General features: G+C 56.2%; 43 protein-coding genes (2 of these 43 running past the window's edge). 20 read left to right on the forward strand and 23 right to left on the reverse strand.

Annotated features, from left to right (window positions below; translation table 11 throughout):
* The 3 genes from H6F46_RS01545 to H6F46_RS01555 all read left to right on the forward strand — a co-directional run.
* Window positions 1-2650 carry the 3' portion of a valine--tRNA ligase gene (locus H6F46_RS01545; RefSeq protein ID WP_190355743.1) on the forward strand. Its footprint begins 587 nt before the window's first position, so only the last 2650 of its 3237 coding nucleotides appear in the window; its start codon lies beyond the left edge, outside the window; the stop codon is at window positions 2648-2650.
* Between the two features lie 78 nt (window positions 2651-2728).
* Window positions 2729-3184: a hypothetical protein gene (locus H6F46_RS01550; RefSeq protein WP_190355741.1), complete on the forward strand. Its 456-nt coding sequence runs from the start codon at window positions 2729-2731 to the stop codon at window positions 3182-3184.
* 15 nt (window positions 3185-3199) lie between these two features.
* Window positions 3200-3508 (forward strand): DUF3593 domain-containing protein, encoded by a 309-nt coding sequence (locus H6F46_RS01555; RefSeq protein WP_190355739.1) that lies wholly within the window; start codon window positions 3200-3202, stop codon window positions 3506-3508.
* A gap of 81 nt (window positions 3509-3589) precedes the next feature.
* On the opposite strand, the gene H6F46_RS01560 is transcribed toward H6F46_RS01555, so the two are convergent.
* Entirely contained in the window at window positions 3590-4471 is an 882-nt protein-coding gene (locus tag H6F46_RS01560; RefSeq protein WP_099532440.1) for a DUF1838 domain-containing protein, read from the reverse strand.
* 269 nt (window positions 4472-4740) lie between these two features.
* Here H6F46_RS01560 and H6F46_RS01565 point away from each other — a divergent pair, with 269 nt between their 5' ends.
* Both H6F46_RS01565 and nadA read left to right on the forward strand, forming a co-directional pair.
* A complete protein-coding gene (locus tag H6F46_RS01565) occupies window positions 4741-6030 on the forward strand; it encodes a glucose-1-phosphate adenylyltransferase (protein ID WP_099532439.1) in 1290 nt (429 codons plus the stop codon).
* 242 nt (window positions 6031-6272) lie between these two features.
* Window positions 6273-7382 (forward strand): quinolinate synthase NadA, encoded by a 1110-nt coding sequence (nadA, locus tag H6F46_RS01570; protein ID WP_242027726.1) that lies wholly within the window; start codon window positions 6273-6275, stop codon window positions 7380-7382.
* Between the two features lie 128 nt (window positions 7383-7510).
* Here the strand turns inward: nadA and H6F46_RS19190 are convergent, their stop codons facing one another.
* Entirely contained in the window at window positions 7511-8566 is a 1056-nt protein-coding gene (locus tag H6F46_RS19190) for a septal ring lytic transglycosylase RlpA family protein (protein ID WP_190355738.1), read from the reverse strand.
* Between the two features lie 317 nt (window positions 8567-8883).
* The gene (locus H6F46_RS01580; RefSeq protein WP_190355736.1) at window positions 8884-9276 is read right to left on the reverse strand and encodes a hypothetical protein; all 393 of its coding nucleotides are present in this window, start codon (window positions 9274-9276) and stop codon (window positions 8884-8886) included.
* A 365-nt stretch (window positions 9277-9641) separates the two neighbouring features.
* On the opposite strand from H6F46_RS01580, the gene purM reads away from it, so the two are divergent.
* The 3 genes from purM (at window position 9642) to H6F46_RS01595 (ending at window position 13215) form a co-directional block, all read left to right on the forward strand.
* The gene (gene purM / locus H6F46_RS01585) at window positions 9642-10670 is read left to right on the forward strand and encodes a phosphoribosylformylglycinamidine cyclo-ligase (RefSeq protein ID WP_190355735.1); all 1029 of its coding nucleotides are present in this window, start codon (window positions 9642-9644) and stop codon (window positions 10668-10670) included.
* A 137-nt stretch (window positions 10671-10807) separates the two neighbouring features.
* A complete protein-coding gene (lgt, locus tag H6F46_RS01590; RefSeq protein ID WP_199291343.1) occupies window positions 10808-11644 on the forward strand; it encodes a prolipoprotein diacylglyceryl transferase in 837 nt (278 codons plus the stop codon).
* 206 nt (window positions 11645-11850) lie between these two features.
* Window positions 11851-13215 (forward strand): esterase-like activity of phytase family protein, encoded by a 1365-nt coding sequence (locus H6F46_RS01595; RefSeq protein ID WP_242027727.1) that lies wholly within the window; start codon window positions 11851-11853, stop codon window positions 13213-13215.
* 53 nt (window positions 13216-13268) lie between these two features.
* On the opposite strand, the gene H6F46_RS01600 is transcribed toward H6F46_RS01595, so the two are convergent.
* The 5 genes from H6F46_RS01600 to H6F46_RS01620 form a co-directional block, all read right to left on the reverse strand.
* On the reverse strand, window positions 13269-14351 hold the full coding sequence (locus tag H6F46_RS01600; protein ID WP_190355734.1) for a hypothetical protein: 1083 nt from the start codon (window positions 14349-14351) through the stop codon (window positions 13269-13271).
* A 20-nt stretch (window positions 14352-14371) separates the two neighbouring features.
* A complete protein-coding gene (locus tag H6F46_RS01605; protein ID WP_190355733.1) occupies window positions 14372-17938 on the reverse strand; it encodes a DNA polymerase III subunit alpha in 3567 nt (1188 codons plus the stop codon).
* An 86-nt stretch (window positions 17939-18024) separates the two neighbouring features.
* The gene (gene cheB, locus H6F46_RS01610) at window positions 18025-19098 is read right to left on the reverse strand and encodes a chemotaxis-specific protein-glutamate methyltransferase CheB (RefSeq protein WP_190355732.1); all 1074 of its coding nucleotides are present in this window, start codon (window positions 19096-19098) and stop codon (window positions 18025-18027) included.
* A 226-nt stretch (window positions 19099-19324) separates the two neighbouring features.
* The gene (gene holA / locus H6F46_RS01615; protein ID WP_190355731.1) at window positions 19325-20308 is read right to left on the reverse strand and encodes a DNA polymerase III subunit delta; all 984 of its coding nucleotides are present in this window, start codon (window positions 20306-20308) and stop codon (window positions 19325-19327) included.
* 58 nt (window positions 20309-20366) lie between these two features.
* Window positions 20367-21362, reverse strand: a complete 996-nt coding sequence (locus tag H6F46_RS01620; protein ID WP_099532479.1) for an aspartate carbamoyltransferase catalytic subunit — start codon at window positions 21360-21362, stop codon at window positions 20367-20369.
* A gap of 458 nt (window positions 21363-21820) precedes the next feature.
* Here H6F46_RS01620 and H6F46_RS01625 point away from each other — a divergent pair, with 458 nt between their 5' ends.
* Window positions 21821-22357: a hypothetical protein gene (locus H6F46_RS01625; RefSeq protein ID WP_190355730.1), complete on the forward strand. Its 537-nt coding sequence runs from the start codon at window positions 21821-21823 to the stop codon at window positions 22355-22357.
* 84 nt (window positions 22358-22441) lie between these two features.
* Here H6F46_RS01625 and lipA read toward each other — a convergent pair whose 3' ends face one another.
* Complete coding sequence (lipA, locus tag H6F46_RS01630) at window positions 22442-23362, reverse strand: lipoyl synthase (protein ID WP_347278347.1); 921 nt, start codon at window positions 23360-23362, stop codon at window positions 22442-22444.
* A 632-nt stretch (window positions 23363-23994) separates the two neighbouring features.
* On the opposite strand from lipA, the gene H6F46_RS01635 reads away from it, so the two are divergent.
* Entirely contained in the window at window positions 23995-24555 is a 561-nt protein-coding gene (locus tag H6F46_RS01635; RefSeq protein WP_099534327.1) for a response regulator, read from the forward strand.
* Window positions 24556-24620: 65 nt separating this feature from the next.
* The gene (locus H6F46_RS01640) at window positions 24621-25283 is read left to right on the forward strand and encodes a hypothetical protein (RefSeq protein WP_099534328.1); all 663 of its coding nucleotides are present in this window, start codon (window positions 24621-24623) and stop codon (window positions 25281-25283) included.
* 81 nt (window positions 25284-25364) lie between these two features.
* Here the strand turns inward: H6F46_RS01640 and H6F46_RS01645 are convergent, their stop codons facing one another.
* From H6F46_RS01645 to H6F46_RS01675, 7 genes are all read right to left on the reverse strand, one after another.
* Entirely contained in the window at window positions 25365-25871 is a 507-nt protein-coding gene (locus H6F46_RS01645) for a DUF177 domain-containing protein (RefSeq protein WP_099534329.1), read from the reverse strand.
* A gap of 129 nt (window positions 25872-26000) precedes the next feature.
* Entirely contained in the window at window positions 26001-26495 is a 495-nt protein-coding gene (locus tag H6F46_RS01650; RefSeq protein ID WP_099534330.1) for a R3H domain-containing nucleic acid-binding protein, read from the reverse strand.
* A complete protein-coding gene (gene yidC, locus H6F46_RS01655; RefSeq protein WP_099534331.1) occupies window positions 26495-27721 on the reverse strand; it encodes a membrane protein insertase YidC in 1227 nt (408 codons plus the stop codon). The genes H6F46_RS01650 and yidC overlap by 1 nt, the downstream gene beginning before the upstream one ends.
* A 355-nt stretch (window positions 27722-28076) precedes the next feature.
* The gene (locus H6F46_RS01660) at window positions 28077-28463 is read right to left on the reverse strand and encodes a PH domain-containing protein (protein ID WP_099534332.1); all 387 of its coding nucleotides are present in this window, start codon (window positions 28461-28463) and stop codon (window positions 28077-28079) included.
* A 100-nt stretch (window positions 28464-28563) separates the two neighbouring features.
* On the reverse strand, window positions 28564-28986 hold the full coding sequence (gene rnpA / locus H6F46_RS01665) for a ribonuclease P protein component (protein ID WP_099534333.1): 423 nt from the start codon (window positions 28984-28986) through the stop codon (window positions 28564-28566).
* A 62-nt stretch (window positions 28987-29048) separates the two neighbouring features.
* Window positions 29049-29186 (reverse strand): 50S ribosomal protein L34, encoded by a 138-nt coding sequence (gene rpmH, locus H6F46_RS01670; RefSeq protein WP_099534334.1) that lies wholly within the window; start codon window positions 29184-29186, stop codon window positions 29049-29051.
* 233 nt (window positions 29187-29419) lie between these two features.
* Entirely contained in the window at window positions 29420-29668 is a 249-nt protein-coding gene (locus tag H6F46_RS01675; RefSeq protein WP_099534335.1) for a hypothetical protein, read from the reverse strand.
* Window positions 29669-29917: 249 nt separating this feature from the next.
* Between H6F46_RS01675 and H6F46_RS01680 the strand changes: the two genes are divergently transcribed.
* The 4 genes from H6F46_RS01680 to H6F46_RS01695 all read left to right on the forward strand — a co-directional run bounded on the left by H6F46_RS01680 (window position 29918) and on the right by H6F46_RS01695 (window position 33798).
* Window positions 29918-30274 carry a nucleotidyltransferase family protein gene (locus H6F46_RS01680; protein WP_190355726.1) on the forward strand — a complete coding sequence of 119 codons (357 nt, stop codon included), beginning with the start codon at window positions 29918-29920 and terminating at the stop codon, window positions 30272-30274.
* Window positions 30198-30545 (forward strand): DUF86 domain-containing protein, encoded by a 348-nt coding sequence (locus H6F46_RS01685; RefSeq protein WP_190355724.1) that lies wholly within the window; start codon window positions 30198-30200, stop codon window positions 30543-30545. The genes H6F46_RS01680 and H6F46_RS01685 overlap by 77 nt, the downstream gene beginning before the upstream one ends.
* Window positions 30545-31366, forward strand: a complete 822-nt coding sequence (locus H6F46_RS01690; RefSeq protein WP_190355722.1) for a hypothetical protein — start codon at window positions 30545-30547, stop codon at window positions 31364-31366. Before H6F46_RS01685 ends, H6F46_RS01690 begins: the two co-directional genes overlap by 1 nt.
* Window positions 31367-31434: 68 nt before the next feature.
* Entirely contained in the window at window positions 31435-33798 is a 2364-nt protein-coding gene (locus tag H6F46_RS01695) for an NACHT domain-containing NTPase (RefSeq protein WP_190355720.1), read from the forward strand.
* Here the strand turns inward: H6F46_RS01695 and H6F46_RS01700 are convergent.
* Window positions 33795-34115, reverse strand: a complete 321-nt coding sequence (locus H6F46_RS01700; RefSeq protein WP_190355718.1) for an element excision factor XisI family protein — start codon at window positions 34113-34115, stop codon at window positions 33795-33797. The genes H6F46_RS01695 and H6F46_RS01700 overlap by 4 nt on opposite strands.
* 141 nt (window positions 34116-34256) lie before the next feature.
* Between H6F46_RS01700 and H6F46_RS01705 the strand changes: the two genes are divergently transcribed.
* Complete coding sequence (locus H6F46_RS01705) at window positions 34257-34892, forward strand: type I restriction endonuclease (RefSeq protein ID WP_190355716.1); 636 nt, start codon at window positions 34257-34259, stop codon at window positions 34890-34892.
* 58 nt (window positions 34893-34950) lie between these two features.
* On the opposite strand, the gene H6F46_RS01710 is transcribed toward H6F46_RS01705, so the two are convergent.
* Window positions 34951-36375 (reverse strand): AAA family ATPase, encoded by a 1425-nt coding sequence (locus H6F46_RS01710; protein ID WP_190355715.1) that lies wholly within the window; start codon window positions 36373-36375, stop codon window positions 34951-34953.
* Between the two features lie 257 nt (window positions 36376-36632).
* Between H6F46_RS01710 and H6F46_RS01715 the strand changes: the two genes are divergently transcribed.
* Both H6F46_RS01715 and H6F46_RS01720 read left to right on the forward strand, forming a co-directional pair.
* Entirely contained in the window at window positions 36633-37517 is an 885-nt protein-coding gene (locus tag H6F46_RS01715) for an NAD(P)-dependent oxidoreductase (protein ID WP_190355713.1), read from the forward strand.
* Between the two features lie 88 nt (window positions 37518-37605).
* On the forward strand, window positions 37606-38859 hold the full coding sequence (locus H6F46_RS01720; RefSeq protein ID WP_190355708.1) for a hypothetical protein: 1254 nt from the start codon (window positions 37606-37608) through the stop codon (window positions 38857-38859).
* Window positions 38860-38923: 64 nt separating this feature from the next.
* Here the strand turns inward: H6F46_RS01720 and H6F46_RS01725 are convergent, their stop codons facing one another.
* Window positions 38924-41974 carry a hybrid sensor histidine kinase/response regulator gene (locus H6F46_RS01725; RefSeq protein WP_190355706.1) on the reverse strand — a complete coding sequence of 1017 codons (3051 nt, stop codon included), beginning with the start codon at window positions 41972-41974 and terminating at the stop codon, window positions 38924-38926.
* A 34-nt stretch (window positions 41975-42008) separates the two neighbouring features.
* Here H6F46_RS01725 and H6F46_RS19500 point away from each other — a divergent pair, with 34 nt between their 5' ends.
* Complete coding sequence (locus H6F46_RS19500; protein WP_255508847.1) at window positions 42009-42131, forward strand: hypothetical protein; 123 nt, start codon at window positions 42009-42011, stop codon at window positions 42129-42131.
* Here the strand turns inward: H6F46_RS19500 and H6F46_RS01730 are convergent.
* From H6F46_RS01730 to cobJ, 4 genes are all read right to left on the reverse strand, one after another.
* Window positions 42128-45658, reverse strand: a complete 3531-nt coding sequence (locus H6F46_RS01730) for a GAF domain-containing protein (RefSeq protein WP_190355704.1) — start codon at window positions 45656-45658, stop codon at window positions 42128-42130. The two genes, H6F46_RS19500 and H6F46_RS01730, sit on opposite strands and share 4 nt — an antisense overlap.
* A 407-nt stretch (window positions 45659-46065) precedes the next feature.
* On the reverse strand, window positions 46066-50709 hold the full coding sequence (locus H6F46_RS01735; protein ID WP_190404966.1) for a chemotaxis protein CheW: 4644 nt from the start codon (window positions 50707-50709) through the stop codon (window positions 46066-46068).
* A gap of 600 nt (window positions 50710-51309) precedes the next feature.
* Window positions 51310-52800 (reverse strand): response regulator, encoded by a 1491-nt coding sequence (locus H6F46_RS01740; RefSeq protein ID WP_190355896.1) that lies wholly within the window; start codon window positions 52798-52800, stop codon window positions 51310-51312.
* A gap of 1404 nt (window positions 52801-54204) precedes the next feature.
* Window positions 54205-56106: a precorrin-3B C(17)-methyltransferase gene (gene cobJ / locus H6F46_RS01745; protein WP_190355897.1), complete on the reverse strand. Its 1902-nt coding sequence runs from the start codon at window positions 56104-56106 to the stop codon at window positions 54205-54207.
* A 66-nt stretch (window positions 56107-56172) separates the two neighbouring features.
* Between cobJ and H6F46_RS01750 the strand changes: the two genes are divergently transcribed.
* Window positions 56173-57671, forward strand: the 5' portion of a protein-coding gene (locus tag H6F46_RS01750) for a hypothetical protein (RefSeq protein ID WP_199291322.1). The gene runs 472 nt beyond the window's last position; only the first 1499 of its 1971 coding nucleotides appear in the window; its start codon is at window positions 56173-56175; its stop codon lies beyond the right edge, outside the window.

The following is a 57671-nucleotide window of genomic DNA, read 5'->3' on the forward strand; positions in this document are numbered from 1 at the left end:
CAAAGAGGTGGATGGCAGCCTCTGGCATTTCCGCTACCCGCTGACCGATGGTTCCGGCGAAGTGATCGTCGCCACGACCCGCCCGGAAACCATGCTGGGCGATACGGCCGTGGCGGTGAACCCCAAGGACGATCGCTACAAGGCCCTGATTGGCCAAACCGTCACCCTGCCGTTGGTCGGCCGGGAAATCCCGATCGTTGGCGATGAGTTCGTTGATCCGACCTTTGGCACGGGCTGTGTGAAAGTCACGCCGGCCCACGATCCCAACGATTTCGAGATGGGCAAGCGCCACAACCTACCCCAAATCGAAATCCTGAACAAAGACGGCACAGTCAACGAAAACGGCGGTGAATTCTGCGGCCAAGACCGGTTCGTGGCCCGCAAAAACCTTGTGGCCAAGATGGAGGAGCTGGGCTACCTGGAAAAGGTGGAAGCCTATCGCCACTCCGTGCCCTACAGCGAGCGCGGCAAAGTGCCCGTGGAGCCGCTGTTGTCGTCCCAGTGGTTCTTGCAGGTGCGCCCCTTGGCCGAAAAGGCCCTGGCGGATCTGGAAAACAACCGGGAGCCGCTGTTTGTGCCCGATCGCTGGACAAAGGTCTATCGCGATTGGCTGCTGAACCTGCGCGATTGGTGCATTTCCCGCCAGCTCTGGTGGGGTCACCAAATCCCCGCTTGGTACGTGATCAGCGAAACCAACGGCCAAGTGACGGAGCACACGCCCTTCATCGTGGCCCGCACGGAAGCCGATGCTCTCAAGCAAGCCCAGGCCCGCTACGGCGAAGATGCGGTGCTGGAGCGGGATGAGGACGTGTTGGATACCTGGTTCTCGTCGGGGTTGTGGCCCTTTTCGACGTTGGGTTGGCCCAATGAAACGGCGGCCGATTTCCAAACCTATTACCCGAACACGATGCTAGTGACGGGTTTCGACATCATCTTCTTCTGGGTGGCCCGGATGACGATGATGGCGGGCTATTTCACCGGCCAAATGCCCTTCAAGACGGTCTATGTCCACGGGCTGGTGCGGGATGAAAATAACCAAAAAATGTCGAAATCCAAGGGCAATGGGATTGATCCCTTGCTGTTGATCGACAAATACGGCACGGATGCGGTGCGCTATACCCTGGTGCGGGAAGTGGCCGGCGCGGGTCAAGATATCCGCCTGGACTACAACCGCAAAACCGATGAGTCGGTGTCCGTGGAAGCGTCGCGCAACTTTGCCAACAAGCTGTGGAATGCGTCGCGGTTTGTGTTGATGAATCTGGCGGGGGAAACGCCGGCCAGCTTGGGTGCGCCGGAGGCCGATCGCCTGGAGTTGGCCGATCGCTGGATTCTGTCGCGGTTTAACCAAACCGTGCGCCAAACCCGCCACGACATCGATCACTACGGTTTGGGCGAGGCGGCCAAGGGTCTCTACGAGTTCATCTGGGGCGACTTCTGCGACTGGTATATCGAGTTGGTGAAGCCCCGGTTGAATGGGGATGATCCGGCGGCCCGGCGGACGGTGCAGCAGGTGTTGGCGCTGGTGTTGGATGGGACGCTGAAGCTGTTGCATCCCTTCATGCCCCACATCACGGAAGAGGTGTGGCACGCTCTGACGGGGGCGGCGGCGACGGACTTTTTGGCCCTGCAAGCCTACCCGGTGGCGATCGAACAGGCGATCGATCGGGAACTAGAAGCCCAGTTCGAGGCGATCATCAACGCGATCCGCACGATCCGGAACCTGCGGGCCGAGGCAGATATCAAGCCTGGTCAGAAAGTGCCGATCGTCCTGCAACCGGAGACCGATCGGGAGCGGACGGCCTTTGAAATTGGCCGCGCCTACATTTGCAACCTGGCCAAGGTGTCTGACCTGACGATCCAGGGCGGTGCAACCCCGGTGAAACCGACAGCCGCCCCAGAGCCGACCCTGATGGATGCGGACACGGCAGCCCTGCTAGAGGCGATCGCCACCGACGGGATGGATCTGGATGCGGACGAACTGGCTTGGGAGCAAAGCGAAAAACGGCGGGTGGCCCTGCTGACCCTGGCCATGATGGGGACGGCGGCCTTTGCCCTTTACCTAGCCAACACCACCCTGGATGCGATCGACGAGATCCCGCTGCTGCCCTCGATCTTCCAGTTGATTGGCTTCTTCTGGACGGTTTACCACCTGCCCAAGACCCTGCTGTTTGCGCGCGATCGAGCCGCCTTTGCCAACGGCGTTCGGCAAGCCAAGCTGACCTATATCGGCGAGGGCAATCCCTTTGCGGTGCGGGCCTATCCTGGAGAAACCCCGGCCGCCGCTCCGACCAAGCCGCAGCCGCTCCAGTTGCCGGCCGCCCAAGCGCCGGAAGTGACCTTGCCGATCGACCTGGGCCAGGCGGAACCGGAAGCCGTCCCGATCGAGCGGGCCATGGCCGGCGTGGTGGGTACGACCCAAGTGTTGCTGCCCCTAGTGGATGGCGTGGTGGACTTGGCTGCCCTGCGCGCTAAGTTGACCAAGGCCCTGACCAAGGCCGAAGGGGAAATCAAGGGGCTGTCGGGTCGCCTCAGCAATCCGGGGTTTGTGGACAAGGCTCCGCCGGAAGTGGTGGCCAGCGCCCGGGCCGCCTTGGCAGAAGCGGAAACCCAAGCCCAATTGCTGCGCGATCGCCTGGCCCAGTTGCAATAAATTGCCCCGAAAATCCTGAATTCCAGCAATTTCCTGAGTTCAAGAAACAAATCAGCGTATGGCTTCACCGGAGGGGACATGGTGCTTTATTTAGCCCAAGTGCAACAACAGGAAACGGATCACTCCCTAGCCCTGATGCCGCTGGCGGTGCAGTCCGTCGATCGGGGATGGCAAATTACCCGAGAGCGCCAACGCCAGACCCTGCCCTTACCGGAACAGGCTCAGTGCCATCCCCAGCAGTTGGTGCTGATTGAGGTGGACAACGCCCAATTGGTGACCGACTGCCAGGATGCAACCGATTGGATTTTGGAGCTGATTAAAACCTACTTGAGCTTGGGAGTCACGCCCGAGGAGTTGGCTCACGAAGCCAACCGCCTAGAGCAGTGGAAACAGTCTCTGACCCTGCAAAATCAAGAGCTATCGCGGCGATCGCTGGAGTTGGAAATTCGCCGCGATCAGCTACAGGCTCTGGAAGCGGCCCTCAAAACACCTTCCCCGGAAGATGAAGAAGCCGCCGAAGCCACTGAGGATTAGTGGGGGAAATCAACGATGTCTTTTTTATCCAAAGAAACCCTGTTTGGTTTATCTCTGTTTCCCTATTTGGGGTTTCTGTGGTTTTTGACGCGATCGGGTCAAGCGCCCAAGCTGGGTCTGATTGGGTTTTACCTGACCCTTTTATTCGTGGCGATTACCATTCCCGCCGGTATCTACGCCCAGGTGCATTACAACCAAAGTCTTGCCGATGTGGACTGGCTCCATGGCAGCGCGGAGGTTTTCTTGACCTTGGCGAATTTGACCTTGGTGCTTGGGTTTCAACGGGCCATCAGCCAACTGAAAGCCACCAAAAAGGCCCCATAGGCCCGCTAGCCCGCTGAGTTGGGGGACTCGAACTGGGGTTGCCCAGGATTGATGCGGTGGGGATGGCTCAGCGGGCGGCGGCTAAACCGCTAGTTCTGGTAGCGGGAACATTTCACCCCGCAGATAAGCCTCAAAGTGCTCTTTGAAGTAGCGCCAAGAGGTCATGTTTTTTTGGGTGCTGTGGTGATCAGGCGCGTGGCGATATTTCGGGAGGCGATCGCGGATTTCCGTTTGCAGCAGGGGCGGCAAGGCCTCGAAGCCCGCCACCCGCTGACCACAGGCGCTGTAGACCAACTGCCCGGAGCGATCGCCCATTTTCATCCAAGGCAACCAAGGGCCAATCCGATGCCAAGCAACGGTCATGGTTTCAACGGCGGCCAACTCCGGATTGGTTAGCTCCGAAAGCGGAACGGTCAGCTTGAAAAACTCAGCGGCGCTGTAGTGGGGGCTGGGGCTGTAGTCCTGGAAGCGCGGGTCATTGCCCAAGGGGTTGGGATAGGCCGGAAACACATCACAGGTAAAAATCACCGCATCGCCCGCCAGGGTCGCTCCGAACGTGCCCGTGAGGCGACTTTGCACCGGGTCATTGGCCACATGCACCACCGGCACGGTTTCCCCCGTCCAGGGATTATCCCAACTGTGGAGCACGGCCCCCGTATCGGGATCCAAATAGTAGGTCAGTTCCCGGGACACCAAGCTCCAACTGCCATCTCCGTTGTTCACACCCCGGGCCACGTTCATGCCCACGATGTCAAACAGGTGGCATTGGGTTTGGTCGGGCAGCATGGCGTAGATGGAGCCAGTCCATTCCACATACACGTCCCGATCGTCCGTGGCGGCTCGGGCCTTGAGGAAAGTGGCCGCATCAAATTCCGATCGCCCGGAGCCAGGCGCGATCGGGTGAGGGCGGGCCGGTGCTGGGGAACTGCGCAAGGAACTAGGGTTGCCGGTCTGGATACTCATGGTTCAGCCTCCACCTCGGGGGATTGGCCCAAGAGAACTGTGGCGTGGTTGACACGCTTGTCACAATTTCAATATATCGCAACAAATTTTAACAGTAACCCTCGCTACGGTTTTTCTGGACTTCAGAATCTGCTTGGGATCGCGAATTCCCATTCGATCGGCCCGGGAGCGATCGGGCTGAAATGGCTTTACTGTCAACCCCTTGTCAATTGCCACCGAGCAACGGACACTGGACGTGGAAGTGGATTGGCAGCGCTAGAGGTCGTCTTGTGAAAAGAGTTTTAGGCATCATCCTAGGCGGCGGAGCAGGAACCCGCCTGTATCCGCTGACCAAATTACGGGCAAAACCGGCAGTCCCCCTGGCGGGCAAATATCGGTTGATCGATATTCCGGTTAGTAACTGCATCAATTCCGAAATTCTTAAAATCTACGTCCTCACCCAGTTCAACTCTGCCTCGTTGAACCGTCACTTGTCCCGGGCCTATGCCATGTCCGGGTTCACCGATGGTTTCGTGGAGGTTTTGGCGGCCCAACAAACCCCCGATAGTCCCAATTGGTTCCAAGGCACTGCCGATGCGGTGCGGAAATATCTGTGGATTTTTGCCGACTGGGACGTGGATGAATACGTCATCTTGTCCGGCGATCATCTCTATCGGATGGACTATCGAAAATTTGTGGAGCATCACCGCGCCACCAATGCCGACATCACGTTATCGGTGATCCCCATTGATGAGAAGCGGGCCTCGGATTTTGGCCTGATGAAAATTGACGGCAACGGCCGGGTAACAAGCTTTAGCGAAAAACCGAAGGGGGATGCCCTCAAGACCATGGCGGTGGACACCACCGTTTTGGGTTTGCCGGCTGACCGGGCCCAGGAGATGCCTTATATCGCCTCCATGGGCATTTACGTCTTTAAAAAAGAAGTTTTGATTGACCTGTTGAATGAGTCCGTAGATCGCACGGATTTTGGGAAAGAAATCATTCCGCAGGCGGCTCCCAATTACAACGTTCAAGCCTATTTATTTGACGGTTATTGGGAAGATATTGGAACGATCGAAGCCTTCTTTGATGCAAATTTAGCGCTGACCAAGCAACCGCAGCCACCCTTTAGTTTTTACGATGAACATGCGCCGATCTATACCCGATCGCGCCATTTGCCCCCCACGAAAATTTTGAACGCCCAGGTTACCGATTCGATCGTGAGTGAGGGTTGCATCCTCAAAAACTGCACGATCGAGCATTCCGTGTTGGGGGTGCGCTCTCGGGTTGAATCTGGCTCTGTGATTGACAACGCCCTGTTGATGGGAGCGGATTACTATCAACCCTTCCCCGAGCGGATGGACTGCCTTGAGCGGGGCTACGTGCCGATCGGGATTGGGCCAGATTCCACAATTCGCCGCGCCATTATTGACAAGAACGCCCGCATTGGCCAAAAGGTGGCGATCGTCAACAAGGACAATGTGCAAGAGGCCAACCGCGAGGAGTTGGGCTTTGTCATTCGCAGCGGCATCGTGGTGGTTCTCAAGAACGCCACCATTCCCGACGGTATGGTCATTTAAGCCATGAGTATTTGACCCGGCAATCCGGTTGACCGGAAACCGGGTTATTAAAACGGCTGAATTGAAGTGCTCAGGTCGATCGGGCAGTGCTCGATCGAGTATTGGTCGATCAAGTATTGGTCGATCGGGCAGTGCTCGATTCAATCGATCAATCCAATCAACTGAATTGACCGAATCTATCGGATCTATTCGATCGGGAGTGGGCATTCGCTGGCTCTCGATTTTGTTTTGCTGGCGGTGGGATGGTTGCCTGCTTGATTGTGGAGCGATTGGGCCAACAGCGGATCAAGTCCCGAGTGCCATTCGATCGCGATCGCCCGGCAACGGGGCTGGGTGTATATTTTGGTGAAAAGTACTATAATTGCCATACTTCACCCGCCTATCTTCATACTGCCGTGTTTGCAGCCGCGCTCGATCGCCCCACCGCCGTTCCTCACGATCTTTTTGCTGCCATTCGCGACCTCAAGCGCGAACTCAACGCCGTCATTTTGGCCCACTATTACCAAGAATCGGAAATTCAAGATATTGCCGACTATATTGGCGATTCGTTGGGTCTCTCCCAGCAGGCAGCCCAAACCGATGCGGATGTGATCGTGTTTGCGGGAGTTCATTTCATGGCAGAAACAGCCAAAATTCTGAACCCCCACAAGCAGGTGTTGTTACCGGATTTAGAAGCGGGCTGTTCTTTGGCGGACAGTTGCCCGGCGAGTGAATTTGCCGCTTTCAAGGCTCGCTATCCCGATCATTTGGTGATTAGTTACATCAATTGCACCGCTGAAATTAAGGCCCTGAGTGACATTATTTGCACCAGTTCCAATGCGGTCAAAATTGTGCAACAAATTCCCCCAGAACAACCCATTATCTTTGCGCCCGATCGCAACTTAGGCCGCTACGTGATGCAACAAACGGGTCGCGAGATGGTGCTTTGGGATGGTAGTTGCATTGTCCATGAAACCTTTTCGGAACAAAAATTGGTGCAACTTCAGGTTCAATATCCTGAGGCGGAAGTGATTGCCCATCCTGAATGTGAACCGCCCCTGCTGCGCCATGCCAGTTTCATTGGTTCCACCACGGCTTTGCTCAACCATGTGCAGCGGAGCGATCGGGCGGCGTTTATTGTGGCCACGGAACCTGGAATTTTGCACCAAATGCAAAAGGCAGAACCCCAAAAGCAATTCATCCCCGCGCCACCCGAGGGCAATTGTGCTTGTAATGAATGCCCACATATGCGGCTGAATACTTTAGAAAAGCTCTACTTCTGCATGAAGACGCGATCGCCTGAAATCACGATGGATGAGTCCGTGCGATCAGCCGCTCTCCAGCCCATTCAACGAATGCTGGCGATGAGTTAGTAGCGGTTGATTTCTAAACCAGTCATGCAAAAAGGGGCTAATTCTTAAAGAACTAGCCCCCCTGTTTCGGAAAACCGAAGATTAAGGTTTTACGAGCAAGCTTTGCGGGAAAGCTTTACGGGAAAATTCTACGGGTTAGGAACCGATGCCACATCACCCGGGAGAGCTTGCAGGACTTCCAACCGAACGGAAGCCACCCCGGAGCTGTACATGTCGATTTCGCGAGCAGCAGCCACCGACAGATCAACAATGCGGCCACGGGTGAAAGGCCCGCGATCGTTAATCCGCACAATCACCGATCGACCGTTGCGCAGGTTCGTGACCCGCACCAACGTGCCAAAAGGCAGGGTTCGGTGAGCAGCGGTGAGGGCGTTCTGGTTAAAACGCTCGCCGTTAGCCGTGCGGTTGCCGTGGAAACCGGGCCCATACCAGGAAGCCTGTCCCGTTTGGCTCGATCGCACCGCGTAGAGCACCCCGTTATGTCGCAGGCCATTAGCGTTGGGATTGCCCAAAGCATCATCGCCCGACTGGTTCGAGGCAGCCCGCATCCGCAACTGGCCGTTGTAAGCCAAGGGTTGAGCATTTCCCAACTGACGGCGCAGGCGGTTGGTGACCTGCACTGCATCGGCTGAGTAGCTGGCAGTGGGTTGGGGGGCAAGGGTGGTTTGGTCGATCGCAACCAGCGGCTGGCCGCCCATCGTCACCCAATAGCGATTTTCGCGGTTGCTCCACTCGTAACGAATGGCCTGGGCATCCACACCGTTGGCGTGGCGTTGGTCAATTTCGCGAGCGGTGGCGGTGGCCCGTTCCAGGGCGTTGGTGGTGCTGGCTTCGTCGTTGGCCAGGAAAGTCACCACGGGAATGTTGCGAACATAGAGCGTCACTGCTGTCCGGTTGCCCAGTTGGTGGGCATGAACCTTGGTGATTCCGTACAGTTGCGACCCGATCGCGGTGGGCTGTGGAATCGCAGCAGCAGCACTGATGCGCGCACCAGTCATTTCAGCGGCTGGCTGGAGGGCCAGGGTGGGAGCGGTTAACTCCGCTGCCAAGATGACTGGGGGGGTGGACTGAGCTTGGGCCGGAATGGGTTGAATTTCTTCCCCAAGGGCGGGAGCTTCAGCACCGAAGGCGACGGCGGCCACCGAGGCAGCCAACAACGTCAATTTTTGAATGGAATAATTCATGGCGTGGTGGGGTAAACGTCACGCGCGCCTCAAACTAGGTTCAGTGATCAGGCTCTGGCCGTCCGATGCTCACGAACATGCAATGGTCGAAGGGAAACGAAGTGGGAGCTAGTTGGAGTTAACTGACAAAAGACCACCAAGGGGCGATCGGGAAAGTTAAAGACGTTGGCGCAAAATGCACCGGAGCATCAACAGGTTTTGGAGTATCAGTTAATCGCCGGGGAACTCAGGGGGAGTTCATGGAGGTTAGTCAGTGGCGATCGAACTCGATATTGCAAAACCGGGAACCTAGGAGGTCTGTCGGTTGGTCATGCACCCTAGCAGAGCATCAACACAGCGGTTCCGAAGTGACCAAGCGTCCGTCTAAACTCCAGTGCAACATTCAGCACAGTGGAGACGGCGGCTTTGGTGAACTCGGAGGCTGGCCAATGCCGGAACCCAGTTAGCAATAGTTTCAAGGAACCAAAGCTGGGAACCAACGCTGCACAGGGCAACAACACAGTGGACAGAAAGCGATTGGCCGTGGCGATCGCAATCAATGGGTGGATAGCTGAATCGGCAAGAGTTCCAACCGCTTCGCACTCTCCGGCAGTTGCCACCAAGGGTTTTGTTAAGAACCGCAAAGTTTTGACTGCAAGATTGACGTAGGTTACCACAGTCAACCGCAGCAGACCGCCTGATCCCCAGTGGCGGCGCTCTGGGTCTGGCATCGGTGGGGATCGCTCCCTGCTCGATCGCCATGGAAAACAAAGGATTTCAGCCCCTTAGGCTCGATCGTCGTTTTAATAAAAATTTAAGATTTCCCGACCCCAAATTAGTTCCTTTGGGAGCGCCCACAGGACAGAATCGCAACTGGCTGAAGGCTGGGCTAAACGCTTGGAAGGCTGAAGGTTCATAGTGCTTGCGGCAACCTGAATGCTAAAATCCATGCCGTTCAGCGCCCCGCCCCCAACGATTTATTTCTCAAGGGTTATTTCTCAAGGGACTATTTCTTAAGGGATTACTTCTCAAGGGATTATTTCTCAAGGAAAGTCTCCCTCAGGAGCGGCGGGCGACTTCGAGAGGAACAGCAACCGTGGACTATCGGGAAGCAGGAGTCGATATTGAAGCGGGTCGCGCCTTTGTGGATCGCATTCGCGATCGCGTGCAACGCACCTTCCGTCCTGAGGTGCTTGGGGGACTGGGCGGCTTTGGCGGTTGTTTTGCGCTGCCCACGGGCTATCAGGAGCCGGTATTGGTTTCCGGAACCGATGGCGTGGGTACAAAGCTGGAAATTGCCCAAAAAACCGGTCAACACAACACCGTGGGCATTGATTTGGTGGCCATGTGCGTCAACGATGTGCTGACCTCTGGAGCCGAACCCCTCTTTTTCTTGGACTACATCGCTACGGGCAAACTGCGCCCGGAGGCTATGGCCGATGTAGTGGAAGGCATTGCGATCGGCTGTGAGCAGGCGGGTTGTGCTCTGCTGGGCGGCGAAACGGCCGAAATGCCGGGATTTTATAGCGAAGGAAAATATGATTTGGCGGGCTTTTGCGTGGGCATTGCCGAGCGCAGCCGCCTCCTGACCGGTGCTCAGGTGCAGGTGGGTGATGTGGCGATCGCCCTGCCCAGCTCAGGACTGCACAGCAATGGGTTTAGCCTGGTGCGCAAGGTAGTTGAACAGGCGGGCCTGACTTGGGGCGATCGAGTAGAAGGGCTGACGGGCGATCGCACCTTAGGTGAGCTGGTACTCACGCCCACCCAAATCTATGTTCAGCCCATTTTGAACTTGCTGAAGTCTGACCTGTCGATCCATGGCATGGCGCACATTACCGGTGGCGGGCTGCCGGAGAACTTGCCGCGCACCCTGGGGCCGAACCAAGCCGTAGCGGTCGATCGCAACAGTTGGCAAATTCCCCCCCTGTTCCAGTGGTTGGCCCAAACGGGCGATGTGCCAACCGCGGCCATGTTCGATACCTTTAATATGGGCGTGGGCTTCGTGGTTTTGGTGCCTGCTGCTGAAGCTGCGGCTGCCTTGACGCAGTTCAATCAATTGGGAATTGCTGCTTGGCAATTAGGCGAAGTGGTGGCAGGTCAGGGCGAAATTCTAGGGCTGTTGTAATCAGGGCTGGTTCATTAGCTTTTTGGCTATTTTTGCCGATCTTTTCGCATTCTTCCTTCTGATTGGAAGCGGCTGGAAGGCGGTTTGGAAGAAGTTTTGATCCTGTCATTGCTGTTGCGTTTGAGAGAGCTGCTGTGCTGCCACTTGCCTTGCAATTCACTTCGCCAGGGCCCGTTTTTCTGAAATTTGGCCCCCTCATCATTCGCTGGTATGGACTCTTAATTGCGATCGCCCTGATGACGGGCGTGAGCCTATCTCAATGGCTAGCAACTAAGCGTCGAATTGATCGGGATTTGGTTGCCGATGCCTCCATTTGGTTGGTGTTAGCTGCCTTGCCGGCCGCTCGGATCTATTACGTGCTGTTTAATTGGTCAGCCTATGCAGCCCATCCAGAGCGGATCATCGCCATTTGGGAAGGCGGCATTGCAATTCATGGCGCTATTTTGGGTGGCTTGGCAGCATTGTTGCTGTTTTCTCGCCTCAACAAAATTCCCTTTTGGCAGTTGGTGGATGTCATTACGCCTTCGTTGATTTTGGGCCAGGCGATCGGGCGGTGGGGCAATTTCTTTAACTCCGAAGCTTTTGGGCGGCCAACGGATTTACCTTGGAAGCTTTATATTCCGCCCGATCGTCGTCCCTTGGGCTATGAAGGATTTGAGTATTTTCATCCCACATTTCTTTACGAATCGCTCTGGAATTTGGGAGTTTTTGGGTTATTAATGACCCTCTTTTTGCGATTGCCTAATTTGCGACCCGGGACGATCGGTTGTGTTTATGCCGTGACCTATAGTTTAGGTCGAGTTTGGATTGAAGGTTTACGCACCGATAGTCTAATGTTTGGCCCCCTGCGCATGGCTCAGATGGTGAGTTTGACCGGGGTGATTTTGGGCGGTTTGGGTTTGTTTTGGCTCTATAAACTTCGTCGATCGCTGCCTGATGTGGTGAACGTGGGTCACGAAGCTTCCAATGGTTAAGGCTCCATTTCAATAATCATCAGAGGTAACCCAGCAGCCCAGGAATTAGGCTGAAAAATTAGGGCAACAAAGCTCCCCAGTTAAGACCCCAAAATAGAGATTTTCAACGGCCAAAAAATCAAAACCAAGCTAACTCAAAACCAAACTAACAAAGATACAGAATTACCAGCCAAGTAAACCCGTTTCCTTGATCGTTGGAGATCGCCATGCACAGCAGCCCACCCGATCGCAACTTCTTGGAACCTTGGTTCCGATCCCTATCCAAAATAACCAGGCTCGATGGCTTCGGTTGGCATTCTGGAGCACAAGCGATCGGCAAGGGACGCTTGGCCCATCGCAGTCTGGCCTGGCTCATTTGTTTTGGATTGATGGTGGGCGGTTGTGGATTGCCCCAAGTTAGTGCAGAGTCTCGGTTGCTATTGCCATTGTCCGTTGATTTTTTGGGGGCCTATTTGTTGCCCGCTCAACAGATCATGGACACGCCCGTGGGAGGGCTTTCGGCTTTGGCATACGATCGCCAAACCGATCAATTTCTGGCCCTTTCTGACGATCGCTCTAACTTGGCTCCCGCAAGGTTTTATACGCTCAAAATTTCCTGGCGATCGACCGACAATCCTAATCCTTCTAAGTCCTCTGTTTCTAATCAAAATTCAGTACCTTCATCGGTCAAAGCAGGGCAGACGATCGATCGCGTGACGGTTGAAAATGTCACCATTTTACGAGATGAATCGGGTGAGCCTTTTGCAGCAGGAGAAATTGATCCTGAAGGGTTAGCAATTACCCCACGAAATACGGTTTTAATTTCCAGCGAAGGCGATGTAAAACAGGGCATTCCGCCCATGATTCGCGAGTTCGATCGCAAAACGGGCATGGCCACGCGATCGCCCCTGCCCTTGCCCAGTCGCTATCTACCCGGCAACGCGGCGGACGGTTCGCCCCAAGGAATTCGCGATAATTTGGGTTTTGAGGCGCTGGGCATTGTGCCCGTGGGAGCGAATCCCTCCCCTGTGGAGCCGTTTCGGGCGTTCACAGCCACCGAAGAAAACCTGGCCCAAGATTTGGAGCCGAAACCCGAGAAAGCCGAGGGCGATCGCCCCACGATTCCGCCCCGATCGCGCATTTTACATTTCAGTTTGGGCGATGGGCCCCCATTTCCCATTTCTGAGCATTTGTACGAAATGGATCCGGCCAGCAGCACCGCCATTAGTAACGGTTTGGTGGATTTGATGCCCCTCGATCAAGGCGGACATTTCCTCAGTTTGGAGCGCACCTTTGACCCCCTAGAAGGCTTTGGAGCCAAACTCTTTCAGGTGGAATTAGGAACCGCCACAGACACCTCCAGCTATGCCAATTTGCGGGGGGCTTTACCCGATGTGAAACCCGCTTATAAAAAATTACTGCTGGACTTTAAAACCCTGGGCATCCCGATCGATAACTTGGAAGGATTGGCCCTTGGCCCCCAGTTACCAGACGGTCGCCAAAGCATCATTTTGGTGAGTGACAATAACTTTCGAGAAGCCCAAGTGACCCAGTTTATCTTATTGGCACTGGATGGGTTTAAGGCTCAGTAAAAGGCTCAGTAAGCAGTTAGCTGAGTACTGAATTCGTGGAGCAAGCCATCAAATCATCCATTAGGAAAATTGTTGGCTGCATAGGAAACCACTTTGGGCTGAAATTGCACTAAGTGCAGGTTATTCAGCAAGTCTTGGCTATTGTACTGTCCCCAATGCTCAATTTCCAGAAAGTTGGCCCATGATAGCGCCGGTTTATAGACCCGAAAATAGCGCATGAGGTGGAGCGAAGCAGCACTTTCCAAGGGGCCAATAAACTGATTGCTGGGTTGCCCAAAGTCCACTGTCGAAGCCCAAAGGGCCATTTGCGATCGGGTCAGAAAAAAGCAACCCGCATGGGGATTTCCCGCTCGTTGGAATTGAATCGGTTGACCGAGAAACTGGCCAACCAAAACGCGCCGCTCAGTGAAATGGTGGGCAAATCCCGGATTTTGGCCAGTTTTGCTTTCAAAGTCTGGATCAATATAGACCTTGTGATAGTTCGCGTGATAGTTCGCTGAATGATGGCTGTCTGGATGATTGCTGCCTAGTACGTCAGGATGGGTTGAGCTGACTAAATGCGAGGTAGATGAGTCAGAGCATTCACCGACTTCACCGGTTGCCAAAGAATTGGTTGCTAAAGAGTTATTGAGCCACGGATTTGACCATTCAAAACGATGGGGCTGCAAGATGGCGGTTTCGCCTAGGAGTGACTGAAACCATTGTTGTTTCAGAAAAAATAGGGGATCACGAATGGTCAAATCATCTTCCAAATAACAATAATAGTCATAATTTTCCGAGAGCCGATCGCCCAAAACTCGCTGGCAATAAAACCCCAACTCCCGATCGGGACAATCCAGGGCAATATGCTGAAAAAGATGGCGACTGACGGGCAATTGTGACAACAAATGGCGATCGCCTGTTGTGCAAAGCAGAATATTTAGTTCACAACTTGTCCATTGGTTCACCTGTTGAATTTGTAGTCCCTGTTGGGGCTGATCTTGGAAGGCAATTTGGCGAGCATTGAAAAGGCTATGCAGTGCCTGAATTCCCTGGCTGAGGGCAGCAATTCGCGGCCGGGGATCGCGCCTGGCGGAACCATATTTCCCATCAGCGTCAGGACGAAAAAAGTGCGGAATCGCCACCAAAATTCGCATTTTATAAAACCCTCTCAACCCTAGGACGCACTGACCAAGGCCATCGATCGGGCAGCGAATCCCGCGTTGGAAAGCGCGTGGGTGACGGCTCCCGGATCGCGCACCCGGAATTGGGGGCCAAACCGCACTAATTCACGGCGGCCATCCTCGCCGCGCACAATGGCAATCACGGGTGTTTTGGCATCATCCCCCGCCCAATTCAGCAGCAAGGTTCGTAACTGGTGTTGTTGTTCAATGTTGCCGGCCAAATCGGCAGAAATCTCGATCGTTAACAGTTGAATTTGATCAATAGGTTCCGCATCTTCAATGATGAATTGGGGTTGATCATCACGGCGATCGACCTTGCCCCAAATCATCAACTGTCGATCGGGCTGAATCAGTGGGTGAATTCGCTCATAGGCCCGGGGAAACACAATCGCCTCCGCCTGAGCCGTCAGATCTTCAATTTGCACGATGGCCATTCGATCGCCCTTTTTGGTCACCACCGGCTTCACGGAATTCAACATCACAATCGCGCTGACCGTTGCCTTGTCATCGGGTCGCTCGCCCAGTTCTGACAGGTTCATGGGAGCCAACAATCGAGAGGGTTTTTGAATATCCTTCAAGGGATGATCGGAAATATAAAATCCGAGTAATTCCTTCTCCAAATTCAACCGTTCCTGTTTGGGATAATCTTCCATCGGTTGCGCTTTGGGAGCCAAATCCAACACATTGTCTGGCGTTTTGGCATGGCTTGCGGATTCCAGTCCCATGGACAAATCAAACAGATTGCCCTGGCCGCTGGCTCGATCCTTGGCCCGGCTATGGGCCCAGTCGATAATTAACTCCAAATCAGCCATTGATTGACGGCGATTAGCCTGCAAGCAGTCCAATGCACCGCACTGCACCAATGCTTCCAAGGCCCGCCGGTTGACCGATCGCAAGTCAATTCGATCGCACAAATCAGCCAAAGATTTAAAGGAACCACCTTCCGATCGCGCCTGCAATAAACACTCGATCGCCCCCAATCCCAAGTTCCGAACTGCGCCTAAGCCAAACAGAATTTTGCCCCGTTTTCCTGACGCATCCTTGAGCGGTGTGAAGTCCACATCCGATCGATTAATATCCGGTGGCTCCACATCAATTCCTAGGCGCAAACAACTGGCAATATACATTTGCACCTTATCCCGATCGTCGCTGTTGGAAGTCAGCAACGCCGCCATATATTCAACGGGATAATTGGCTTTCAAATAAGCCGTTTGGTAGGTCACATAGCCATAGGCTGCCGAGTGGGATTTGTTAAAGCAATATTCCGCAAACTTCACCATCTGGTCAAACAAACTTTCGGCAATTTTGCTCTTGATGCCATTGCGTGCGGCCCCATCGACAAAAATGCTTTGGTGTTTTTCCATTTCCTCCTTTTTCTTTTTCCCCATGGCCCGTCGCAGCAGATCCGCTTCACCCAAGGTATAGCCCCCCAACTCTTGGGCCACCTTCATGATCTGTTCTTGGAACACCAAAACCCCATAGGTCTCGTTCAAAATGGGTTCCAACATTTCGTGGTCATAGGCGATCGCCTCTCGACCGTGTTTCCGGTTAATAAACTGTGGAATCAGACCAGCATCAAGGGGGCCTGGCCGATAGAGGGCCAAAATTGAAGAAATATCAGCCAAATTGGACGGTTTCAAATCTCGCACCACCTGGCGCATTCCGGAAGATTCCAACTGAAAGATCCCTTCCAAATCACCACTTGCCAGCAGTTTGTAAGCATTGGGATCATCTTCCGGCACACTGTCAATATCAATAGTTTTGCCACTGGTACGCTCAATGAGGTCAATGGTTTTTTGGATCATCGTTAGGTTTTTCAGACCCAAAAAGTCCATCTTCAGCAATCCAACGGCCTCAATATCTTCCATGTAATATTGAGTGATCACTGAGCCATCATTGTTGCGTTGCAGCGGCACGATTTCATCCAGGGGATCTGCGGAAATGACCACGCCGGCCGCATGAACCCCAAAGGTTTTGTTCGTGCCTTCAATCCGCATCGCCATATCTAGCCAGCGGCGATAGGTCACCCCCGGTAGCGCACCGGGAACCTGCTCATCTTTGTCATATTTTTCCTTAAATTCGGGGGCAGGTGTTTCATTGGAAACCATCACTTTCAACTTGGCCGGCTTGCCCCGCGAAACGGGAATCATTTTCGCCATTCGATCGGCTTCCCCGTAGGGAATATCCAACACCCGCGCCACATCCTTCAACACGGCTTTGGAGGTCATCCGGTTGAAGGTAATAATTTGCGCCACCCGATCGGTTCCATATTTTTGGGTGACGTAATCAATTACTTGATCCCGCTTTTCAATGCAGAAATCTGTATCCACATCGGGCATGGATTTCCGTTCTGGGTTCAAGAATCGCTCAAACAGCAAGCCATGGTGTACTGGGTCAATGTTGGTAATGCCGAGGCTATAGGCAACTAGGGAACCGGCAGCGCTGCCCCGACCGGGACCCACGGGAATATTGTGATCGCGAGCAAATTTGATGTAGTCCCAAACTACGAGGAAATAGGCCGAAAAGCCCATGCGTTGCAACATTTCCAGTTCGTAGGTTTGGCGTTCCACATATTCAGGGTGTCGATCGATCAATTCCTGCCGCGAGGCCAAACCCAAGCGTTGACAAAGGCCCTGCCAAGCCACTTCTTCCACGTAGGTGTCAGCGGTGTGACCGGGAGGAACCGGAAAGTCAGGAATCCGGGGTTGACCCAAGATGTTGTAATCTTCAATTTTTGCAGACACCTTAAGGGTGTTGTTAATGGCCTCTTGAATCACGTCATCGGTGAGGTGATCGCGGAAGAGTTGGGCCATTTCTTCGGCCGATTTCAGATATTCCGTACCGCTGTAGCGCAGTCGTTTATCTTCTGTAATTAGTTTGCCGGTTTGGATGCAAAGCAATGCGTCGTGGGCTTCCACATCAAAACAGGAAATGAAGTGGGAGTCGTTGGTGGCAATCAGTTGAATATCGAATTGGCGGGCTAGCCGAACCAAGGCCACATTTACCACCCGATCTTCCTGGGATCCGTGATCTTGCAGTTCTAAATAAAAATCATCGGCAAAAATTTCTTTGTACCATTGGGCAACCCGTTCCGCCACATCAAAACGCCCGGCCAAGATGGCTTGGGGAATTTCGCCCCCTAAGCAAGCACTGGTGACGATTAGGCCTTCGCGATGGGTTTCTAGTAGTTCTTTATTAATACAAGGACGGGCAAAAATGCCTTTTCCGCGCACCCCTTGCAGGTTGGAAACGGTGGTTAATTTAACGAGATTTTTATAGCCCTGTTTATTTTTCGCCAGGACAACTTGGTGATATTTCGGTAATTTTCGTTTGTCATCAAGGCTGCCATTGATGACATACATTTCGTTGCCAATGATCGGGCGAATGGGTTTGCCGCGACAAACTTTCAGCAGTTCGATCGCCCCATACATGACTCCGTGATCCGTCAGGGCGATCGCGGGCATTCCCAATTCCATGGCCCGATCGATCAAGGCGGGCAGTTGACTCGCCCCATCGAGCAGGCTGTAATCGCTGTGGATGTGGAGACCAACAAAAGACATGGCAGGAGAACCCGATCGAACCGATGGATGATGCGCTCTCCATTGTGGCGTATCGGGTTCCCGGGCGCGAGTGCCTCCAAAAGTAATCAGCCGGAACGAGCCAGGCTGCCGCTGCGTTCCACTAAATGCAGGGCGATCGAGCTGAGGGGAAGCACCTGTTTGGCCGCGCCCAGCTCGATCGCCGCTCGGGGCATGCCAAACACCACGGAACTGGCCTCATCTTGGGCGATCGTCCAGCCGCCCGCTTGGGACAGTTCCAACAGGCCCCTTGCGCCGTCGTTGCCCATGCCCGTCAGTAAAATCCCGATCGCCCGTTTGCCAAAGACCCGAGCCATGGCGCGAAAGGTGGCCGTCACCGAAGGGCAATGGCCATCCACCGGCTCCGTGCGAAAGGTGACGAACCGCCCTTGCAGATCAAACTCCAATTGGTGACCTTCCGGCGGAAAGTAAATCACGCCCGGCTGCGGGGTTTGGCCCGCTTGGGCAATTTGAATCGACAGCGCGCAATTGAGGCTGAGCCAATCCAGCAATCCCCGCAAGAAGCCCGTGCTGATATGTTGCACGCAAACCAGCGGCAGGGGAAAACGCGATGGTAATTGGCTCAAAATCTCCCGCAGGGCCTGGGGGCCGCCCGTGGAAGCGCCGATCGCCCCGATCGCCCGTTCGATCGCCGGCCCTTGCACCAGCGCCGACGGCAGCGCGATCGTGGGTGACGGTGAGGGGGATAGCGATCGCCGCAGCTTGAAAACCTTCACCCCCGCCAGCACCCGAATCTTGGCAACTAACTGGGCCGCCACTTGAGCATATTGTTCCGGCGAACTCATCACCGGTTTGGGGAACACATCCACCGCACCCGCCTCCAGCAACTCAAACACCGTGCGCCGATCATCTTCGCGAACGGAGTTGCTGATTACCAAAATGGGCCGGGGCGATCGCCCCATCACCTCGCGGGTCAATTCCAGCCCATTCATGCGCGGCATGTGCAAATCCGTGCAAATCACGTCGGGATAGGTCGTTTCCAGCAGTTCCAACCCCTCCAGCCCCGTGCGGGCCGTGCCCACCACTTGCAGCGCACCGGTACTCTCGATCGCCCGCCGCAGGAGCCGGATGGCAATTTCGGAATCTTCAACCAACAGCACTCGGATGGGGGGTGGAGCCACTGGTATTCCCTGCCTGAAATTTTGGTGCTGCAAATCGGGAGGCAATTAATTTTTGTCTGATTTTTTGTCCTATGCCTATTGTCGCAAATTTCTGGGGGTTTGAAGCTAAAATCAGCAAGGATTTAATCAATTAGCCGATCCATTAGCCGATTATTTGCTGATTATCTTTTTGAGATTCTGATCCTGTTCGAGCCATTGCTTTTTTTGAAGAAAATGACTCTGCTGCTTAGTTTTTTTGGAACAGCAAACAGAGTTCAATCGCCTTAGATTGCAGCGTTTCGATCGGGTCGCTGCCCCGCTTCAGGAGGGTTTCCTGCTCCAAGAGAAGCTGGAGGCTTTTTTGAAGTGCTTTGAGCCCCATAGGTTGCACTTCTTTCTTAATGAAAAAAAGTCGCTTGGGGTTGCCCAAATCTGCCGCCTTGGCAATCACCAAATCATCCCGCTCGCCCCGATCGAGCATCAGCTTCACCCACAGCCACAGCCGAAACTGGGTGACCAGAGAAGCATGAATTCGCAAAGGATTTTCATTTCGCGCGATCAAATCCGCAATCAGCTTCAAAGCTTGGGAAATTTGCCCCAGGGAAATGGCCTTCGCCAGCTCCAAACTGCTTTGGGTGGAAACGGAAACGAGGTGGTGAATATCTTCCTTGGCGATCGGGCGATCACCCACAAATAATTGCAGCTTTTCCAGCTCGCTGTAGAGTTGGCGCGTGTTGTTGCCCACCGCATTCACCAACAGTTCCGCCGCTTCAGGTTTAATTTTCACTTTCATCGCTTGGGCGGCCCGTTTCACCTGTTGCAACAGCTCCTCCGTTTTCCAGGGAGGAATCGGGGAAAATTCCTGAATTTCGGTGTTTTTGGCCTTCTGGAGCAATTTAGTGGACTTGAGGCGGCCATCGGGCTTTTGGCGGGAGGTGAGCAGCAAAATGGCATTGTCGGGAATTTGGGGCAGGGTGCGTTCCAGCTCTCGCAACCAATCGTCGGGACAGCGCTGGGCCAAGGCCGTTTCCGCCAGCCACACCAGCCGATCGCCCGCACCAAAGGGAGGAGTCACCGCCTGGGCCAGGGCCGCCAGCAGGCCATCCTCGCGATCGGGCGGGATTTTTTCAAAATTAAAGCTTTCCCAAGCCGCATCCACACGCGATCGCAACGGGTCGATCGCCCGCTGTATCGCAAAATCATCCTCACCCCAAAACCAATAAACCGGCATTTTGTTAAACGGTGGCGCACTCGCCCCCGGATGCTTGACTGGAGAATGGGCTAATGGGTTAGCCTTTGCCGCCCCCGATCAGGTAAAGCAACGCCATGCGCACCGCAATGCCGCTGGTCACCTGATCCGGAACCAAGCTCAGGGCCGGGTCATCCATCACATCGGAAGCCAACTCCACGCCGCGATTCGTGGGGCCCGGGTGCAACACCCGCACTTGGGGCTGACAGAGCCGCAGTCGATCGCGCGTAATGCCATAGCGTTGGTGATATTCCCGCAAGCTGGGCAGCAGGTGTTGGCTCATCCGTTCCTGTTGCAACCGCAAAGTCATCACAAAGTCCGCATCGGCCAAGGCCGGCTCCAGTTGCCAATGGATTTGGAGGGGCGATCGATCGGCCGTTGGCGGCAAAAATTGGGCAAATTCCCGAGGTAGCAGGGTTGGCGGCCCGGCCAAATGCACGGCTGCCCCGGCGGCCGTCAGGCTCCACAGATTCGATCGAGCCACCCGTGAGTGCAAAATATCGCCCACGATCGCCACCTTTTTGCCCCGCAAGTCCCCGATCGACGGTTTTTGGGGATTCAACACCTGGCAGATGGAGAACAGATCCAACAATCCCTGGGAAGGGTGTTCGTGTTGACCATCCCCCGCATTCAGCACACTCACCCCGGATTGCAGCCGATCCATCTCCGCCGCGATCGACTGGGGCACGCCGGCCTGCTTGTGCCGGATTACCATAATGTCTGTCCCCATGGCCAAATAGGTTTTGGCCGTGTCTAGGATCGTTTCTCCCTTGGTGAGCGAAGAGGATCCCGGCGCAAAGTTGAGAATATCCGCTGACAGGCGCTTGGCCGCCAGCTCAAAACTGCTGCGGGTGCGGGTCGAGGGTTCAAAAAACAGGTTGGTGACCACTTGCCCCTGAAGGGTGGGCACTTTTTTGGTGCGACGGGACAACACCTCGCGAAAACTAGCGGCGGTGGTCAACACGGTGTCGTAGTCTTCGCGCGAGAACTCCGCCAACGATAAGACGTGGCGGTGCGTCCAGCTTGCAGTGGTCATGGGGCGAGGGGAAATGCGGGCCAGCAATCCATTGAAGCGCAAATGCAGCGCAAACGGGTGCGCTGACGGAGGGGATTTGACTGGGCGATCGAATCAGGGGCCGATTGATCGTTCACACGGGAACTGGCGCGGCGGTTTGTACGGTGGTTTATTTGCGCGGTGGTTTATACGGATTGGGCGATCGCGCCTTTGAAGAACCGATCAAGCACCGGTCAATCAACGACCAAGCACCCAATCAACACCCAATCAGCACTAGATTTTAAACACCCCATTCAGCCCCCGACCCAGCGCCACCCCGCCACCGACCAATCAGGGATCTGGCCCCCATTCAGACTCCATTCAGACCCAATTCAGAAAGCTTTCCAGTTCGGAGACGCTGGCTGACCCCAACCGGCAAGATTGAGTCACCTTCTTTTCAGCCCCCCCCTTCAGCACTACCCCTCGTTGGAATTTTCGCCATGATGCTCGATCGCCCCAAGTTTTCTCAGGCTTCGCGACCCGCAACCCCTCGCCACGCTCCTTTGGCCTTGGCGCTGCTGGCCCTGGCCATGGTTCCGGGGTTGGCGGGCTGTAATTTGACCGGCGACCCTTCCGCCCAGGCAGCGGCAATTGATTCGGATCCGCTGCCCGACACGGTTTCGGTGGATCTGTATAAGCCGGACGGTGCTTGCAAAGGCTTGGTGGCCCAGTCGGTGAAAGTCCCGCGCGATCGGCCCTTGGAAGCGGCCGTGGGGCGGCTGTTGATTGAAGCAACCGGCGACAAACCCGATCCGGCCTTTGACCTCCGCCACTATCGCATCAGCTTGGACACGGCCAAGCGAGCCGTCACCATTGACCTGCGCTTGAATCCCGATGGCCGCCGCAAGTTCCAATCCCTGTCCAGTTGCGAACAGTTAACTCTGTTTGGCAGTTTGCAAGCGACCCTCACACGCAATCGACTTTGGCCGGTCGATCGGGTCTATTTCACCGACGGCGATCGCCCCTTGAGCCTATAAGGCAGTGACCAGGCGAGATCGACCCATGGGCAATGATTGGGGCAACGATGGGCAATCATCAGCAATTACGGGCAACCATTCAGCTCAATCCGCCTCCCCCGCATGGTAGGAACTGCGTACCAAGGGCCCCGATCGCACCTGGGTAAATCCCAGCTCGCGGGCCAGCGCTCCCAGGCGGTCAAACTCTGCCGGTGTCCAATATCTCTGGACGGGTAAATGGTCTAGGGACGGGCGTAGGTATTGGCCCAAGGTCAGCCGATCGCAATTCACCGATCGCAAATCTTGCAGGGCTTGAAAAATTTCCGCTTCCGTTTCCCCATGGCCCAACATCAGCCCGGACTTGGTGGGAATGGTGGGATCCAGTTCTTTCACCCAGCGCAACACATCCAGCGATCGGTGATATTTAGCGCCGCGCCGCACGGGCCCTTGCAGCCGCTCCACCGTTTCCAGGTTGTGGTTATAGCAAGCGGGCCGCAGGGCCGCCACCGCTTCCACCCGCGATCGCTGCTTGGCCTGGGGGTCGGGCTGGCCGCCCCAAAAATCCGGGGTCAACACTTCAATTTCCGTGCCAGGGGATTGCGATCGAATGGCGGCGATTGTCTGTGCAAACACATTCACCCCCCCATCGGGCAAATCATCCCGCGCCACCGAAGTCAGCACCACATAGCGCAACCCCAACAGCGCCACCGATTCCGCCACCTTGCGGGGTTCTTCCGGGTCGATCGGCATTGGCGCATGGCCCTTGTCCACCTGGCAAAAGCCGCACGATCGGGTACAAACGGGCCCCATCAACAAAAATGTGGCGGTTCGATTGGCATAGCACTCGCCGCGATTGGGGCAACGGCCCTCCTCGCAAATGGTGTGAATTTGCCGCTGCTTGATGATGCGCTGAACTTCGGCTAACTCACTGGCCCGACCCAAGCGTGGTTTCAGCCAGGTAGGCAACCCTTCGGGTACAACGGAACTGGGGGCACTAGCGGCACTGGAAGAAGAGGACGGCGACACAGGCGGCAAATGGATTTTGCAAATGAATTTCCCCTATTGTGGCGTAAGAATTGCGGGGCGATTGTTTGACCGCTGTTTGGGGAAATTTTGAGAAGAAATTGGGGGCGATTGGGGGCGATTGGGGGCACTTGGGGGAAAATTGCAAGGCGCAGTTTGGGGGCGATGGTTGGCTGGTTTTTGGGAGCCGTGCCGGGCGATCGCGCATGGGGGCAAGCTTGGGAAAAGCAGCACTCGCGATCGGGAAACTGATCGCACCAGCGGCGGGGCTTTTCAAACCTCGGGACGATCGCCATATACTGGAATCGCAGATGCCCAAGGGCCTTGGCTGTCGATCCAGTGACCTGGAAACATCGCTGAACATCCCTGGCGGACTCAACCCCAGGATTTGCAACGGTCTTCGGGAGTTTTCGGAAAGATTTTTCCAGATATTTCCCCTGGAGACTACCGGAGAGTCCCGATCGCTCGTATCTTAAGCAGGGGTATCCATTGCCAGCCTGTTTTCGGCCCCGATGGTGGCTGAATGCGGTCTTGAGTGATCGCTTCCTAACTTTTCATGCAGCGCGCCGCCCCCTTGAAGGGCGATCGCCCCTATCACTCCCGAATCGTCTGCACGCAAGCCTAAGGAGAAAGTCGTGGCAACACACAAAATCCTCGTCATCGATGACAGCAAAGTGATTCGGCAGCGCGTCAAAGAAATGTTGCCAGCCGGAAACTTTGAGGTTCTCGAAGCCAAAGACGGACTCGAAGGGCTACAGCTCATTCAGCAAGAACATCCCAACCTGATCATGTTGGATTTCCTGTTGCCCAAAAAGAGCGGCTGGGAAGTCTATCAAGAAATTCAAACCCAACCCCACCTGCAAGCGATTCCGCTGCTGGTGATGTCGGGGCGCAAAGAAGAAGTGACCGAAAAAATTTCGGAACCCTTCGAGCGATTTGCCTTCATCGAAAAGCCCTTTGAAAAGAAAGAGCTAATCGAATCCATCAAAGAAGCAATGCGGATTGCTTCGCGGATTCCAGCCGTGGCCCCGCCGCCCGTGGCTGCACCGGCCGCCGCGCCCGTGGCTGCGCCGGGTGCTTCCGCCGCTGAAATCCAGGCCCTGGAGCAAAAAGTGGCGACCTTGCAAGCGGAAGTGGATCAACTGAAGAAGCAGTTAACCCAGCTCGTGACATTCATTAAGCAAAAGTTGCGCTAGTTCATGCGCCGCCGGCCCGCTGGCATGACCCCGCCGCCGCCTTAGCCCACTTCAAAAGCACCGGTATGAAACAGCATCAAAGTTCTGATCTTCAAAGTTCTGATTTTGAGACGGATTTTGGTGCAAACCGTGGCGACCAACCCAACGACGGACAACCAACGCCCGATCGCCCCATAACACCCAGCCAGCAGCACCCATTCTTCGCTTGGCGGGTTTCTCCTTGGCTGACCAGCGCTCTGGTGGTGAGCACGGTGCTGGCGGGTGGTCTGGTTTGGGTGGCCTCGCCGCCGGCCTGTGCCTGTGGTTCTCCCTTACAGCCCACGGTGGGATCGGTGGTGCGGGCCCAGCAGATGTTTTATCAGGAGTATGGGCGGTTTGCCCGCGACGGCGCAGAACTACAAGCCCGGGTGGGTGCGCTAGTGTCGCCCAAGCTCAATCAGCAGTACCGCATCTACACCAGCGGCAATGCGGACACCGCTTGGGTGATGGGTGAGCATCGATCGCCCCCGGAGCTAACGCCGCTACGCTGGACACAGGTGCTGGTGAATAAACCCTTTGCCCGCAATTTGCCCTCGGATTATCAAATTCAGCTCAAGGTCAATGCTCAGGGGCGATCAAACCCAGCCCTTCAGGTGAGTCATTGCGAGATTCAGCGCCAATGGGTGGGCAATCCGCCGCTGGAACCCTTGACGTTGATGGAAATGCCGCCCCGTTGCCAAGCCCGCTAGGCCCTTAGCCACAAGATTACTCGCCACAAGATTACTCGCCACAAGGCCAGCCAGGGCCCAAACCCGTCACAAGATTGCACCTTAGCGATCGAGCTGGTTCTTCAGGGAAGCCAGGGCCGACCAACGGGCATCGATCGCCGGTTGCGTTTCCGCAGCGTCTTCCGGCTCCAAAATTCCTTGGCAGTCTTCGCTACAAAGCTGCTGGGCTGGCAGTTCAAGACAAAATTGCTGATAGAGCCAATCTTCGGGATAAAAATAACCCGTTGGCGACAAGGATTCTTGTAAATCCTCAGCGCTGATCTCTCGTTCTAGGGGTAAATCTTTAGACTCCGCCGCCTCATCCAACCAAATCGGCTCTTGGGTATCGACCACCAGCCGCTGATTGTATTGACAAAGGCAGCGATCGCAAGTGAGAGTCACAATTCCTTCCGCCTGGGCCGACACCTCCAGGAAATTGCCCCGGTGAACCACGCGCAACTTGCCGCGCACGGGGGTGAGGGTTTCCAAGCCTGGCAGAAAATCCTTGAATTCCCAACCGATCGTCCGATTGGTGGCCTTCAGGATATGGGGAATATAGACCGAATCCACGGTAGGAACCCCGCAGCGGGGAGGGTAAAGATGGGTGCGATCGGGAATGGCAGCAGACCGAGGGCCATTCCCGAATGGCCAGCCCAACCCAAACCGCCGAACCCCCAAGGCCCAGCGGCGCGGGTCAAGCTAGGCTTCGGTTGACTTCAGGGCCACCACCAACCGGCGGTGGGGTTCTTGGCCTTCGCTGTGGGTGGCGATGTCGCTGTAGGCCGCGAGCATGGCGTGGAGCTGTTTGCGTTGGGATGAGGAGAGTGAGTCGATCGCCACCGACTCCCCCGTTTCACGAACCTGCGACACCGCATTGGCCGCCACTGACTCCAGCTCGGCCCGTTGCTGGGCCCGGTAGCCGTTGAGTTCGATCGTGTAACCGCAATGGTCATCCCGATCGACCCCCACATTCAGCAGCATATTCGCCAAATACTGCATCGCATCCAGGGTCACCCCCGCTTCACCCACCACGCTGGTGATTTGCTCCGGAGACCAGGGCGAACCATCGATCGTGAGCCAATAGTTCAGCGCATTATCGATCGGGTCGTGCTGGGCTTGCACCTGGGTCGGCAAACCCAAGCGCGCCAGCAGCCCCTCCAGCCAAATTCGTCCCCGATCGCCCGGATCACTCATCACGACTTGCCCTTTTGCTTGTTGTTGTTCGTGCTGGGTTTGTTGCCTGGGCCTTTGCTCGGCTGATTCTTCGCCGGGCTGCTGGCCTTCGTGCCCTTGGGTTCAAACGGCAGCCGGCCCGTCGCGCCATCCACCGCCACCGCCTTCACATCCACAATGCCCTGAGCTTCCGCCATCTTTTGGATATTCTCCGGCAGCGGTTCCCGAGACAAAATGAACGCTTGGGCCGTTTGGAACAGGTTCGCCACCACCATGTACATCAGCACCCCAGCGGGCAGGGGGAAAAACAGAAACATCCCCGAAAAGATAATCGGCGTTAGCTTATTGGCCGCCGCCTGTTGCGGGTTATCCGTTGCCCCTTGGCTGGAAATCGATTGGCTGACATAAAGGCTCAAACCAAACAGCAGCACCATCGCCACAATATCCCAGTGGATCCCCTCATCGTCCACTGCGCCCACATGGCCCAGCGCACTGATGAACAGGAAGCCCTTGCTCGCCGCCAGGCCGGGAATCGTCCCTTGCAGGGTCACATCCCCCGGTTGCAGCGCCGTGATTTCACCGTTGGGGCCCAACTGCACCCGCTCGGCTCCCTTCATCACTTGCCACTTGGGCGAGAGATCAATGTCCCCACCGGCTTCTGTGGCCAGGGTGTTCAGGGTTTTGCCTTCGGGCGTTTGGAACTCCAGCTTGGTGGTGTCACCCACGGCCAGGCGCGTGCCACCGGGCAGCAACCCAACCACGGGATAGTGGGTGCTGTCGGAAATGTAGATGTTCTTGGGCGGGGTGGCAAACGCTTCCGGCTGCACCCGCTCAATTTGCTCCTGGGGCAAAATTTGCAGATTCACGGAGTAGGGCACATCCGCAAACGGTGAGCCACGCAGAGTGGTGAACAGGGCAATCAGCACGGGCATTTGCACCAGAATCGGGAAACAGCCGGCCAGGGGGTTCCCAAATTCCTTGTAAACGGCGCTGAGTTCTTCCTGCTGTTTTGCGGGGTCGCTTTTGTAGCGCTCTTGAATGTCCTTGATCTTTTTCTGCATGATCGGCTGGGTGATCTTCATCCGCCGCATACTGCGGATGGAGCCAGCGCTGATCGGATAGAGGGCAAAGCGCACCACCAGCGTCAGGGCGATGATGGCGAGGCCATAGCTGGGCACGATTCCATAGAAAAAATCCAGGATCGGCAGCATGACGTTGTTTGAGAGAAATCCAACTCCGAAATCCATGCGCGTTGCGTCGGTTGTGCGATCGAGTTGTTAAAAGTTATCAAAAAACCGTCAACGGGCGGTCAACGATTCGTTAAACGGAGGCAAAACGGCGCGGCTGGCCAAGGGTGACTCGATCGAGCCGAACGCTCACCCCATGAACCAGAGCTGCCCTAGCCCAAAGATGTGACTTCAGCTTATGCAAAGTGGGGGCCCTTGGGGGGTGGTTATCAAGTGGGGACTACCGCCCTGGCCGCGGGCCGCCGATGCCGCCCCATTCGTCACAGCCCAATCAACACATAACCCTCCGCCGGAAGCCACAAGGCCGTGCAAGCAGGAGGGTTGAACATGAGCAGCGAGGGGGCGATCGGGCGGTTTAGCGGTTGCTGGTGGCGGTTTGGGCCGCTGCGCCGATCCGCTCGTTGATGTAGTCGGCGACGGCTCGGAAGTTGGGAACCGATCGCATTTCCAGGCGGCTACCATCCTTGAGGGTCAGCACCATATCGCCCCAAGCACCCCAACCCCGGGGCACGGCCACAACGGCACGAATTTCGGGATAAATCACATCGGAGCGATCGCGCCCTTGCCAACCGCTGGTGATTGAAATGCGGCGGCTGGTGATGCGATAGCGCAACCAAAAGGCCCGCACGATCGAGCCGATGGTTAAGGGCAGGCAAATCACAGTTAGACCCAACAGCAAATTGACGATCAAATCGCCACGGTGGGGGCCGCCCTCATAGTAAACATCTTCCTTGATACCCATAGTCCAGTGCTCGTAAGGTTCAGTGCGGGCCAAATGGGGCGAATTGGGCGATCGCCGCCCCTGATGAATCGCGCAAAATCAACAGCGCAAACACAACGGTCTAAACGCTGGCTTGCTCCAAATCCAACTTGGCGGCGGTCAGCAACTGCTCCAATTCTTGCAGAATTTGGGGGTACTGACACAGGGGCATGGCTGGACGCACACTAATCACCGCCAGCCAACCGAGGGGCATGGTCGGCAAGTGCTGGCACAAAATACCGTGAATTTGTCGCCGCAGCCGATTGCGCACAACGGCGCGTTTATCAACTTTGCGGCTGATGCTGATGCCAACTTTCGGAGCCGGGGCCAGGGTGGGCAGCGTGGGGGCAACGGCCGCCGATGGTTCGCTGGGGGCGATCGCGGGGCTTGCCGGTGGCCGGTAGACCCAAAGGGTTAGGTGCTTGCTGCGATACCGTTTGCCTTGCCGATACACTCGGTCAAAGTCATGGCGATGTCGAAGTCGGTAGGCTTGGGGTAAGGCCATGCACGTTTGGGTGTAGGGGCGATCGCTCAACCACCCTGGAGCGGACTGCCGGTGAGCAATCCTTAAACCGCCAACCGAGCGCGACCGCGACGGCGACGAGCATTCAGCACGCGGCGACCGTTCTTAGTCCGCATCCGGGCACGGAAGCCGGAAACACGCTTGCGCTTGCGATTGGTTCCTTCAAGAGTACGCTTGGTCATGGTTGGGCTAGCTCCGAGTGGGCGATTGGCGGACTAAGCGTTGACCAAACGGGAGCGGGGGCGATCGCACGGGAACGGTTCACGGCTGCACCCAACTGCTGTCTGGCTTGGCAGTCCATATAAATAGGTTCAACAAATTTTGCGCCTGTCTAGGTGTTAGAAAGCGCGACTTTCGATGATATCACGAGCCGGTGCGTTGGCCGGAGATCCGCAAGTCGCGCGGGGCCGCGATTCTATTGATCGGTGTTGTCGTCGGGATTGCTGGGGGGTCGATCGGGAAAGTAGCCGGTCATTTTGCCCAACACCAGGCCGCCGATGCCCAACACGCCTTTTTCAAACAGGCCTTTGAAGGTTTGGAACAGTTCGGACTGTTGGGGATTGATCTGCGGCTGGTTGGCCAGGTGGATGGCGGCCCCACCCGAGAGGGCGGTGAACAAAACGGAAACGATCAGCAGTTGTTGATAGATCTGGGGGCGTTTCATTGGGAGGTGACTCCGGTGATTTCTGGAACAATTCAAGGATTGCCTGAAATCGCTGAAACGTGGTCTGAGTAAAGTGTCCGGGTTTTGTCAGACTGTCTGATTTTTGTCAAAGACATCGATCGCCCCGGCGATCTCGCTGGGCGGGTGAGGTCGGTGGGGGCAAGGGGCTGAAGCCCCTTGTTAGGATGGTTGAGGCATGGCAAATCGGCCAATCCCATGAACCCAAAATCGTCAGTTGAAGGGAGACCCATGCAGCGCCAAGACGCGATCGCCTGTTTTCAGGCCCATCGTGATGATTTGGCAGCATTGGGCGTAAAGACGCTATTTCTGTTTGGTTCTGTCGCTCGCAATCAAGCCACGATCAACAGCGATGTGGATTTGCTGGTGGAGTTTTCGCGACCTGTGGGGCTATTGACCTTTGCTCGACTCCATCGTTTTTTGGAAACATGGCTTGATCGTCCCGTGGATTTAGGAACGCCAGATTCTCTAAAAGACCATTTGCGATCGTCTGTCTCTCAGGATTTAGTTCATGCCTTCTCGATCGATTCAACAGCGACTGCAAGATATTCTGACGGCCGCACAGGAGATTCAGTTATTCACTCGTGATGTTGATCGTCAAACTTTTGAACAAGATTTGCGGACAATTCGTGCTGTGCTGTACAACTTTGCAATTATTGGTGAAGCAGCAGCAAGCTTATTACCAGATATTGAAATAAGTCATCCAGAAGTTCCTTGGAAAGATTTGCGAGGACTGAGGAATATTGCTATTCATGAGTATTTTCGAGTCAACCTGGATATGGTTTGGGAAACCATCATTCACGATCTTCCATTCCTAATCGATCAAATTCAAAAAATTCAGCGCACCTTATCTGATTAATGTCTTACCAAACCCAAGCGGTTGATATTCATCCGGCAGCCGATCGCCTGTGGTTTGAGCTGTGGCGATCGCAGTCGATCGAGCAGCGCTGGCAACGGGTCTGTGGTTTGCAGCGTCAGGGGCGTTGTTTGGCTCTGTGGGCGGCTCGGCAGCGGTTGCCCGCAACGGCGAGTGATCTGGCGATCGCTCAGGAATTTGCGCGGGCGATTTTGGGCGATCGGTTGGGCGATGGTGGTTCGGAGCGCTTGACCTATGGCGGGGATCCCATGACTTGGCAGCAAGATCAGTCGGCGATTTTGGCTCAACTGCATGAACTGTTTGAGCAGCGATCGATTCCCTACTTGGTGACCGGTGGGCAGGCGGCGATCATTTGGGGTGAGCCACGGTTCACGACGGATTTGGATATTTTGCTGGCGATCGATGGGGCGCAACTTGCGGCGCTGACCCAAACTCTGGAAGCGGCGGGTTTTTATGTGGCGGAACCGCTGCACCACACGATTAACATCATCCACCGCGATCGCATTGACAATGCCGATTTGATTCTGTCGCAGCAGACTCCGTTTGAGCGTTCTGCGCTGGAGCGGCGGTATCGGGTGGAAGCGCCGGGGATTCCGGTTCACTACATTGCCACGGCTGAGGATGTGGTGTTGGCGAAGTTGTTGTGGCGGCGCAGTTCCCGATCGGAGAAGCAGTGGCGGGATTGTTTGGGGATTGTCAAAATTCAGGGCGATCGCCTCGATCGCGCCTATTTGACGACTTGGGCAGAGCGGCTGAGTTTGCAGGATGATTTGCGCGATTTGTTGGCGGCGGGCGGGCTGTAGCGGTTGCCCCATAGCCGATCGCGCGGGGTTTCTCGCAAAATAGAGACGGTTCTCCACTCGATCGCCCCATGGCCCGCAACGAACGATCGCTGAAAGCTACGCCAGCCGGTTGCCAAAAGCTGACTGAAGCCCTGAAAAACAGCCGCTACAACAAAAGCAAGATTGGGGATTTTGTTCAGTACCGCAAGCGGGATGGCAAAGATGATCAAGGCGTATCGCGGGCGACGATTGCGAAGGCTTTTAAGGGCGAACCGGTCGATCGGGGAATTTTTATTGGGTTGTGCGATCTGCTGGGGTTGAGTTGGCAGGAAGTGGCTGAGTTGGCAACTAGCGAGCCGCCTGCTCCGAGCGTGGCATCGGATGCGATCGATGTGGCGTGGGTGCGACGTAAGCTTGATCCTTACCTAAGACGAAAAAATATTAAACCGTTAACGACTAGCAGCCCGATTCCTCTTGACGAGATTTATGTCCAAGTAGATGTGCTAGAAAAGCTGACAGCTAATCGACGACTTAGCTCATCAGAACTGCTTCGATCAGGCAAGGCTCCAGAAAATCGAATTTCGAGCTTGGAAGCAGTCAAAAAACACAAGGCACTGATAGTTTGGGGCAAGCCTGGTGCGGGAAAAAGCACGTTCTTGAAACACTTAGTAACTGCTTGTCTCGATGAAGAAATTTTGAGTGACCATATACCCATATTCCTTGAACTCAAAACATGGACAGAATCGCCAGGACAGCCGAATTTTCTGGATTTTATAGCCCGTCAGTGGTCAGACTGGGGCATTGCTAATTCAGATATAGTTTTGAATCAGCTCCTTAAAAGCGGCAAGATTTTAGTCTTATTAGATGGACTAGATGAAGTATTAGAAGCTCATACGAACCGAGCAATTCGAGAAATTGAGTCTTGGGTTGAGCGTTTTCCAGAAATTCATATTGTTGCCACTTGCCGAATTGCTGCAAAGGAATATATTTTTGAAGATTTTACTGAAGTCGAAATAGCTGATTTCTCAAATAGCCAAATTCAGCAATTTGTCATCAACTGGTTTGAGCATCATCAAGATTTGTCCAAGGCTAATCAATTCTTAGAGAATTTAAGAAGCAACCAATCTATTTTAGAGTTATCCAGCAATCCGCTGCTGTTGACATTGCTCTGCTTGATTTTTATTGAAAGTGGTAATTTTCCGACCAATCGAGCAAAGCTCTACGAGGAAGGAGTAGATCTGCTTCTGAAAAAGTGGGATCTTAAACGAAAGATTCAACGCGATCAAGTCTATAAAAACCTATCAGTTGACCGTAAAAAAAATTTGCTGTCACGACTGGCGCTGGCAACATTTCAAGAAGGAGCGTATTTCTTTGATCAAGGTGTGGCTGAAGAATGGATTACAAAATATATTCATGATCTACCTGATGCCAAATATGATCCTGAGATCTCACAACTGGATGGTGAAGCAGTTTTACGATCAATTGTTGCCCAGCATGGACTACTTGTAGAGCAGTCTTGTGGAATCTATGCCTTTTCACATTTGACTTTTCATGAATATTTTGCAGCACAAGCAATTGCTGCTAGTCAAGACTGGAAGATTCTAGCTCGAAATTTGCTCGAAAAAAATTGGCGAGAAGTCATCTTGCTGATTGCCAATAGTATTCAACAGGGTGATGAATTACTATTAACTCTAAAGCAGAGAACTGACAATTTATTGGCTGACGACCCGAAACTTCAGGCTGTTTTAGCCTGGGCAACTGAGAAAGCAGACTCGATACAAACACCGTACAACCTGCAAGTGGTAATCGCTTTTTATCTTACTCAAGCAAGTATTTGTTATATTCCTTCATCACATGACCATGCCTATGCTCATCACTTAAACACAGATCAGCCTGACAAGTTAGCTATTTTTCTAGCTTACAATCTTGCACATACTCATGATCTTACTCATGCTCTTGATCGTAATCATGATGTTATTCTCGCTGTCGTTCGTATTCACGAAATCGGCCTTGATCTTGAACTTGGTCTTGCTCTCGCTTTTATTCCTGACCTTGCATCTGCTATTGCTTATGCCTACCAGTTAAATAGCCAATTACTAATAGATCAACTAACTGATCTGCAGAGCCAATTAGACCCAATACGAGGCTTGCCCTTGAACCAAAAAGAAGAGTGGTGGAAAAATGAAGGTCAAAATTGGATTCAATCTTTACGAGCTGTGATGATTGAGCATCGTAATATTGGTCATGATTGGCAGTTTTCTGAACAGCAAAAAGCACTTTTAAGGAAATACAATGATGCCAATTTACGGTTGGCAGAATGTTTGAATACTGATTGTTATTTGTCCCGAGAAGTGCGGCAAGATATCGAAGCCACAATGCTGCGCCCGATCGCCCAAATTGAGGCCTACTACGCCGCCAAAGGCAAACCCTATCCACCCGTTCCTAACCCCTAACCCGCGATCGCAGACAGAGGCGATCGGGCACTCGCGGGCACAAAATCCTCCTCCCGCAGCCCCAACTCAATCAGGTCATCGATCAAGGTGTCCGTGCCATTCCACTCCACCCGAATTTGTTCCCCGATCGCCCGTAAATGCACCACCACACTGTGGATGCGATCGCGCCCCGACCACCCCACATTCATCAACAAATAATTCCCCGTTTCCGCATCACAAACCGCAATCAGCTCCACCCCCCGATCCGTTCGCGCCAACCCCACATACCGCTGAAAAACCGTCTGAATTGCCTGCCGAAAATCTACGCTCTCAGCCATTGCAACACCTCCAGAAACCCAACGCGATCATAATAGAAGCGTGACGGGCGCCGGGTTTCATGCTTCAACCCAACCTACGCGGCTAGTGAACCCAAGCTAGCCTAGACACAAACCAAACCTGATCAATCAACAGCAAGCATCATGACCCAGATTATTGCTGCCCAAGATGTCACCCTTCGGAGCCTGAAACAAGACTTTGGGTTGCAACTGACCGATGATACCGACTTTTTTCCCGAGTGGCGATCGCCCCAAGCCAGCCTCAGCCCCCTAGAACAACAACTGCTCGATCGCGTCAAACAGAACTTTCAAACCCTGCTTGAAGACCCACCCCTGCTCGAAGACGGCGTGAAAATGGTCGTGCTTGCGCCCCTGCTCGACCTCGCCGGTTTCTATCAAAAACCCTTCCGGATTCAAACCGAAAGCCGCATCGAAATCACCGCCGAAGATCAAGGGGCGATCGTCCGCGGCCGGATTGATGTGTTGGTGCTGCACGATCGCCTCTGGGTGCTGGTGATCGAATCCAAACGCAGCGACTTCTCCGCCCTGCGAGCGATTCCCCAAGCCCTCGCCTATTTGTTAGCCAATCCCCAGGGCGATCACCCCAGCTATGGCCTAATCACCACCGGCAATGAATTCCTGTTTTTGAAAACCGACGGTATATCCCGGCGCTACGCCAACTCCCGCCTGTTTTCCTTACTCAATCCCGGCAACGAACTCTATGAGGTGCTGCAAATCCTGCGCACCTTGGGCACAACCTTGCAACCAGCGCGATCGTAAGGCCGGGAAAATCGGGGCGGGCGCAAGGCCTTGCGCCCCTACGAGATTTGGGGTCGGGCTATTGCGGGCGCTGGACGATCACTTCGCGGATCCGTTGCTTGCGATCGGGGTCGATCGCCACCAATCGCACATAACAATCCAGGTTTTCCGCCAAGCAGGTTTCCAACTTCCCGATCGCCTCGGTTTCCTGGTGTGGTTCCGCCGTTCCGTAGCATTGCCAGGAATTCGCATTGTAGTGGCGCTTGTCGGCCACCTCGATTCCCAGTCGGTAGCCGTTGTTAACGATCGGCACAAGCTGCGATCGAATCGTCGGGCCCAAGGGCTGCACCAACTTCGGCCGCTGGCTGCTGCGATATTCCAACTTCGCTTCCAAATCGGGATTGCCACTCAAGGGCGGCAACTCCGGTTCCAGCTTGGGCCGGGGCACGCCGCTGGGTTTGGCTTCCGGGGCGATCGGCTGGGTTTGGGTGTGGGTGGCCACGGCCGGCTCGGCGGCGATCGGCTCCGGTTGGGCAGTGGCGCTGTAGGGGCGCGATCGACCCTGTAGCCCGTTGGTTTCGCCTTGGCCGTTTTGGCTCACCGTTTCGCTGGCGGCATTGGCCTCGCCGTGGGGATTGTAGGCCGCCACCAGGTGCAGTTCCCGAATTCGATCTTGCTCCTTCACCAAGGCGGCCCCGATCATCTTCAGTTGTTCCAGGGTCGGTTGCGGTTCCGCAAACTGGGGCAGCGCTTCCTTGGATTTCAGCAGCCGATTCGACACCTGCGCCAAGCCCGTATCTTGGATGAACTGCCGCACCAGGTCGTCATAGACCCGCGATTTCATGGCCCCAAAGAAGTCCACGGACTGGTTGGGGAAGGTTTCCACCAGCTCGGCCACGGCGCGATCGGCCAAACCCAGACCCTCAAACATGCCGCGCACCACCTCCAGCCGTTCCGCCGCCGTCGGTTCCCAATAGAACTTGTCCATCCGCCCGTCGCGGATCAGGGGCGCGTAGAGCGTGCCAAAGTCATTGCCCGTAACGATGATCGGAATCCGGCGCACCGGCTCGCTGTCGTAGCTGCCGGGCAACTGCACGTTGGTGGGGTTGTCGGCAATGTTCATCAGGGTGGCGTTCACCAATTGGGTGTTCACCGTGTATTGGGTCAGGCGATCGAACCGGCCCGCCCCCGCATCAATATCGTTAATCAGCAGCACACACATCCGCCCGCGCACCTTCACCATGTCCGAGGCTTCCCGGTAGCGCAACCGCAACAGCCGCGCCGGGTCGCCCGCGTCGGGGCTTTCCAATTCGCCGCCGGAAATATGCACCGCGTCGATGCCCATTTGCTCAAAGACCAGGTTGCACTGGAAGGTTTTGCCCTCGCCTTTTTTGCCGTGAATGCCCAAAATCAGCGGTACGGGCACACGGGGCAAGTTCAGGAAGTTCTTGACCACATGGACGGCGACTTTCTCGGTGAAGCGGGGCGAAACGAAGTAGGACATGGTGCGCAACGGAGACAACGGGAACGGCGCAACCCAAGCGCCAGGGCAATTATCGCCTATCCCGTACCCCTCCCCGATCGAACCCTGATTAGCAATTGTTTTGGGTGCGATCGGGATTGCGATCGGAATGCTGTTGCCGGAACTAACCCACAGATCCCTTGCATCAATCTCCTTACGAACTCCTTACGAACAAAGAATCCTGACCGGTAAAGAATAGGAACTAGGAACAAAGAACTAGGAACAAAGAAGTAGACAGTATGGCCGAAATTGCATTTTTGGGATTGGGCGTGATGGGCAGCGCCATGGCTGCCAACTTGGCCCGGAGTGGAGCAACGGTGCGGGGCTGGAATCGCACGCCCGATCGCCCGACGGTGGCCCAAGCGGCGGCGGCGGGCGTGACGATCGCTCCCGACTTGGCCGCAGCGGTGGCCGAGGCAGATTTGGTCTTTTCCTGTTTGGGCGATGTGCCCGATGTGCAGCAGGTGTTGTTGGGAGCGGGCGGTGTGGCGGCGGCGGCGCGAACCGGGGCGCTGTTTGTGGATTTCACCACGATCGGGAGTGTGGCCGCGATCGAGCTGGGAACCGCCTTGCGATCGCTGGGGTTTGGGTTTTTGGATGCGCCGGTTTCCGGGGGAGACGTGGGGGCCCAGCGGGGAACCTTGACGATCATGGTGGGGGGTGAGCTGGCGGATTTTGAGCGATCGCGCCCTTGGTTGGCTCCCATGGGCCAAACCATTCGCCACTGCGGCCCGATCGGCAGCGGCCAAGCGGTGAAGCTCTGCAACCAGGTGTTGGCCGCTGGTCACATGCTGGCCCTGTGCGAGGCCCTGCAATTGGCCGCTGCCCAGGATTTGGATCCGCAGTTGGTGATTGAGGTTTGCAGCACTGGAGCGGCCGGGTCTTGGGCCTTGGCGAATTTGGGGCCGAAAATTTTGGCGGAGGACTTGGCCCCGGGCTTTGCGATCGCCCACATGCAAAAGGATTTGCGTTTGGTGACAGAAGCCGCCGGTCACTGTGCTTTACCGGTGACGGAACTGGCAAATCAGATTTTTCAGCGGGTTAGCGCCCTTGACGACGGCCAAGGCGCACAACAAGGCACACAAGCGGCGATTCGCGCCTATAAGACAACGATCCCGAAATAATTCTGTGCAATTTGAAACCGTAAGCTAAAGTAGACACTCGGTAGGTTGTTCTATTTTCTTGTCAACGTTGGGTTGGCAACCTGTGATCGTGAAATCTGTTGCAAACTCCCTGGTGTCTAGTCCAGCTTCCCCTGGGCGTATCCTGTGGGGACGGTCGATCGCCCTTGGTGTTGCGGGCACGGCAATCGTGTTAATTGCCCTGCCACTCACGGCCGGCAAGCAAACCCAGCCCAAAACGGAGGCCAGCACACCCTTGCCGGTGTCGCCCCTCAGTTTTGATTTACCCGGTGATGATGCTTCCCGATCGGGTTCCGGCTCGATCGCGAGTCAGCCAACCGGCGGCAGCAACGGAGATGTACCCATTTCGGATCCCTTTGCCGCCAACCTGGAATCCATGGCCACGGTTCCCACCACCAGCGGCGCAGCACCCGGCCAAACCGGTGCTGCCCCCAACAGCGGCACAGGAGCCACCGGAAGCACAGCCACCGGTAGCCAACCCAACCCAACCCAGTCGGCCCCAGCAGCGGCCCCAACCACCGCCCGCCCCACGCCGGCCGCTCCGCTGAAACCCAGCAACGCCAAGCCGCCCACCGCGCCACCCACCCGACCGGCTCCCAACGGCCAAACGATGTTTTGGATGGAGCAGGCTCCCCAGCGGGCGTTTAATTTGCAAAAAGATTTGCCGGTTTATGCCCAAATTTTCCAAAGCCCCACCTCCATGGGTGTGGTGGCTGTGGGAGTGGCCGAAGGAAACTATCGGTTGATGGTGCAAAACGGCAGTTTGTTTGTGCAGCCCACACCGAACTATTACGGCCACACGGATCCGGGCAATTTGTCTTGGGGGCAGCGGGTCACCAACTACGGGGCTTGCAGTGACCAGGGCCGCAGTGGCGGTAACTTGGCCGTGGCCGATCGCGCCTGTGTGGAGCGGTTGTCTGGGCGGTTGCCCACGGCCCTCACGGATCTGTATGCCGCTGGCATTGATCCCTACGAAGATTTGCAAGCCTTGGTCAACGCGATCGACCTGTATAACCAAGCCAGCCCGGTTCACTCCCGCTGGTTCCCCCAGGCCTTGGCGATCGCTCGGCGGGGGGGTCTCTCAGGGCTGGAGGCCTATGCTTGGGCCCGAACGGCTTCCTTTTATTTAGACAGCAACGATCGGTTGGACATCCGCAATGGCACGAACCGGGCTTCGGGCCTGTTGGGCATTTGCTCCCGGGAAGGTCGCGCCGTCACGCAATGGGAATGTGTCTATGCGGATCAGGCCCGTCGCGTCCAGGCGATCGCCACCACTTACCAGAGTTTCTTGAAGCTGGCTACCAACAAGAGCCGCCGGAGCTAGGAGCTGGCTGGTTTTTGCCCGATCGCTCCATGGATGATTGAGGTGATTGAGGTCACCCTTAGGCCTAAACCACCGCTGCTGCTCGATCGCCCGTTAACCGTTCAATGCTGGCCACCAACTCCGGCGTAACGTGGGGCTTCAGCATATAGTCTGCGGCCCCCAAACTCAGGGCCACCTGTTTATATTGCGTGCCGCTACAGGAAGTCAGCAGGATCACGGGCACTTGGGCGGCGTTGGGATGCTGGCGGCGGGCGTTCAAGAACTCTAAACCCGTCATGCGCGGCATTTCAATATCAGAAATGACGAGATCAATATCGGAGCGCTGCCGAAGCTGGGTCAAGGCTTCCAACCCATCAACCGCTTGCACCACACGATAGCCCTGGCGCTCCAGGGTCAGGGTCAAAAGGCGGCGCTCGGTGTCGGAATCTTCCACCACCAGCAAGGTTTTGCTGCCTTGGGCGGTGGCGGGACTGTGGGGCGCGATCGGGGCATTGGGCAACTCAGCGGGCAATTCCGGCGCGATCGCTGGCGGGGCTGCGGGCTGGGGCAACTCCGGAGGCGCGGCAGCAACGATCGGCACAGCCTCGACTTGGGCCAACAGTTCGTTACCGTCGATCGCCAAAACCATGCGCCCATCGCCCAAAATGGTGCAGCCATAGATGTAGCGCGGGGCGGGCAGGGCTTCCGACAGTTGCCGCAACACCAGTTCCTGTTCACCCACAACCCCATCCACCTCGATCGCCACGGGGGTGTCACCGGCATCCATCAACAGCAAGGGCGCGAGGCGATTGCTCAAAAATGGCGTGATTGCGCCCATGTCCGATCGCAACAGGCCCGGAGCCAAGGAACTGTAGCGCATCAGTTCCGCCAGTTTGCGAATGGGAATGGTGATTTCGGGATCTTCGCTGCTGGCTCGCCACCGCAAAATTCGCTGTCCCCCGAGCATTTGGGTTTGCTCCGGTTGAGGAATCAAAATTTGGCGGACGCTTTCTGAGGGCAGGGCATAGGCCGCGCGATCGGCCTGGCAAACCAACAGGCGAGCGGTCATCAAACTCAGGGGCACGCGCAGAATGAAGGCCGTGCCACGCCCGGGACTCGATTGGATGGTGACGGAGCCTTTGAGGGATCGCATTTGCGATCGCACCACATCCAACCCCACGCCGCGCCCAGACAAATCGGTGACTTTATCGGCGGTGGAAAAGCCCGGCTCAAATAACAAATCCAAGAGGGCTTGGTCTGAGGCGGTTTGGGCCCGATCGGGCGTGAGCCAACCGCGTTCGATCGCCTTCTGTCGCAGCCGTTGGGGGTCGATGCCTTTGCCATCGTCGGCCACCCAAATCAACACATGGTTGCCCTGTTGTTGGGCCCGCAGCTCGATCGTCCCTTCGGCGGGTTTGCCCCGATCGCGCCGTTCTTCCACCGCTTCAATGCCATGGTCAAAGGCGTTGCGCACCAGGTGCAACAGGGGATCATAAAGCTGCTCGATCGCCACCTTGTCAATGGCAACCCGCTCCCCCACCACTCGCAAATGCACCGTTTTGCCATAGCGGGCACACAGTTGCCGCACCAGGGGCCCGAAGCGATCGAACACGGCCGCCGCCGGTTGCATTCGGGTATCCATCAAACTGTCGCGCACCTGACCCAATAATCGGCGTTGTTTGTCGAGGGTGGTGGCCGTTTGTTGGGCATAGCGTTCCACCACTTCCGCCGTGGAATCTAGCCGCTCGGCACTGTCGAGGGCCGCATCGATCGACTGTTGCAAAATCAGATCGTTGGCACTGGTGGCGGCGGGAGAACCATTGAGCGATCGGCGATCGGTGGGACGCTTTTCCAGTCGATCGCGTGCTTCCGCCAGCAGGCGACGGTGTTGGCGCAGGCCTTGGCGAAACCGTTCCAGGGCCGATCGCAACTGTTCATCCTGCAAACTTTGACGATTTTCATTAATCAACAGCTCCCCCACCAGGTGTTGCAGGGATTGCAGCCGATCGATCTCCACCCGAATCAGAGGGGTTGGGGTGAGCGGTTTGCTGTCCACCCGTTGCGGTTCCGCCGATCGGGCCGGTTCCGGAGTTCCACGGGGGGCCGTTTCCGCCGTCACCAAGGGGGCAGGCGGGGAATTGGGCGGGGCCGGAACCGGTGCGGCAACGGGCGCTGGAGCAGGTGCGGCAACCGCAGGCGATCCCCCAGCGATCGGGGGAGCAGGTGTGGGAGTTGGCGGGGAATCCGTGGTCAGATCCAACGTGCCATCGGTCAAATCCAACCACCCGGCCGGCATCTCATCACTGAGATCCAACGTGCCATCGGTCAAATCGCCCAGGTCTCCCGGTTCCGGCTCCTGACCCGCCAGGGCCGCCAATTCCGCCGACACTTCACCGCCTTGGGTGCGATCGCCTGCCAAAACCGCCTCTTGGGCCGCTTGCCAATTGCTTAACACCGCCTGGGCCACCACCAAGGGCCGATCGCCCTGGTGGGCCACGGCCTGGAGTGCCGCCTCCGCAATCGCCTGGAACCCCGGCAGCCCCAAGGATTCCCCTAAGCCCGTAAACACCTCCGATTGGGTGGCCACCGTTTCCAAGGCCGCCGGCCCATCCCCCGCCGCCACCAGCGTCGCCAACTGATCAATCCGTTCCTTCACCCCCGTTTCAAAAATCGACTGCACCAGGTCAAACCCCAGTTCAGCGGAGGTGGGCAACTTTTGTTCGCGCTCAAAGCAGTCTCCCAACAGGGTTTGGATTCGGGCAAAGGCATCGATCGCCTGATCCAACACCTCTTGATCGGCCTCCCGTCCCTGTTCCCATTGGGTGGTCAGGGCCAAGCGCAAACATTCATAGAGCTGAAACAACAGCCCCTCCAGTTCCACCTCCACTTCCGCTTCCGGGTCAAACAGGGAGCGAAACACGTCCTCCATGTGGTGGGCGATCGTGGAGATGGTTTCCAACCCCACATTGGCGGAAGCCCCCTTCAGGGTGTGGGTGGCACGCATCAGGGCATGGATCCGCTGTTTCGAGGGATCGTCGCGCAGTTGCAACAAATCCGTCTCGATCGATCGCAGCAGGTCTTGGGACTCACTGAGGAAGTATCCGTAGGCTTCCTCGCGGATGGCGGGATCGAGCATAGGGGGCTACCGGAAACGACCTGGTTTTGGTCTGTTGGAAAAACGAACGGGGGTTAAGCAAAGCAGCAACAGGGGGCAACCGAGGCGCAACCGAGGCGCAACGCAGGAGCGGCGCGATCGCCCCCTGGCGATCGGGGCTAAGGCATTCGGCCGTTAGTTGACCTTGAACCGGCCCACACTGGCTTGCAGCTCTTGGGACATGGCCAACAGATCCTCAAAGGAAGCGGTCAGGGCCACGGAACTGGAAGAGGTGCGATCGGCGATCGTCGCCACCTCCGTCATCGTGTGGGCCACCGCTTGGGCCTGTTGGGTTTGGCTGGCGGCGGCTTGGTTAATGCCCTCCACCAACTGGCCAATTTGGGCCGTCACATCCACAATTTCGCTCAGGTTCGATCGGGTATCGCTGACCAGATTCGTCCCCGCCACCACCTGCTGAATCCCCGCTTCCATGGCCTGGGCCACCGCCTGGGTTTCCGCCTGAATCTCTTCCACTAGGGCCGCAATTTCCGTGGTGGCATCGGCCGACTGGCGGGCGAGCGAGCGCACTTCATCGGCAACCACCGTGAAGCCACGACCATATTCCCCGGCCCGCGTTGCCTCAATGGCAGCATTCAGCGCCAACAGTTGGGTTTGGGTGGTGAAGTTGCCAATCAGGCTCACGATCTTCGAGATCTTTTGGGACGATTCACTCAGGGACCGAATCTTGCGCCCCGTTTCCGCCACCGTGTCCCGAATCGACAGAATGGCATCCACCGTCCGGTTCATGGCTGCGTCGCCTTCCTGGATCGTGTTGGTGGCTCGTTGCACCGCCTGGGTCACCTGCTGGGCGTTTTGGGTCACGTCCGTGCTAGCCTCCGCCATGGTTTGCACCCGCTGCACCGCCTCCAGCAGGGCCCGATATTGTTGCTGGGCTTGGTTAGACAGCTCACCAATGGCGCTGGAACTGGTGGTGGAGGTATTGGACACCTTGGCCGCCGTTTCTTGCAGCTTCACCACAATCTGTCGCAGGCTTTGCAGGGTGTTGTTGTAGGCATCGGCGATCGTGCCCACTTCGTCTTCGGTAATCGGCGCGCGCACGGTGAGATCCCCTTCCAGGGCCGGCCGCACCGCCATCAGCAGGTTCAGGGCCTTCTGTTGCAGGGCTTCGCGGGCGGCCTTGTCCCGTTGGGCGGCCTCTTCCACCTGGGCCGATTTCCGCTGCAATTCTGCCAGGGTTTCCGCCTGCTTCAGGGCGATGCCCAACTGTGCCCCCACCTGGGCCACGAATTCCACTTCTGAGGTTTCCCACTGACGCGGGCCGCTGTTTTGGTAAACCGCCAGCAGCCCCCACAGTCGATCGCCCTGAAAGATCGGGGTAATGGCGTAGGCGCGGGCTTGGAACCGTTCCAACACACTCAAATAGCAGGGGGTGAACCCAGCTTTGTAGATATCAGGAACCACAAAGCTTTCGCCTCGGGCATAGCGGCCCCCTTCGTTTTCCTGAAGGTAGGTGTCTCGCACCCGGCCGGCGTTGGCGGGGCGAGCTTGGGTCAAGCTGTTGATCGCTTCGCAATCGCTCATTTCCGTTTGGACACTGCCATCGCTGTCGGGAGAGTCCAACAGCCGCAACCAACCGGGGCCGACGGATTCCGCCATGAATTGCCCGCTCCAGTCAGGCTGGAATTGATAGATTCCGACCCGATCGACCTCCAGAATTTGGCGCAATTCCGTGGTGGTGGTGCGGAAGATGGTGCGGATGTCCAGGGAAGCGCGAATTTTGTCGATCGTCGCGGAAATGGCCTTATTCCGTTCGGCCGATTTTTGGAGCTGGGCCGCTTGGGTTTTGAGCTGTTCCACATACTCGGCCTGTTGCAGGGCCAAGCCCAGTTGGGTTCCCAACCGAGACAGAATCTGCCCTTCCAGTTCTTCCCACTGGCGGGAGTTGCTGTTTTGGTAAACCGCCAACAGGCCCCAAAGGTCATTGCCCTTGAAGATCGGGGCGATCGCGTAGGCCTTGGCTTGGAACTGCTCCAGCAGGTCAAGATAGCAGCGGCTGAAGTTGGCTTGGTAAATGTCGTTGACCAGCAGGGTTTCGCCCTGGCGATAGCGACCGCCCTGGTTGTCTTGCAAATAGCTGTCTTCGACGCGGGCCAGGGAGCGCCCGCCCCGTCGGTTGTTGCCATCCCGCAGGCCGGCCCCATCGCGATCGAGCAGTCGTTGCCAACCGGGGGTGACAGCTTCGGCCACAAACTCACCGCTCCAGTCCGGATCGAACCGGAAGATGCAGGCGCGATCGGCCTGGAAAATTTGGCGAATTTCCTGGGTGGTGGTAGCAAAGAGGCTGTCAATGTCCAGGGATTCGCGGATTTTGTTCATCACCGTCAGCAGGGCGCGGTCTTGCTGCACATTGCGCTCAAGCTGTAGTTTTTGATCCTGAAGCTGCTTCAGATATTCCGCCTGTTGCACCGCCACACCCATTTGCTGGCCCATTTGGGTCACCAGGTCGGTTTCTTCCGGCTCCCAACTGCGCACCCGATCGTTTTGATAGACCGCCAGTAGTCCCCACAGCTTATCGCTGGCAATCACGGGGGCGATGATGTAAGCCCGGCATTGGAACTGTTCCAGCAGTTTCAGGTGACAGGGATCGTAGTCTTGGGTTTGGATGTCCGCCACGGTCAGGGTTTCGCCGTTGATGTAGCGGCCGCCTTTGGTGCGCTCAAAATAGCTGTCGCGGAAGGTTTTGCCCAACAGCGGTTTCCAGCCCCGACCCACGGATTCCGAGACGAAATCGCCGCTCCAGTCGTCGCTGAATCGATAGACGGCGGCGCGATCGCACTCCAACAAAATTCGCAGTTCGTCGGTGGTGGTTTGCATAATCGTGGCCAGATCCAGGAATTGGTGAATCTTGTCCACGATCGTGGCGATCGCCCGTTGGCGGCCCACTTGTTTTTGCAGTTTCTCGATCGCGCTGAGCTGGGCAATGCTGCGGCTCACCTGATCGCTGGCATATTTCACCAGCTCCGCTTCCAGGGGACTCCAGGGGCGCGGGCCGCTGTTTTGATAAATGGCCAGCAACCCCCACAGTCGATCGCCCTGGAAAACCGGCGCAATCATGTAGGCTCGTCCCTGGAACCGTTCAATGAGCTGCACATGGCAAGCGCTGAGGCCACCGCGATAGATGTCCTCGCATTGGTAAACATCCTTGGTGTTGTAGCGGTTGCCTTGGGTGCTTTCAAAGTAGGTGTCGCGGAAGGTGTTCCCCACCAGGGCCATCCAACCGGGGGCCATGGATTCGGTGATGAATTCCCCAGTCCAGTCGAAATTGAACCGGTAAATGGCCACCCGATCGGCTGACAGTTGCAACCGCAATTCTTGGCAAAGCCGCCGCAGCAGTTCATCCAAACTTTGGCTGTCTTCGATGGTGCGATCGATCCCATCCACCGGTAGGCGGTTCCCGCTGGCCGCTTCCCCATCGGTGGTCACCAGGGCCGTGCCGATCGACTCCGCAAACTGCTCAATTTGCTCCATCTTTTCCATCACGAATCGATCGGGCCGGCCCGATCGTTCCAACTCCGCCTTCAGGGCATCGACTGCATCTTGGAAACGGCGCAAATCAGGAGCGGGGCTATGTTCAACGGGGGGAGTGCCGTTGCGGGCCGGGCGATCGTCACGAACCGTGCGCGAAGCATCAAAGTAAGCAGTCATAGGAATTTAGGCCAGAGAGCAATCGGAAAAACAGAGAGTCAGGGAGCCGTTACCAGTGGGCCCGCCAGGCCGCCAGCCAAGAGACCAACAACCATTCAGCAGTTCCCCATCACGGTGGAAATCACGGCCACACTGGGGCCCTCGGGGCAAGGGGAGCCAAGCAACATCAAGCAAGGGAACGTCAAGCAAGGGAACGTCAAGCAAGGGAACGTCAAGCCATGTCCAAAAACATGAAGCAACATCAAACAAAGTTACAAAGGTTGCAAAAGTTACAAAGGAGCAGAAGCGGATTTGAGCAAAGGTGAGTTGGGAAAACAGGCTCAGGACTGGGAAATCTCCCAGCAATGGCGGGGCAGGATTGGCGCGATCGCCCCGAGGGCCAATCCTGATCCCGATGGCCAAGCGTCCTAGCCGGCCTGTTGGGCGCTGGCCCTGGCGATCGCGCTGGGGTTCAACACCATACTGCTGGCCTCGCTGAGGTAGCCCTGAACAAAGGGCAAGAGCCGATCGGGAAACAAACCCGCGCTGGGCGGCTGAACATTTGGAGAATCGTGCCACTCGATATCTTCAATTTGGGGCACGACCAGCCCCAGATTCTGGCCATCACACTCCAGCACAATGGCGATGGCGGATGAGGTGGCCGTCAAATCCGGCGCAATGGCCGGGAAACCCACCAACTGGTTAAGGTCGATCGTCCAAATGATTTCACCGCGCCAGTTGTACACCCCTAAGACCGATTCTGGCATATGTGGCACGGGCAGAATGTCCGTGGCCGCAATTCGCAGCACTTCCCGCACTTCATCGATCGGGAGCAGGGCCGTATCCTCAAAGCCCAGGTGAAAACGCAGGAAACGCTGGCCATCGGTACTCAGGGCGCTGCCGGCCGACCTGGTAGGCAGGTTCAAAATGGCAGATCCGTCGCCCTGTTGCAGCCATTGGGCGAGCGGATCCAGGGGGGCGCTGGGTTCCGGCTCCGACGGGGCGATCGGGGCCGGCTCGGCCGCCTCCACCACCGGCAAGGGCGGTTCCGGCTCACGAACCGATTCATCCACCAATTCACGAACCGGTGCAGGCTCGAAAGCCACCGCTGCCACCGGAGCCGCAGGCACTTCAGCGGCGGTGTCGGCGGCTAGGGCTTGGTTAGCAATATCCACCAGGGCCGCGAATCCTTCATCCCCAAAGAACCCCGAAGGCTCATCGTCGTCATCCCCGAAAAAGCCCAAGGGTTGATCGTTTTGATCCAAATCTGGGCCCAAATCTGGCCCCAGATCGGGTTCCGCATCGAAGGCGATGACGGCGGGGGCTTCCGGCAGCGACTCCACCAATTCCGGCAGCTCCGGCAGCTCCGGCAGTTCCGGCAACGGCTCGGCGGGGACGGCGGGATCGGGTTCCGGTTCCTCAGGCAAATCCAGAACATCGGCCAACACTGGTAACGCTTCTGGTAATGCTTCTGAGTCGGCCGCTTCAGTCGATTCCGTGGTGGGTGCAGCCGCTGCGATCGGCTCGGTGGATGCCGCTAACTCGGCCGCTGGGACAGATTCAGCAGGTTCCGCAGGGGCGATCGGGACAGGCTCCGACTCGCGAGGGGCAGCCGACGCACCATCACCCAAGGATTCCGCCAGGGCCAGCAGCGCCGATCGGGGATCGCTGGATTCGGCTAATAACTGCGCCACCAAATTGACCAAACCGCTGCGCTCATCCGAAACAACGGAAGATTCCGAGGATTGCACCGGTTCGATCGGGTCGGATAATGGTTCGATCGGCTCTGAATTCACCGGCTCTAGGGATTCGGTGAAATTGGCTAGATTATCGGATAAATCATCTAAATCATCGGTTGGATCATCTAAATCATCTGACTCAACTTCTTCAGCCACATCAGTTAATTCAGCCAATTCACCTTCATCAACATTGGTTGGCTCGATCGGGTCTGATAAATCGGCCAAGTCTGATAAATCATCTGGCTCAACTTCCTCAGCCAAATCAGTTAATTCAGCTAGATCATCTTCCGCTAATTCATTGGCTAAGTCGTCGGCCACCACCTCGGGAGAAGCTGACTCGATCGGGTCAGTTACCTCAACGGCCGTTGAATCTAAATTGGCCAAATTCGATAGATCAGCCAGATCTGACAAATCGGATAAATCATCGGATAGATCCGAGAGATCCGAGGAATCGATCGCCTCTTCGGGTTCCACCCAATCCAGCGATTCGGACTCAGCATCTGCTGATTCAGCTAATTCAGCACTCTCTTCCAATTCGTCAACAATTGCGGCCGATTCAGAAATTACCGCCGATTCCGCATCTGTCGATTCAGTGGGGGCCGCCGCTGCGGGAGGTGGTTCTGGTGGGGGAGCGATCGGCTCGGGAGCAAAGCCAGCCAAACGGGCGATCGTGGCGATCGCGGCGTTCAGATCCAAATCGCTGCGATGTTCTGCCAGTTGGGTCAGTTGCGCAATGGTGCTGAGGGCTTCCCGAGGGCTGATGGTTGTGGGTTCTGCAATCAGTTCCGCTGCGGCCGTGCCAGGTTGTGCGATTTCTGGGTCTGCACTGGCTGGTGGATTGGTTAGATCTTCACCCGCTGGATCTGGATCAAGCTGGCTTAATTCATCATCCAGTTCATCACCAAATTCATCGCTCGTTAATTCATCATCCAGTTCGTCACTCAGTTCATTGACCGTTGATTCATCACTCAGCTCATCGCTTGTTAATTCATCGCCCGTTGATTCATCACTCAGCTCATCGCTTGTTAATTCATCGCTCAGTTCATCGTCTGTTGATTCATCACTCAGTTCATCACCAGATTCATCGCCCGTTAATTCATCACTCAGTTCATTGCCAAATTCATCACTGAGCACATTACCTGTTAATTCGACATTTAGTTCACCAGTCAACTCGTCACTGAATTGATCGTCAAGTTCATCACTGGTTAATTCATCATCCAGTTCCCCGATCGGGTCAGCCTCTTCCTGAGCAAGTTCTGCAAGTTCTGGTGATTCCGGTAGCTGATCTAGATCGATCAACTGGTCGGAATCCTGCGCATCAATCAAATCAGTCGAGTCACTCAATTCATCTGATTCAGTCAAATCCAATTGCAGATCATTGAGGTCTTGATCGATCGGGTCTGGATCAGTTAGTTTCTGAGTTTCTGGATCAACGATCGCCGAATCCAGTGATTCTGGATTGGGGAATTCTGGATCGGGTAATTCCAGATTCGCTGAATCAATCGGGGCTTGCTCTCCTTGATCTAAAGGTTCTGAGGAGAGTTCGGGCGATCGATCTGAAGGGGGTGGTTCCGGCGCTGCCACCGGGGGCGGACTGGCCAAGGCACTCAACCGGGCGATCGCCGCCAACGCCGTGTTCACGTCCGCGTTGGGATGATGTTCCACCAACTGCACCAGACTGCTGATTGCGTCGGTCACTTTTTCAGCGATCGTTTTGCTGTTGTCTGAGGCGATCGCAGCCAACACTGTCCCGATCGGCTCCGATTCTGGCTCTAGCTCTGGCGTTGGGGAAATTTCCGTTGGCTCCGTGGCCGGCTCTGCGGGGTCGATCGGGTCGATCGCTGTTTCTCGATCGAAGTCCAGGCTCGCCCCGTCATCCTCCAATGCATCAGGGGATTCCAGCAAACCTGCCGTTTCTTGTGCCGCATCTGCCAAGGGATCCAGCAGCTCGGAATCGGCCGCCAACTCGGCCACCAGTTCCGCCGCTTCATCGATGACTTGATCGATCGTTTCGTCGATCATTTCATCAATCGCGGCATCGCTGGCGAACTCATCAATCGGGTCTTCTGAGTCGATCGCCGGTTCCACCAACGGGGTCAGCTCAGGCAAGGAGTCGATCGCCGGTTCCGGTTCTGGAGCCACGGCCTCGGAGCTGGGTTCCGCCATGCCTTCTTCTTCGATCGCGGCCCAGTCGGCTAACTCTGCTTCGGTGAGGGCCAAGGCATCCGGATCCAGGCTGAGGGTCTCCGGTTCTAGGTCGCTGGTTTCCTCTGAGGGCAACGAATCCAGGACATCGATCGCCCCTAAATCCTGTTCATCCACCGCGAAATCGGGTTCCTCGGTTTCTGATGCGAGTTCTGGTGCTGGCTCTGGCTCTGGCGGTGACTCAACGATCGCCCGCTCTGGTTCTGTGATGGGTTCCGGCTCGGGTGGTGATTCGAGGATTTCCACCGGTTCAACGGCCGGCGCGATCGACTCCGCAGCACTTAACTCCGCAGCACTTAACTCGGGAGCCGCCAACGGCGATGGAGCGATCGACCCCACAGCCGTGACCAGAGAAGCGGCGGCCTTTTCCAGGGTGCTGGCCAAACCCGTCAGGGCGGCCAGGGTGGCTTGCAGTTGGGCTGCTTCAGTGGGAATGGGCAACGGTGGCGTTGGTACTTCTTCCGGCGTGCTGACTGCCGGCGTGCTGACTTCCGGGGCGATCGGCTCTGGGGCGATCGGGTCTAAATCCGGTCGGTCAAGAGCCGTTGCCGCTGACTGATTGCAGTCCTCGGTTACATCTTCGGTTGTATCTTCTCCCACCTCGATCGCGGGTTCCGGATCGATCGCGGGTTCCGGTGGGGCCACCGCAACCCCATGACCATTTTGGGACTCCGGCCCAGCAACGTCCGACAGGACAGCCAAGGGCGGATCGCTGATCAAGGCCGCCACCCCATTGGCCATGCTTTGCACCTGGGACTCCAAGAAGTTGACGATCGGGTCTGTTTCCTGATCGCCACTTTGGCCATAGGGCAAGGGCGGCAAGTCGATGTGATAGCACCATTTGGGCGATCGCTCATCCAGCGCTTGGCCGCCCACTTTCACCGATTGGATCACGGCCCGGTTCAATCCGGCCACGGCCAAATCCTCGATCGCCGGCTCAACGGTTTCCAAGGCCAAGCGGGCCGAAGGAGCTTGCTCACTGGCCAGCAGCAGATATAAACATCCCTCCTTCAAGGCCGCCTTCACGGTAATGGTCGGTTCCAGTCGATCGCGAATGAGCAGGGCGATCGCCTGGGGGTTGGCATCCAAAGCCTGCTGAATCAATGCGGTTTGCTGCTGTGCGTCCATCGCCCACGTTCTCCCACATCCAAAAACCCAATTTTTAATTGGCCGTCCTGGCCCGCCTCGGCTGACGCTTCGGCCGGAACCCGGCCATGGTGCAGGCCCCGGCCCATGAACAATCCATGGTTCAGTGTCCCGAACCCGATTATTTCTCTCAATTCCAGGCCCCACGGGCCCAATGGCAACCCCAATCGCACACCCTGATCATTGCCGGACTGATGCCTAATCACTGGTTGATCAATTCAATTAGCTGGGATTGGTAGCTGGGATTGGCTTGATCGTCGATTGGGTCATTGCTTAGGACATCGGTTGGATCAGTAGTTTTAACTTGCCCCGATCGCCCCTGTTTGATATCGATCTCGCAGCTTTCAAATTGTCAATTTCCTGCAAGAATTGTGGTTTTTTGTTGATGAACCTCAAGCTGAACCTCAATCCCAATTCAGTGCAAATGAGACTCAATCGGCTTGATTTTTCATGGCTTACCGATCCGTCTGTTGCATCCGTCTGTCTCAACGGATGAACTTAAACCCCAATCCCCACACAGTCCCCACATACAATTCCCACATCCCGATCGGGCGTAGGTGGCAACCCCATACAATCCTTTCTCTATTGTTTCGCCAAAACTCCAAATTCATAGCGATTGTTGAGCATTTCTTCACCGAGTAAGTATCGATTCAGGGGGCCGGCGTTGTTGGGTTGAATGCCAGCGGCGGGGGCCGGATGCCAGCCACCACCATTGCGCGGCGATGTGGGGAGGGTGCCTGCGGTTGTAGGCGAGGGTTGTGGTCGTTGGGGATTGTCCTGGGGTGGCGGTTGCAATCGATCGGGCAAATATTGCTGAAGCAGCGCGGCCACCTTTTCCAGGCGCAGAGGCTTGGGCACAAACACCGAAGCCCCAACCAGCTTGGCCCGCACCCGGTCGATCGCCCCGCGATTACTGGTGACAATCGCGATCGGCACATTGGCCAACAGGTTCACCCGTCGCAACTGGGTACAAAGCTCATAGCCATTCACAATCGGCATCACCAAATCCAGCAACACCATATCTGGTCGCTGCTCGATCGCCGCCGCCAAGGCCCTTGTCGCCTCCGTGATATGCACAAACCGACAACCCAAACGATGCACCACGGGGCGCAGCAGCTTGCCCACCATCGGATCATCGTCAATCAACATCACCAAGGGTTGCTCAGAGTTCGGGGCTTGGGTTGCTGGAGTGGGCTGGGGTGTTGGGGTCTGGTTCGCCGCCGGCCCACCCGATCGCCCTGGAGCGGTGGCGGCTCTGTCCCGGGGCGCTGCGGACTGTGGGGGCTTAACTGGTGCTGCTTGCGGCGTGAACAGCAAATTCAGCACCGTGTCCGCCGGGCGATCGTCCAAGGGCAGAAAATCCAAGCCCCCACGCTCCACCAAGTGATGCAGCAGATGCACGACGATCGACATGGGCTGTTTCATCACCAGCGAGACATCCCAGGTCGATCGTTGACCATTCAGCAACGGAGCCAACGTTAAAAACGTCGATCGGTCATTTTGAGTTGTTGCGGACGGAGACCAATCCAACTGGGCCAACTGCGGCGCGCGATCGGCCTGCTCTGGCGACAACCCCACCGACTCCCACCGTTGCAGCAACTTCACCACCGACTGCATCACCGCCAACAGGGCCTCACTGCCGAGCAACTGTTGCGCCACCGCCCGCGTGTCCGGCAAAGCGGGCACATACTTATCCCAGTGAGACACCACCGTGGGATCGCTCGCCGCCGCAAACAGCACCTCCTGAGCCACCGACTCCAGCACCGAGTGCAACTGGGCCGGTGTGACTTGACCCGCCAACAGCGCCGTCGCCAACCACCACACTTCCCATAGGGGCCGTGCCGTTTCCGTCAGCGGAACCGGCTGCAAATTCACCCCCGATCGCTTCAGGGCCCGTTGCCAACGGCGAATCCGAAACTGCTCATCGATCGCCCACAACAAGCGACCCTGCAAAAAAATCAAGCGCCAGCGACTCGGCCCCCGCTCCAGCACCAACACCCCCGAAGCCCGTCGCTGCACCACCGTCGCCAGCGTCCGCGACACCTTTGTCCATCCCGTTGCTGCTTCAGTCATCGATGGACACTCCCAATCCAACCCATTGACCCATTTGACCCATGGCTAATTGATCACGACGCTCCCGTCGTCCTCAAATAATCATTCGAGAATCATTCACCAATCACCGATTCCTCAGACCATTCATCGATCCCATTCATCGATCGCTGGCCAATTCCTTGGCCCTGGACTCACACCCCCAATTCCACCCCGATCGTCCTTAATGCTCCTTTGCGAACCTTAGAGAATGTTTGAAAAATCTCTTTTAGCCCGTGCTAAACACCAATAGTTGTGGGGGCAAGGGGCTTAAGCCCCTTGTCTACGTCGATCAATTTTTAGGGAATTTCTGCCGCTGTAAAACTGATTCCGTCTGGGCGATAGATCCCTGAGTGATGGTCAACTTTGCTCGCCAAATTGCTTGATTTTGCTAATCAATGGCGATGAACCCAAAGCCGATGTGAATGTTATGTATTAATTGATACTCCAAGTTCACCTCCTACTGAACTGATTTGAGAACAGGTTGAGCAAGCTCAAACGTTGTCGTGGTCTACAAACAGTCGCCTAGCAGCAATCGGGAAATTTACCGAAGAAATGGCGAGAGTTAACCCAGAGATCATGAGGACATATTTAATTATTAAATAATAATTTAATTGATTTCAAACGGTTATTAACTTTTCTTGATGATCGTGTTGGCTTCGGATCTGCTCTCTCGCGTCTTTCGCAGACTAAAACCGCTCCTCAGAACAGTTTAGGACTTGCCGGCTAACATATGAATGATTGGTATTTTTAATCCACTGGTTGCTTGGATGTTTACCAGATCTGTCTTTAAGAAATTTTAGATTTTTTTCATGTTTACAAAAATCACTCATGATCAAGCGATCGCTCGACCCACTTAGGGAATAATTCTCAAGAGATTAATCACCCAAAAGTAATTGAATGATTTAGAAAAAATTCCCAAGAAATATTGATTCTATTATTTTTTTGCGCATTTAAACCCACTAACAAGTCAAGCTACCGCATAACTTGCTGCGCCTAATTAGCAAATCATGAATGGAACTTTATTCCATGCGATCGCAACTCTTGTCAGTTTAAGTTTTCATCAATGCTGCCAAGGCCTAAAACAATGACGAAAAGTGTTTTTTCAGAAAGCTGACCAAGCGTCAATTTTGACACGCTGGTCGCGACTGGGGCAGATTGACCAGCAAAATGCGGTCGATATGCTCAAAATTCCGCCAAAATGAGCCGATTGCCATTTTTCGATCATTCCCAGGTTTTTCTTTGCATCCTGCCACTTTATTCAACCTTCAAAGATTGGTCGGAAAGCGAAGGAATTGTGGAGCAATGATGAAGGAGATCGCTAATTTTGGGTCATTTAGGGCATTTTGAATGAGACCCCAATTCAACTTCTCATCATTCAACTTCTCATCAATCGGTGGCGGGGGCTGTGGCGGAAAGGATCCCATTGGCCACGGCATAGCCCCGGGGGGTGATCACCTTGCCGCTGTGGGTGAAGGTGCTGGCGTTGCCAATTAAAACGACGGTGAGCATATCGATCGCCTGTAAATCAACCGTAGCCAAGGTGGCAATGGTGATCTGTTCGTCGGGCCGGTGGAGCGATCGAGCCAGAACCACGGGGGTTTCGGGCGATCGCTTGGCTCGCAAAATCTCGAAGGCCGTTTCAATTTGGGTTTGGCGCGTTTGCGATCGGGGGTTATACAACGCCACCACAAAGTCTCCGGCCGCCGCCGCCTGCAACCGCTGCACAATGACGGGCCAGGGCGTGAGCAAGTCCGACAGGGAAATGGCGCAAAAATCATGCATCAGGGGCGCACCCACGCGGGCGGCGGCCGCTTGCAGGGCCGTGATGCCGGGCAACACTTCCACCTGTGGAGTCTGGCCGTCCCAATGGCGGGCCGCCAAACATTCCAGCACCAGCCCGGCCATGGCATAAATTCCACAGTCGCCAGAGGAAACCACAGCCACCCTTAGCCCCTGTTCCGCCAGGTCGATCGCCCGTTCAGCACGCTGCTTTTCGCGGGTGATGGGGCTACCTTCAATGATTTGCCCCGGATGCAACAGGGGACGCAGCAGGTCTAGGTAGAGTTGATAGCCAATGATTACGTCGCACTGGCTGAGGGCGGCGCGGGCGGCGGGGGTGAGCTGATCCAAGGAGCCGGGGCCCGTACCAATCAGCCACAGCTTGCCCAGGTGGGGGGTATATTCTCGATCGGCCCGGGCCAGGGCGATCGTGCAAGCGCCGGAGCCACTGTTGGGGGCCCGAAACACCTGTTTTTCCCGAATCAGTTCGGCTCCGTCGGCCGCCAGCCGGGCCGCCGCTTCCGCCACCGAGGGCGTGCCCACCTCTGAGCGCACCACCTCCGAAGGGTTGGGTACGGCGATCGGGGCCAGGGCGGCGGCGGTGAACCAACGGGCGGCCAGATCGAGCCGATCGACCAAGGCCAGCAAACCCACCTCATCCTGTTTCAGGTCGATCGAACCAATCCCGGCGATCGCCTCCGGAGCCAAATCCGCTTGCTCCAATACTTGGGCCAAGGCCGCTGCCATCTGACCTTCGGGGGTGTGACGTTCGCAACCAATGCCAACCCAAAGGGTGCGCGGATGCCAGGCCACGGCGGGCAAGGGCAAGGGTGGCAAGGGGCGATCACTAATCCAAACGATCGCCCGCAAATTGGGGGGCAACTCGTCCCAATCCACCAAGTCCGCTTCCGACAGGAGCACAAAGGGGTGAAACTCCGGCAACTCCTCAATCCACAGATTCCAGCCGCAGGTTTGCACCACGCCCACGGTCTCGAACCGGGCGATCGCGCTGGCCACCCCCAGCCAATCCCCTTGGCCCCGTCGCCAACCGTAGCGATCGCCCAACAGATCGATCGCCGGGAGCTGCTGCCCTTCGGCGGCACTGGTAATCACCGGTTCCACCGCCAACAGTCCCGCCACCTGTCGGGTCAAGGCATCAGCCCCGCCCAAATGTCCCCCACAAAGGCTGATCACATGGTGACCCGTTTCATCAACGGCCACCACGGCCGGATCGGTGCGTTTGTCTTGCAAATGGGGGGCGATCGCCCGCACCGTGGCCCCCACCGCCAACACAAAAATCAGCGGTTGCCCCGCCGCCCAGCGATCAGCCACCAAGGCCCGAAAGTCTTCGTAGGTGCGAAGGGCATTCTGGGAACCCGCCGCCGCACTGCCCCGGGCCGAATCCTTCGTCCAAATCACGGAGCCGGGCAGTCCCGCTTGGATTTGTTGGGCCAACCGCAGACCGCGAGGCGTGGGCGCTAGGATGGCAACGGAAGGGCGATCGCTCATGGGTTGGGTGCCAGGAAGAGACAGGACTTTTCAGCTTACCGACTGAGGGGCGAAGGTGATTGAGCTGTGAGTAAAAAAACTAGCACCTACGGATGGGTGGCCACGATTGGCTGGGTGATGGTGGCGGGCTGTGCGGTTCAGGCGGAAGCCCCCCGATCGGCTCAATCCTCCCGATCGGCTCAATCCTCACCCGAACAGCAATCGCCCAACCCCAGCCCGATCGCCGCCAACGTCCCGATCGTCCCGCCCGACGGAGCCAACCCTTGGCCCGCCGAGTGGGAAGCGGCCTACCAAGCTCGGGGGCGGGCCCTCATTGCCCAATTTGCCAACCCCAAAACCTACGGCAATGGCTATTTTGAAAATGAGAAAAAGTCCTATCCCAAGGCCATGCTGGACTTTTTGGCGGGCAACCGCGATCGGGCGATCGCCTTCCTGCAAAAGCCCGACCCGATCCCCAGCAGCACCGAACATACCCTTGGCATTGATTTCTATCCCGCCTTCACCCTGAAGGGACAGGTGCGCAAATACTTTTATTTTGGGCAATTTCTCGATCCAACCTATCGCGATCGGATGAAGCAGGGAGCCGCCCTCTGGACAAAGTTAGATCCCCTGAAGCAGTTTTTCAGCACCCCACAACCCTTTTGGAATCGATCGCGCGATAACTGCATCACCTGGGTAGATTGCCGCAACACCGATAATTTGAGATCGATGCGAGAAACGGCCGTTTATCTGTTTGCCATGGAAGCCGGCAACCGAGAAACCGCCGCCATTTACCGCGATCGCCTGCAAAGTTTTGCCCGCAATCTTTACAAAATTGGTCAGGGAGAATGGGACTCGGAAACCTACTGGGGCCACACGTTCACCGCCTGGCTGAATCTTTACGACTTTGCGCCGGAACCGGAAATGCGGGCCACGGCTAAGGCCGCCCTGGATTGGTTAAGCATCACCGGAGCGTTGAAATATTGGCGCGGCGGCTTTGGGGGCCCCAGCAAACGCGACGCTAGCAAGGGAAATGCGCCCTTGGCCGCTTTGGCGAGCAAACTGCTGAATTTATATTTTGGGGAGGCGATCGCCCCGGATCCGGATCCCGACCCCGATGGTGTTCATGCCCTCACCAGTGGTTACCGACCGCCGGCCGTGGCGGTGGCCCTGGCCCGCAAACGGTTCGATCGCCCCCAAGAAGTGTTTGCGGGCAAACCCACCTATGAACATTGGAAACCGGGCGCACGCGATCGCCCCTTGTATTACGAAACGCTCTACTTTGGCCGCACCTTCCAATTGGGCAGCCTGGCCCAAGGGTCGATCGATGATGTGAACGGTTTTAAACTGCTAGCCACCCACCCCAGCCGGGGCGTGGATTACCTGCTGGCCGGTTCCGGGGTGAATCCCGAGAAAATTTCTACCCACCACCAACCGGACACCCACGACGCGATCGGGCAGTTTGGGCCCCTGTTGGTGTGGCTGAATGACGGGCGGGCCCCGTTTCAGTGGAGTTTGCCCCAAGCGGCCGCCAGCGAAACGGCCCAAACCGCCGCCGGTCAGCCGGTTTTGTTTTGGCAGTTGGC

Origin of the sequence: Limnothrix sp. FACHB-1083 (genome assembly GCF_014696485.1) — a bacterium.
In the GTDB taxonomy this organism is placed as follows: domain Bacteria; phylum Cyanobacteriota; class Cyanobacteriia; order CACIAM-69d; family CACIAM-69d; genus CACIAM-69d.

Excerpts from the sequence above, each read along its gene's own strand:
- H6F46_RS01560 (WP_099532440.1), bottom strand. The coding sequence starts at position 4,471 with ATGAGTATCCAGACCGGCAACCCTAGTTCCTTGCGCAGTTCCCCAGCA.
- rpmH (WP_099534334.1), bottom strand. The coding sequence starts at position 29,186 with ATGACCAAGCGTACTCTTGAAGGAACCAATCGCAAGCGCAAGCGTGTT.
- H6F46_RS01675 (WP_099534335.1), bottom strand. The coding sequence starts at position 29,668 with ATGAAACGCCCCCAGATCTATCAACAACTGCTGATCGTTTCCGTTTTG.
- H6F46_RS01555 (WP_190355739.1), top strand. The coding sequence starts at position 3,200 with ATGTCTTTTTTATCCAAAGAAACCCTGTTTGGTTTATCTCTGTTTCCC.
- H6F46_RS01660 (WP_099534332.1), bottom strand. The coding sequence starts at position 28,463 with ATGGGTATCAAGGAAGATGTTTACTATGAGGGCGGCCCCCACCGTGGC.
- H6F46_RS01740 (WP_190355896.1), bottom strand. The coding sequence starts at position 52,800 with ATGACTGAAGCAGCAACGGGATGGACAAAGGTGTCGCGGACGCTGGCG.
- H6F46_RS01600 (WP_190355734.1), bottom strand. The coding sequence starts at position 14,351 with ATGCGAATTTTGGTGGCGATTCCGCACTTTTTTCGTCCTGACGCTGAT.
- H6F46_RS01690 (WP_190355722.1), top strand. The coding sequence starts at position 30,545 with ATGTCTTACCAAACCCAAGCGGTTGATATTCATCCGGCAGCCGATCGC.
- H6F46_RS01735 (WP_190404966.1), bottom strand. The coding sequence starts at position 50,709 with ATGGACGCACAGCAGCAAACCGCATTGATTCAGCAGGCTTTGGATGCC.
- H6F46_RS01705 (WP_190355716.1), top strand. The coding sequence starts at position 34,257 with ATGACCCAGATTATTGCTGCCCAAGATGTCACCCTTCGGAGCCTGAAA.
- H6F46_RS01640 (WP_099534328.1), top strand. The coding sequence starts at position 24,621 with ATGAAACAGCATCAAAGTTCTGATCTTCAAAGTTCTGATTTTGAGACG.
- H6F46_RS01715 (WP_190355713.1), top strand. The coding sequence starts at position 36,633 with ATGGCCGAAATTGCATTTTTGGGATTGGGCGTGATGGGCAGCGCCATG.
- H6F46_RS01725 (WP_190355706.1), bottom strand. The coding sequence starts at position 41,974 with ATGCTCGATCCCGCCATCCGCGAGGAAGCCTACGGATACTTCCTCAGT.
- H6F46_RS01695 (WP_190355720.1), top strand. The coding sequence starts at position 31,435 with ATGGCCCGCAACGAACGATCGCTGAAAGCTACGCCAGCCGGTTGCCAA.
- nadA (WP_242027726.1), top strand. The coding sequence starts at position 6,273 with ATGGTTGCCTGCTTGATTGTGGAGCGATTGGGCCAACAGCGGATCAAG.
- H6F46_RS01580 (WP_190355736.1), bottom strand. The coding sequence starts at position 9,276 with ATGCCAGACCCAGAGCGCCGCCACTGGGGATCAGGCGGTCTGCTGCGG.
- H6F46_RS01595 (WP_242027727.1), top strand. The coding sequence starts at position 11,851 with ATGCACAGCAGCCCACCCGATCGCAACTTCTTGGAACCTTGGTTCCGA.
- H6F46_RS01605 (WP_190355733.1), bottom strand. The coding sequence starts at position 17,938 with ATGTCTTTTGTTGGTCTCCACATCCACAGCGATTACAGCCTGCTCGAT.
- H6F46_RS01620 (WP_099532479.1), bottom strand. The coding sequence starts at position 21,362 with ATGACCACTGCAAGCTGGACGCACCGCCACGTCTTATCGTTGGCGGAG.
- H6F46_RS01680 (WP_190355726.1), top strand. The coding sequence starts at position 29,918 with ATGCAGCGCCAAGACGCGATCGCCTGTTTTCAGGCCCATCGTGATGAT.
- H6F46_RS01730 (WP_190355704.1), bottom strand. The coding sequence starts at position 45,658 with ATGACTGCTTACTTTGATGCTTCGCGCACGGTTCGTGACGATCGCCCG.
- H6F46_RS01650 (WP_099534330.1), bottom strand. The coding sequence starts at position 26,495 with ATGAGTGATCCGGGCGATCGGGGACGAATTTGGCTGGAGGGGCTGCTG.
- H6F46_RS01625 (WP_190355730.1), top strand. The coding sequence starts at position 21,821 with ATGATGCTCGATCGCCCCAAGTTTTCTCAGGCTTCGCGACCCGCAACC.
- H6F46_RS01700 (WP_190355718.1), bottom strand. The coding sequence starts at position 34,115 with ATGGCTGAGAGCGTAGATTTTCGGCAGGCAATTCAGACGGTTTTTCAG.
- holA (WP_190355731.1), bottom strand. The coding sequence starts at position 20,308 with ATGCCGGTTTATTGGTTTTGGGGTGAGGATGATTTTGCGATACAGCGG.
- rnpA (WP_099534333.1), bottom strand. The coding sequence starts at position 28,986 with ATGGCCTTACCCCAAGCCTACCGACTTCGACATCGCCATGACTTTGAC.
- H6F46_RS01685 (WP_190355724.1), top strand. The coding sequence starts at position 30,198 with ATGCCTTCTCGATCGATTCAACAGCGACTGCAAGATATTCTGACGGCC.
- H6F46_RS01550 (WP_190355741.1), top strand. The coding sequence starts at position 2,729 with ATGGTGCTTTATTTAGCCCAAGTGCAACAACAGGAAACGGATCACTCC.
- H6F46_RS01710 (WP_190355715.1), bottom strand. The coding sequence starts at position 36,375 with ATGTCCTACTTCGTTTCGCCCCGCTTCACCGAGAAAGTCGCCGTCCAT.
- H6F46_RS19190 (WP_190355738.1), bottom strand. The coding sequence starts at position 8,566 with ATGAATTATTCCATTCAAAAATTGACGTTGTTGGCTGCCTCGGTGGCC.
- cobJ (WP_190355897.1), bottom strand. The coding sequence starts at position 56,106 with ATGAGCGATCGCCCTTCCGTTGCCATCCTAGCGCCCACGCCTCGCGGT.
- yidC (WP_099534331.1), bottom strand. The coding sequence starts at position 27,721 with ATGGATTTCGGAGTTGGATTTCTCTCAAACAACGTCATGCTGCCGATC.